We start from the raw sequence: 56,661 nt of genomic DNA on the forward strand, positions 1-56,661 counted from the left end.
CGGCACGGCCCTGCTGGCGGCGCTGGCGGCGGCCCAGCCGACGGCGCCGGACCCGGCGGCCGTCCACGACCAGATCACCCGGGGCTGGCAGACCCTCGCGCTGTAGCGGCGGCGACGGGTCCGGCCCCGGTGGCTCCGGAAGCGAGGGTGCGGCCTCAGCCGTCGGAGGTTACCCGCCCGGCGACGAGCCGGGCGCAGTCGTCCACCGAGGCCCGCGAGGTGTCGACGACCAGGTCGTACGTGACGCCCTCGTGCACCAGCGAGGCCTGCGCGGTGGCCATCCCGGCCGCCCGGTCGCCGCGGGCGGCCTCCCGCTTCGCGGCCACCGCCGGATCGCAGCGCACCCCGACCCAGAGCACGTCCAGGCCCTCCAGCGCCGACCGCCACCGGGCCTGCGAGGCGGCGCCGCCGAGGAACACCTCGTCCACCACGATCCGGGCCCCGGCCCGGGCCATCGCCGCGACCCCGAGCGTCCAGGCGGCGTCCAGGGTGGCGAAGACCGGGCCGACCTCGACCGTCCCGTCCCCGTCCTCCAGCCCGCCGATGCCCTCGCCGCTGGTGCGCAGCGACGGCGGCAGCGCCTCGACCATGGTGTCCGCGCCGAGGTGCAGCCAGGGGTCCGGCAGCAGCTCCTGCAGGCGCAGGGCGATGCTCGACTTGCCGGAGCTGGAGCCGCCGTTGAGAACGATCACATGCATGCGCGGAGCCTACGGCCGCGCACCCCGCGTCGTCGCGGCGTTATCCCGGGGGTGCCACAGGGGTGCGGCCATGGACCGCACGGCCCCGACCGCCCCCATCAACGCCGCCCCCATCAACGCCGCTCCCCACCGCCGAAGCCCCGGACTACGCCACCCCCGCCGCGAAGGCCGCCGCCGCGGCGGTGAAGGAGGCGGCCACCGCCGGTGCGCCCGCCCAGTGCAGGTGCAGGTAGGAGGCGTGCACGTTGCCGCTCGCGAAGCCCTCGGTGCGGGGGCCGGTCGGCAGGCGCCAGCCCCAGGCGGGGAGTTCGCCCGCGCCGGGCTCGCAGACCGTGCGGTGGAACTCGTGGCCGCGCAGCCTGGTGCCGGCCGGGGCCAGCGGGGAGTCGTGCAGGGCGACCGCCTCCCGGTAGCCGAGGGTGAGGCGTTCGGTCATCCGGGCGTCGGTGGGCAGTACGCCGCACATCGGCAGGCCGTCCAACTCCCGTCCCAGGTAGAGCAGTCCGGCGCACTCGGCGGCGACCGGCCCGCCCGCGGCGGCGAACGCGGCGATGGCGGCGCGCAGCGGGGCGTTGCCGCTCAGCTCGCGGACGTACAGCTCGGGGAAGCCGCCGCCGATGACCAGGCCGGCCGTTCCGGCGGGCAGCGAGGAGGCGTGCAGCGGGTCGAACGGGACCACCTCCGCGCCCGCCGCGCCGAGCAGTTCGGCGTTCTCGGCGTACGAGAAGGAGAAGGCCGCGCCGCCCGCCACCGCGATCCGGGGCCGGCCGGCCACCGGGGTGACCTCGGCCGACGGGTCCCAGGGTTCGGCGTCCAACTCCGGTGCCGTCCGGGCGAGTTCGAGCAGGGCGTCCAAGTCGACCGAGGAGGCGACCAGTTCACCCATGTCGGCGACCGCCCGGAGGGCCTCCGCCGAGCGTTCCACCGCCGGGATCAGTCCGAGGTGGCGGGAGGGTGTGGCGACCGCCGCCGAGCGGCGCAGCGCGCCCAGCACCGGCACGCCGGAGCCCTCCTCCAGGGCCTCGCGCAGCAGGTGCTCGTGCCGGTCGGAGGCGACCCGGTTGAGGATCACCCCGGCGAGCCGCACCTGCGGGTCCCAGGAGGCGAAGCCGTGCACCAGCGCGGCCACCGAGCGGGACTGCGAGGAGCCGTCCACGACCAGTACCACCGGCGCCCGCAGCAGCTTGGCGACGTGCGCCGTGGAGGCCAGTTCGCCGCGCCCGGAGGCCCCGTCGAACAGGCCCATGACCCCCTCGACGACGGCGACGTCCGCCCCCGCCGCGCCGTGCAGGAACAGCGGCGCGATCCGCTCCGGCCCGCACATGAAGGCGTCCAGGTTGCGGCCCGGGCGCCCGGCGGCGAGCGCGTGGTAGCCCGGGTCGATGTAGTCGGGGCCGACCTTGTGCGGCGACACCGCCAGCCCGCGCGCGGCGAGCGCCGCGATCAGGCCGGTGGCGACGGTGGTCTTGCCGGCGCCCGAGGAGGGCGCGGCGACGACGAGGCGGGGGATGTTGCTCAACGGTCTACCACTCGATACCGCGCTGGCCCTTGCGGCCGGCGTCCATGGGGTGCTTGACCTTGGTCATCTCGGTGACCAGGTCGGCGAAGCCGGTCAGCGCCTCGGGCGCGTACCGGCCGGTGATGACGACGTGCTGGCTGCCCGGGCGGTCCTTGAGCACGGCGACCACCTCGTCCGGGTCGACCCACCCCCAGTGCATCGGGTAGGTGAACTCGTCGAGCACGTAGAAGCGGTAGGTCTCGGCCGCGAGGTCGCGCTTGACCTGCTCCCAGCCCTCCTTGGCCGCCTCCTCGCTGGACATCTCCTGCTCGGCGGAGCGCTGGATCCAGGACCAGCCGGAGCCCATCTTGTGCCAGTCGACGGTGCCGCCCTCGCCGGAGGCGCCGAGCACGCGCAGCGCGTTCTCCTCGCCGACCTTCCACTTGGCGGACTTCACGAACTGGAACACCCCGACCGGCCAGCCCTGGTTCCAGGCCCGCAGCGCCATGCCGAACGCGGCCGTGGACTTGCCCTTGCCGGGGCCGGTGTGCACGGCGGTGATCGGCAGCGTGCGGCGCTGACGAGTCGTCAGGCCGTCGTCGGGGACGCTCTCGGGGACTCCCTTGGGCATGTCGGCTCAGGCCGCCTTTCGCATCGAAGTGGTCGAACGGTTCGCGGAGCGGTCCGCGGCGCGGTTCTCGCGGACGAGCGAGGCCACGCCCTCGGCGCGCAGCTCGTCCAGGCTGACGGCGGCACCGCCGAGCAGCCCGGCCAGGGTGCGGGCCAGGCCCAGGCGGACCGGGCCGGACTCGCAGTCCAGCACCACGCTGGCCGTGCCCTGCGCCGCGAACAGCGCGGCCGCGCGGCGCGACTGGGCGAGCGCGTCCCGCCCGCCGGTGGCCCGGCCGTCGGTCACCACGACCAGCAGCGGGCGCCGGCTCGGGTCGCGCAGCCGCTCCACCCGCAGCACCTCGTGGGCGCGCAGCAGGCCGGCGGCCAGCGGGGTCCGCCCGCCGGTGGGCAGCGACTCCAGCCGGGCCGCGCCGACCTCCACCGAGGAGGTGGGCGGCAGTGCCAGCTCGGCGCCCGAGCCCCGGAAGGTGATCATGCCGATCTTGTCGCGGCGCTGGTAGGCGTCCATCAGCAGCGACAGCACCGCGCCCTTGACGGCGGTCATCCGCTGCCGGGCGGCCATCGAGCCGGAGGCGTCCACCACGAACAGCACCAGGTTGGACTCCCGTCCCTGGCGCACCTGTTCGCGGAAGTCGTCCTTGTGCACCACCAGTGCCCGCCCGCTGCGCCCGCGCGCGGCCTGGTGCGGCGCGGCGGCCTGGAGGGTCGCGGTCAGGTGCAGCCGGGCGAGCGCGCCCTGCGGGCGGCGGGCGCGGATGGTGTGCCCGCCGGTGGTCTCGGCGGGGGAGCGGCGGCCCTGGGCGCCGTGCCCGGTGCCCTTCACGGTGAACAGCCGCGTCCGGTACGGGTCGCCGGCCGCGACCGGCGCCGACTCCCGCGCGGGGGCCGGGTGTTGGGCCGGTACGGGCGGCTGTGCGGGTGCCTCGGGGCCATCGGAGGCGGGGTCCTCGGGGGAGGGCGCCTCGGGCGCCTCGGGCGCCTCGGGGCCGCCGTCGGACGGCTCGGGCGCGCCGCCGCCGTCGGGGCCGCCCCCGTCCGGGCCGCCCTCCGGCCCGTCTCCGTCGTCGCTGCCGCCACCGTCGCCGTCCGGGCCGGGCCCGTCGTCCTCGGGCTCCGGCTCCTCCTGCTGGGCGTGCTCCTCCAGGGTCCGGTCCAGCTGCTCCTCGTCCAGCCCGGGCGCGTCGAAGGGGTTGCGGCGGCGGCGGTGCGGCAGGGCCAGCTGGGCGGCCTTGCGGACGTCCTCCTCCAGCACCTCGGTGCGCCCGTCCCAGGCGGCCAGCGCGACGGCGGTGCGGGCCATCACGATGTCCGCCCGCAGGCCGTCCACCTCGAACGCGGCGCACACGGCGGTGATCTGACGCAGCGCCACATCGGTCAGCTCGACCTTGGGCAGCAACTCCCGTGCCGCGGTGATGCGTTCGGCGAGCGCCCGCTCCTCCTCGGCGAACCGCGCGGCGAAGCCGGCCGGGTCCGCGTCGTACCCGAGCCGGCGGCGGACCACCTCGGCGCGCTCGGCCGGGTCCCGGGTGGCGGCGATCTCGACGGTCAGGCCGAACCGGTCGAGCAGCTGCGGCCGCAGCTCGCCCTCCTCCGGGTTCATGGTGCCGACCAGCAGGAACCGGGCCGCGTGCCGCACCGACACGCCCTCGCGCTCGACGTACGAGCGGCCCATCGCGGCGGCGTCCAGCAGCAGGTCCACCACGTGGTCCTGGAGCAGGTTCACCTCGTCGATGTAGAGCACGCCGCGGTGCGCCCGGGCGAGCAGTCCGGGCTCGTAGGCCTTGACGCCCTCGGCCAGCGCCCGCTCCAGGTCGAGCGAGCCGACGATCCGGTCCTCGGCCACGCCGACCGGCAACTCCACCAGCTGGGAGGGCCGTTCGGAGGAGGACGGGGAGTCGTGCGGCCCGTCCGGGCACTGCGGGTCGGGCGCGGCCGGGTCGCAGGCGAAGCGGCAGTCGTCCACGGTGGCGATGGACGGCAGCAGGCCGGCCAGCGCGCGCACCATGGTCGACTTCGCGGTGCCCTTCTCGCCGCGCACCAGCACGCCGCCCACGGCCGGGGAGACCGCGTTCAGCAGCAGTCCGAGCCGCAGGTCGGCCATGCCGACGATCGCGGTGAACGGATAGCGGACGTCACTCATGCCGTACCCCAGTCCTGTCGTGCCTGACTCTGTGATCGTGCCCGGCCCTGCCGCCCCGCCCGGTTCGGCGGTCCTGCCCAGCCCTGTGCCCGTGTCCGGCTCATGCGTCACTCCCAGGGGCCCCGGGCGGGAGGAACGGCAGCGATCCGGCCGCCGGCACCCCGCCCTCGATCAGCTTCCACAGCGCGTCGGTGTCCGCGTGCTCCTCGATCAGGTCGCCCAGCCGGTCCAGCCGGGCCTCGCGCGCCGCGGCGAAGGAGGTGTCCGGCGCCGGGACGAACGCCCGGCCGGACAACTCGGCGACCTCGCGCAGGAGTTCGCGGCGGAACCCGTCGTTCTCCAGCGCGCCGTGCCAGGTGGTGCCCCAGACCGGGCCGACCCGGCAGCCGTCCAGGAAGGGACTGCCCCCCTCCACGGTCACCACCCCGTGGTGGATCTCGTAGCCCTCGACCCGCTGCCCGAACGCCTCGCCGACCGGCCGCGCCAGCACCTTCTCGACGCCGAACCGCACCCGCGTCGGCAGCAGCCCGAGACCGTCGACGGCGCCCGCCTTCGACTCGACCTCGTCCACGATCGAGTGCGCCAGCATCTGGTAGCCGCCGCAGACCCCGAGGACCGGCAGTCCGGCTGCCACCCGCGCCTTCAGGGCCGGCTCCAGGCCGCGCTCGCGCAGCCAGGCGAGGTCCGCGACGGTGGCCCGGGTGCCGGGCAGCACCACCAGGTCGGCGTCGGCCAGCTCCTCCGGCCTGGTCGCCCAGCGGACCAGCACGCCCGGCTCCTGCGCGAGCGCGTCCATGTCGGTGAAGTTGGACAGCCGGGGGAAGCGCACCACGGCCACCCGCAGCACGTCCGCGCCGAGCGGCCCGGGCCCGTCCGCCCGGTCCGCCACGGTGGACAGGTCCAGCGAGTCCTCGGCGTCCAGCCAGAGCCCGGGCAGCATCGGCAGCGTGCCCAGCACCGGACGGCCGGTCAGCTCGTGCAGCATCTCCAGCCCGGGCGCCAGCAGCCGCGCGTCGCCGCGGAACTTGTTGACGAACCAGCCCGCCACGTGCCGCTGGTCCTCCGCCGACAGCAGCGCCAGCGTCCCGTACATCGCCGCGAAGACCCCGCCGCGGTCGATGTCCCCGACCACCACCACCGGCAGGGCGGCGGCCGTGGCCAGGCCCATGTTGGCGATGTCGCGGTCGCGCAGGTTGATCTCGGCGGGCGATCCCGCGCCCTCGCAGACCACCACGTCGTAGCGGCCGCGCAGGTCGGCCAGGCACTCCAGGGCGCGCTCCAGCAGGACGGGCTTGCGCTCGCGGTAGTCCAGCGCGCCGACCTCGGCCACCGGCCGGCCGAGCAGCACCACCTGGCTGCGGCCGTCCGCGCCCGGCTTGAGCAGCACCGGGTTCATCGCCGCCTCCGGCTCCACCCGGGCGGCCTGCGCCTGCATCGCCTGGGCGCGGCCGATCTCGGCGCCGTCGGCGGTGACGAAGGAGTTGAGCGACATGTTCTGCGCCTTGAACGGCGCGACCCGTACGCCCTGGCGGGCGAGCCACCGGCAGATCCCGGCCGTCACCACGCTCTTGCCCGCGTCCGAGGTCGTCCCCGCGACCAGCAGTGCGTTGCTCATGCCCGTCCCCTCTTCTTCAGCAGTGCCCGCAGCAGGACGTGCCCCGCGACCGTCGTACCCAGCGCCAGTGCGCCCACCCGCCGGGAGAGCGCGCAGGCCCGCTCGATGTCGTCCACCGTCACCGGCCGCAGCTCCGCGCCCAGGACGGGCCGGTGCTCCACCCGCTCGCCGTACCGCAGCGTGCCGCCCAGTCGGACGCCCACCGCGCCGGCGAACGCCGATTCGGCCTGGCCCGCGTTCGGGCTCGGGTGCGCGGAGCCGTCGCGCCGCCAGACCCGCCAGGCGGTCCGGGGCTCGGGGGCGGCGGCCACCGTCAGCAGGGCCGTCAGCCGGGCACCCGGCCAGCCCGCCACGTCGTCCAGCCGGGCCGAGGCCCAGCCGAACCGGGCGTAGCGGGGCGAGCGGTGGCCGACCATGGCGTCCAGGGTGTTCACGGCGCGGAAGGCCAGCAGGCCGGGGGTGCCGGCCAGGGCGCCCCAGGTCAGCGCGTTCACCACGGCGTCGGCGGTGTTCTCGGCCACCGACTCGACCACCGCCCGGGCGATCTGCTGCCCGTCCAGCGCGCTCGGGTCCCGCCCGCACAGGTGCGGCAGCCGCTCCCGGGCGGCGGCGAGGTCGCCGGCGGCCAGCGAGCGGCCGATGGTGCGGGCCTCCCGGGTCAGCGAGGTGCCGCCGAGCACCGTCCAGGTCGCGGCCGCCGCCAGCGCCGCCCGGCCCAGCGGGCGCCGGCCCACCGTACGGTCCAGGGCGACCGCGCCCGCCGCGACCGCGCCCACGCACAGCGCGGTGTACCCGGCCCCGGCGGCGCGGTCGTCGCGCCACAGCCGCCGCTCCAGCCGGGTCGCGGCGCTGCCGAAGAAGGCCACCGGGTGGCCCCGGCGGGGGTCGGCGAAGCGGGCGTCGGCGGCGTAGCCCGCGGCGGCGCCGAGCGCGAACACGGCGGCGCGGGCCAGCGGGCGCGAGGCTCGGGTCAGCGGGCGCGGAGCGGGGGAAGGCGCGCGCGGGGTCATCGGCCGCACGGCGGAGGGCAGCTCGGAGTCCGGCCGGGCGGGGCAGCCTGCATCGCGTGCGTGTCCTCACTCAGGGTCCGCGCCCTGGATCGACGTGACGGCGGCGAGAGTCTCCTGGCTTCCGGGTCGAACGCACCCCCGGAGCCTTCCAGCGGCCGTCGACGGCCCGCCGTGGCGATGTTCCGAGCGTGCTCCCCGGTGACAGTGGCGGGACCGCGCCGGACTTCCACCGGCTTCCTCTCCATGCCTCCGTTTGGCCCCAGGATCCCATCACGGGCCCGAACCGGGAGTCAACCGAGGTCACGGAGGGGTTGGTCACACGGGGACGCCGCTGACGCCCGGTCGGATCGCCCGGCGCGGCCCCGCCCCGACCCCCGCCACCGGCACCCCCTGAGTACCGCCCTGAGCACCGCCCTGAGCACCCCGGGAGCGCCCGCCGGGTGACCCGGACGGCCCAGCCCGGTGGCCGGTCGGGCGGAGCGCCGGTGAACTGGGGCTCGAACACCGTCCGGTCCGTGAAGAACGTCCGTGAACAACGTCCGTGAACAACGTCCGTGAACAACAGAGCGGGGAGCGAGATGCGTTGGGGAACCGCCGCCGTCGTGGCGGCCGCCGCGGTGGGGGCCGCCGTGCTGGTGGTCGGCCGCCGGGCCTCCGAGCGGATGGTCCGTCCGGTGACCGCCGTCCAGGAGTCCGGGCCGGTCCAGGTCCGCGCCCTCGCCGCCGGCCGGGTCACCTTCACCCGCGGCCCCGCGAGCCTGCGCCCCGGCCGCTGGGCGGTGGAGTGGGCGGACGGCGGGCACGCGGTCGTCGAGGAGGTGCTGCACGCCGACGAACAGGGCGTCACCCGCCGACTGGTCCGCGCCGACCGGGGCACCCTCGTCCCCGGCACCGAGGTCCGCTTCACCCCGCGGGTCCACCTCGGCGACCCCACCGAGGCGCTCGGCCTGGCCTTCGCCGACACCACCGCCGACGGCGAGCTCGGCGCCCTCCCCGCCTGGCGGCTCGACGGCAAGCGCGGCACCTGGGTGATCCTGGTGCACGGCCCCGGCGACGACCGCCGGCAGACCCTCCCGGTGCTCCCCGTCCTCGACCGGCTCGGCCTGCCCGCCCTCGCCGTCACCTACCGCGGCGACCGGGGCGCCCCCGCCTCCCCGGACGGGCTCAGCCACTTCGGCGAGACCGAGTGGCGCGACATCGAGGCGGCGGTACGGCTGGCGCTCGACAGCGGCGCGGGCAAGGTGATCCTGTACGGCTGGTCCGTCGGCGCGACCATCGTGCTGCAGACCGTGGCCCGCTCCGCCTGGTCGCACGCCGTCCGCGGCCTGATCCTCGACTCGCCCGTGCTCGACCTGCCCGCCTCCGCCCGCCGGGACGCCGCCCGGGCCGGCTTCCAGGGCGTCGCCGCCGAGCTCGGCGCCCTCGCCGCCGAGGGCCGCACCGGGGTCGACCTCGCCGACTTCGGCCGCATCGCCGACGGCACCGACCTGCGGGTGCCGACCCTCCTCCTGCACAGCCCCGAGGACAGGATCGCGCCCTTCGGCGCCGCCGAGAAGCTGGCCGCCGCCCGCCGCGACGTGGTGAGCCTCCAGCCCTTCCCCGGCGCCGACCACGCCACCCTCTGGAACACCGCCCCCGACCGCTACACCGAACTCCTCCGCCGCTGGCTCACCCCGCTGCTCTAGGGCCTGTCTTCGGACTCCCGTCGTTCGCCCCGCAGAGGCGAGTCCGAAGACCGGCCCTGGCCCCTCAACCACCCCCCCTGTGCGCGAGGGCGTTTTCGGCTGGTCCCCGCCGCTTTTCCCGGTGCGATTCCCCCCGTCCGAGAATGAACGTTCCTCCCATTCCTCCGGGCCCGCGTGAAAAGTCGGCCCGGCCGACTTCCGGTGCGGCTCGATCCCGATCACCGCGCCCGCCATCCGTCCGGATTCGGGCTGGACAGTCCCGCCGGGCGTCGCCGGGCCGAAACGCCCCCGTACGGGCCCCTCGGCTGTCAGGAGCAATATTTGGCCCGGCCCCTTACCCCCCACCCGTACGCACGGTGACCGCCCGAGCATTCCCGGCAACCGGCCCGCCCCCTGTGGCATGGGCAGGTCACACGTTTCCGGCCAGGCGGTTTGCCGTTGTTGCCCGATCTTGCGGAGGTGCCACCGGCGGTCGCCCGGTCGTACGGACAACCGGATGTGACAGAAGGCCGGTACAAGGGGAAGACTGCTCGACGTGACGTCTCGGAACCCGCGCGACCGTGATGCCCCGCTCCCGCCGACGATCGGTACCGGTGCGACGGTGACCCGTCTCCCCGGAACGGCCCAACGGCCCGCCGGTGGCAGGCCGGGCGGGGCGGGAGTCCCCCGTAACGCAGTACCCCGGCGACGAGGGCCCGCTCCGGCTCCCGGGCGGGGCAGGGTTCCCGTGCCGGAGGGCTTTCCGGCACCCTCCGAGCTGGCGCCGCTGGCCCGCCGGATGCTGGTGGACGCCGTCCGGGTCGCCCGCTGGGCCGGTGAGCTGGCCGAGGTCGACAAGCGCGGCGAGCTGCTCCCGGACGACGCCCGCGCGGCGGGCCGGGCCCTGGCCATGACGGTCGGTGCCGCCGCCAAGGCGTGGGGGCAGGCGCTGCTGGTGGGCCTGGTGGAGGCCCGGGACGGCGGAGCCGGCCCCGGCTGGCGCCTGCACGCCTGGGAGCACGACGACGAGGCCGTGGTGCGCGGCTGGTCGGCGCTGTTCGATGCCTGGACCCTGCTCGCCCCGGTGCCGCCCGCGGCGCTGCGCGGCGTCTTCGCCGTCCTGGCCGGGCAGGCCGTGGACCAGGCCCCGCAGCTGCTCTCCTTCCTGCACCTGGTGGACGGCCCGGTCGCCGAGAGCGAGCTGCTGGAGCTGCTGCGCCGCGGCCTGGACGAGCGCCGGGTCGGCACCGGCCTCGGCGGACCCGGCCTGTCGCCGGTGCCGCACGCGGCCTCGGCCGTCTCCGCCGTCCGCGGCACCTGCCGCGCGCCGCAGATCGACACCCCGGCCGCGCCCTCGGACGTGGCCGCCGTCCTGGACTGGATGCTGGACGGCCTGGCGGCCGTCGGCGCCCTGGTGCGCAGGAACGACGCCGCGGAGCTGTCGCCGCTCGGCCACTGGGCGGTGCGGGCGAAGCTGGAGGAGATCTGCACGGTCGCGCAGACCGCGGCCGGGCACATCGAGCAGAGCGCCTTCGAGCTGCTGAACGCCTGCGCGGACTACTCGCCGGGCCCGGCCCGCGCCGAGTTCCGGGCCTGGGTCGCGGCCCGGCCGGCCGACCGGGCGGTGGGCGAGCTGCTGGACGCCGCCCAGGGCGACGACGCGCTGGTGCGCGGGCTGGCCTTCGAGGCGCTGCGGGTGGCCGGCGGACCGGCCGAGCAGGCGGTGCGCGCGGCGGTGGACGAGCCGGTGCTGCGCCCGTACGCGCTGCTGTGGCTGGCGGAGCGCGCGGACGAGGGCGTCGCCCCGGCGGACGTGCTGGGCGCGGAGGACGCGGCCTGGCTCTGGGTGGACACCGCGGCCGCGGTGCTCGACCACGGCGAGACCGAGCTGCTGGTGGGCCACGTCGAGGGCGCCGCGGCGGGCGACCCGGTCCGGCTGTTCGCCCGGGCCCGGCAGTCCGGCCACCCGCGGGCGGCCTCGGTGCTGACGGCGGTCTCGAGCGTGCACCCGGACCCGGGCGTGGCCCGGGCGGCCCGCCGCTCGGCGTTCAGCGTGCACACCGGCGGCGCCTGAGCCGCACGGGCGCACGGGAACACGGGCGCACAGGAACACGGGAACACGGAAAGGGCCCGGAACCATCAGGTTCCGGGCCCTTCCCCATGTCGGTCGTGGGACGGCTCAGCCGAGCCGCGACTCCGCCCGCCGGGCGCGGACGTCGCCGACCTTCTGCCCCACCTTGCGGCGGATGACCAGCAGCGGCGCCATCGCGGCGAGCGTGATCTGGGCGAACGCGCCGACGTGCATCAGGCTGTCGCCGCCGGGCAGCCCGGTCGCCCAGGCGGCCAGGCAGCCGATCGCGACGACGACCCAGCAGAGCGTGGCGGTGGCCAGCAGCCCCTGCGGCTTCGGGTACTCGATCCGGCTGACCATCAGGTACGCGGCGCCGAAGATGGCGAGCAGACCGGGCAGGAACGGCGGGTCGAGCAGCACGATGGCGATCACCGTCATCGCGCCCATCGGGCAGGGCATGCCCTGGAACACCCCGGGCCGCATCTTGACGGCCGAGAAGCGGGCCAGCCGCAGGACCACCGCGAGCAGTACGGTCAGCGCGATCAGCGCCGACAGCTTGCTGTTGGAACCCGGGGAGACCATGCCCCAGACCGCGACGAAGTAGGCCGGCGCGATGCCGAAGCTGATCAGGTCCGCGAGGTTGTCCAGTTCCGCTCCGAGGGCGGAGGAGCGCAGCTTGCGCGCCACCAGCCCGTCGAAGAGGTCGCACATCGAGCCGATCAGCAGCAGCGTGACCGCGGTGGCGGCGCTGTGCCGGTCCGGAGCGGCGTCCGGGTTGGTGATGTGCGGGACCAGGACCCCGGTGGTGATCGAGTAGATCGCCAGGAAGCCGCAGACGGCGTTCCCCAGGGTCAGGAAGTCGGCCGTGGACAGGTGCTGGGGAGAGCGCGGGGCACGCAGCTCGCGGTCCCGTGCCCAGCGGCGGCGGCGCAGGGCCGTCTCCTCGTCGTCCAGGCCGACGATTGTCTCAGGATCAGTCACGGTCAAGGCGCGTCACCCCGGCTGTGGTCTTCTGGCCGACCTCGACGCCGACCTCGACGCCGGCCGGCAGGTAGGTGTCGACGCGGGACCCGAACCGGATCAGACCGATCCGGTCGCCCTGCTCGACCTTGGTTCCGGCGTCCACGTACGGCACGATGCGGCGGGCCACGGCCCCCGCGATCTGGACCATCTCGATGTCGCCGAGCTCGGTGTCGAAGTGCCAGACGACCCGCTCGTTCTGGTCGCTGTCCTTGTTGAACGCGGGGACGAAGCCGCCCGCGACGTGCTCGACCGACGTCACGGTGCCCGGCAGGGGCGCGCGGTTGACGTGGACGTTCAGCGGGCTCATGAAGATCGCGACCCGGGTGCGGCCGTCCGGCCAGGCGTCGATGCTCTGCACCACGCCGTCGGCGGGGGAGATCACTCTGCCCGTGCCGATCTCACGCTCGGGGTCGCGGAAGAACCACAGCATGCCCGCGCCGAGGGCACAGGCGGGTACCGCAGCCAGGGCCCACTTGCCGCTGCGCCGGGTGAGGGCGGTGGTCACGGCGGCCGTGGCGAGGGTGGGGACGAACCAGGGGGTGGCTCCGCGCGCGATGGTCACGCGGGGTCGCCGACCGGCCGTCGGGGCTGCGAGGGCATCGCGGTCCGTGACGGAGGTGTGAGGGGACGGGCTGATGGGCATCGAAGACCTTTGTCGCGGGGGATCATGGCCGCTGGACGGGGGCCACCGCGGAATCGGTAATAGAGGGACGGCTTGCTGTCCCGGTGGATGCTATCGGGAGCAGACGGTGGGTGGGCAACCCGCCTGCTCGTTCACGTGTCCGGTGGCGGCGCGTGTGCGCGTCCACTCCTACGACCGTAGCTCGGCCCGGTCCGGTTCCCAAGGGACCCGACAGGGCTGGTGACTCTTGTCTCAACGGGTGCGCGGACGGAACCCGGCGGACGAAACGGCCGTAGCGGCCGGAAGCGGGTGTGCGGAAGCGGCCGCAGGGCGCGTCGTTGCAGCTGTACGCCCTGCGGCCGCTTCCGGCGGGCCGTGCCGGACCCAGGCGGACCAGGCCGGGCCCGTGACGGGGCACGGCCCCGCGCCGGGACGGGCCCGCACGCCCGTCGACCGGCGGTTCGAGGGGGCCGCCCGGCGACGGGGTGCGTCGGCGGGCGGCCCGGGGGTCAGTCGGCGATCCGGTACTCCTCGAGGAGCCGGCGCCCGACGATCATCTTCTGGATCTCCGCAGTACCTTCACCGATGAGCAGCATCGGGGCCTCGCGGTAGAGGCGCTCGATCTCGTACTCCTTCGAGAAGCCGTAGCCGCCGTGGATGCGGAAGGCGTCCTCGACGACCTCCTTGCAGTACTCGGAGGCGAGGTACTTGGCCATGCCGGCCTCGAGGTCGTTGCGCTCGCCGCCGTCCTTCTTGCGGGCGGCCATGACCATCATCTGGTGGGCGGCCTCGACCTTGGTGGCCATCTCGGCGAGCTTGAACTGGATCGCCTGGTGCTCGGCGATCTTCTTGCCGAAGGTGGAGCGCTGCTGGGCGTAGGCGATGCCGAGCTCGAAGGCGCGGCGGGCGACGCCGCAGCCGCGGGCGGCGACGTTGACGCGGCCGACCTCGACGCCGTCCATCATCTGGTAGAAGCCGCGGCCCGGGACGCCGCCGAGGACGCGGTTCGCCGGGACGCGGACGTCCTGGAGGACCAGCTCGGTGGTGTCGACGCCCTTGTAGCCCATCTTCTCGATCTTGCCGGGCACGGTCAGGCCGGGAACCGAGGGGTTCGGGCCGAAACCGGCCTCCTTCTCGATCAGGAAGGTGGTCATGTTCTTGTACGGGCTGCTGCCGCCCTCGTCGGTCTTGCAGAGGACCGCGACCAGGGTGGAGGTGCCGCCGTTGGTGAGCCACATCTTCTGGCCGTTGAGGACGTAGAACTCGCCGTCCTTGACGCCCTTGGTGGAGATGGCCGAAACGTCGGAGCCGAGGCCCGGCTCGGACATCGAGAAGGCGCCGCGGATCTCGCCGGCCGCCATCCTCGGCAGGAAGTGGTCCTTCTGCTCCTGGGTGCCGTGGGCGTTGATCATGTGCGCCACGATGAAGTGGGTGTTCACGATGCCGGAGACCGACATCCAGCCGCGGGCGATCTCCTCGACCACCAGGGCGTAGGTGAGCAGCGACTCGCCGAGGCCGCCGTACTCCTCGGGGATGGTGAGGCCGAACAGGCCGAGCTGCTTCATCCCCTCGACGATGGCGGTCGGGTACTCGTCCTTGTGCTCCAGCTCGGTCGCGACCGGAATGATCTCCTTGTCGACGAAATCCCGCACGGTGGCGAGGATGTCCCGCTGGATCTCGGTGAGGCCGTCGGTCTGTGCGAGGCGTCCCATCGTGCGGCTCCGAAAGGTCTGAGGGTCTGCGGAAAAGTCGGGGAATCCCCGGGGGGGGGGGGGATTGCGGGGGCCCTGCCGGCGTGGCTGCGGCAGCAGGGCCCCCGGGCCGGGTGGGGCGCGGCCGATGACGGCGGCCTGCCCGTCCGGGGTCTCTCGAGGGGCCCGCGGTGAAAAGCGGGCCCCTATAGAGGGGAGGGGCTCAGGAGAGCGGGGTCGGGCGGCCGGGCTGCTCGCCGCCGCGCTCCTCGGTGTACGTCGCGGTCGGCACCATCACCTTGCGGCGGAAGACGCAGACGACCGTGCCGTCCTGCTTGTACCCCTTGGTCTCGACGTACACGATGCCGCGGTCGTCCTTGGACTTGGACGGCCACTTGTCGAGCACGGTGGTCTCGCCGTAGATCGTGTCGCCGTGGAAGGTCGGCGCGATGTGGCGCAGCGACTCGATCTCCAGGTTGGCGATCGCCTTGCCGGAGACGTCCGGGACGGACATGCCGAGCAGCAGCGAGTAGACGTAGTTGCCCACCACGACGTTCCTGCCGAAGTCGGTCGTCTTCCCGGCGTAGTTGGTGTCCAGGTGGAGCGGGTGGTGGTTCATGGTGAGCAGGCAGAAGAGGTGGTCGTCGTACTCGGTGACCGTCTTGCCGGGCCAGTGCTTGTAGACCGCGCCGACCTCGAACTCCTCGTAGGTGCGTCCGAACTGCATGGCTGCTCAGGCCTCCGGGATCTCGAACTTGGTGGTGCGCTGAAGGCCCGCGGCCCGGCCCTTGCCGGCGACGACCAGCGCCATCTTGCGGCTGGCCTCGTCGATCATCTCGTCGCCGAGCATCGCGGAGCCCTTGGCGCCGCCCGCCTCGGAGGTGCAGTAGTCGTACGCGTCGAGGATCAGCTCGGCGTGGTCGTAGTCCTCCTGCGAGGGCGAGTAGATTTCGTTCGCGGCGGCGACCTGGTCCGGGTGGAGCACCCACTTGCCGTCGAAGCCGAGGGCGGCCGAGCGGCGGGCGACCTCGCGGTAGCCCTCCTGGTTGCGGATCTGGAGGTAGGGGCCGTCGATCGCCTGGAGGTCGTTGGCGCGGGCGGCCATCAGGATGCGCATCAGGATGTAGTGGTAGGCGTCGGCGCCGTAGCCGGGCGGCTGCTCGCCGACCACCAGCGACTTCATGTTGATGGAGGCCATGAAGTCGGCGGGGCCGAAGATGATGGTCTCCAGCCGGGGCGAGGCCTCGGCGATGGCGTCGACGTTGATCAGGCCCTTGGCGTTCTCGATCTGCGCCTCGATGCCGATCCGGCCGACCTCGAAGCCCATGGTCTTCTCGATCTGGGTGAGCAGCAGGTCGAGCGCCTTGACCTGCTCGGCGTCCTGCACCTTCGGCAGCATGATGCAGTCGAGGTTGGGGCCGGCGCCCTCGACCACGGTGATCACGTCGCGGTAGGTCCAGTGGGTGGTCCAGTCGTTGACGCGCACGACGCGGGTCTTGCCGCCCCAGTCGCCGTTGTTGAGGGCGTCGACGATGTTGTGGCGGGCGCTCTCCTTGACCAGCGGGGCGCAGGCGTCCTCCAGGTCGAGGAAGACCTGGTCGGCCGGCAGGCCCTGGGCCTTCTCCAGGAAGCGCGGGTTGCTGCCCGGTACGGCGAGGCAGGAGCGGCGCGGGCGCAGTCGGTTGACAGCAGTCATCAGAATCGAGGGTTCCTTCCCAGTGGTCAGCTGGTCAGCTGGTCAGTTCGTGGCCGCGGTCGGTGCGGACGTCCACGGCTGGAGCTTGTTGGCCAGCCGGATCTCGTCCACGATCCGGCCGATGATGGTGGTGATGCCGAAGTCCTTCGGGGTGAACACGGCGGCGACGCCGGCGGCCTTGAGGGCCTCGCCGTCCGCTGCCGGGATGATGCCACCCACGATCACCGGGACATCCTCCACCCCGGCGCGGCGCAGCCGCTTCAGGACGTCGGGCACCAGCTCGCTGTGCGCGCCGGAGAGGATGGACAGGCCCACGCAGTGGACGTCCTCCGCGACGGCGGCGGAGACGATCTGCTCCGGGGTCAGCCGGATGCCCTGGTAGACCACCTCGAACCCGGCGTCGCGGGCCCGGACGGCGATCTGCTCGGCGCCGTTGGAGTGCCCGTCCAGGCCGGGCTTGCCGACCAGCAGGCGCAGCTTGCCGGCACCCAGCTCCGCGGCGGTCGCGGCGACCGCGGCGCGGACCTGCTCCAGCTCGCCGCCGGGCTCGGCGGCCACCGCGACGGGGGCGCCGCCGACGCCGGTGGGCGCCCGGTACTCGCCGAAGACCTCGCGCAGGGCGAAGGCCCACTCGCCGGTGGTGACGCCGGCCCGGGCGCAGGCGAGCGTGGCCGGCATCAGGTTGGCCTCGGTGGCGGCGACGGCCTTGAGCTCGGCCAGCGACGACTGGACGGCGGCCTCGTCGCGCTCGGCGCGCCAGGCCTCCAGGGCGGCGAGCACGGACTGCTCGGAGGCCGGGTCGACGACCATGATCGCGGTGTCGAGGTCGGCGGTGAGCGGGCTCGGCTCGGTGGTGTCGAAGCAGTTGACCCCGATGATCTTGTCCTCGCCGGACTCGATCCGGGCCCGGCGGGCGGCGTGCGAGGCGACCAGGTTGGACTTCAGGTAGCCGGACTCGACGGCCGGGATCACCCCGCCCATCTCCAGCACCTTGGCGATCTCCGCCTCGGCGCCGGCCAGCAGCTCCTCGGTCTTGGCCTCGATCACCTGGGAGCCGTTGAAGATGTCGCCGTACTCCAGCAGGTCCGACTCGTACGCCAGCACCTGCTGGATGCGCAGCGACCACTGCTGGTCCCAGGGCCGGGGCAGGCCGAGCGCCTCGTTCCAGGCGGGCAGCTGGACGGCCCGCGCCCGGGCGTCCTTGGAGAGGGTGACGGCCAGCATCTCCAGGACGATCCGCTGGACGTTGTTCTCCGGCTGGGCCTCGGTCAGGCCGAGCGAGTTGACCTGGACGCCGTAGCGGAAGCGGCGCTGCTTGGGGTCGGTGACGCCGTAGCGCTCCAGGGTGACCTTCTCCCACAGCCGGGCGAAGGCGCGCATCTTGCACATCTCCTCGACGAAGCGCACGCCGGCGTTCACGAAGAAGGAGATCCGGGCGACCACCTCGCCCATCCGTTCGGCCGGCACCTGGCCGGAGTCGCGCACGGCGTCGAGCACCGAGATGGCGGTGCACATCGCGTAGGCGATCTCCTGGACGGGCGTCGCCCCGGCCTCCTGCAGGTGGTAGCTGCAGATGTTGATCGGGTTCCACTTGGGGATGCTGCCGACCGTGTAGGCGATCATGTCGGTGATCAGCCGCACCGACGGGCCGGGCGGGAAGACGTGCGTCCCGCGCGACAGGTACTCCTTGACGATGTCGTTCTGGGTGGTGCCGGTGAGCGTGGCGATGTCCGCGCCCTGCTCCTCGGCGACCACCTGGTAGAGCGCCAGCAGCCACATCGCGGTGGCGTTGATCGTCATGGAGGTGTTGGTCCGTTCGAGCGGGATGCCGTCGAACAGGGTGCGCATGTCGCCGACGTGCCCGACCGGGACGCCGACCCGGCCGACCTCGCCGCGGGCGAGGACGTGGTCGGAGTCGTAGCCGGTCTGGGTCGGCAGGTCGAAGGCGACGGACAGGCCGGTCTGGCCCTTCGCCAGGTTCCGCCGGTAGAGCGCGTTGGAGTCGCTCGCGGTGGAGTGGCCGGCGTAGGTGCGCATCAGCCAGGGGCGGTCGCGCTTCCGGGGCTCGGTCATCAGATGTTCCTGAAACGGTTGATGGCGTCGAGGTGCTTGGCGCGGAACTCCGCGTCGTGCACGCCCAGGCCCTCCTCGGGGGCCAGGCAGAGCACGCCGACCTTGCCCTGGTGCCTGTTGTGGTGCACGTCCAGGGCGGCCTGGCCGGTCTCCTCCAGGGAGTAGACCTTGGAGAGGGTCGGGTGGATCTTCCCCTTGGCGATCAGGCGGTTGGCCTCGAAGGCCTCGCGGTAGTTGGCGAAGTGCGAGCCGACGATCCGCTTGAGCGACATCCACAGGTACCGGTTGTCGTACTGGTGCATGTAGCCGGAGGTGGAGGCGCAGGTGACGATGGTGCCGCCCTTGCGGGTGACGTACACCGAGGCGCCGAAGGTCTCCCGGCCCGGGTGCTCGAAGACGATGTCCACGTCCTCGCCGCCGGTGAACTCGCGGATCTTCGCGCCCAGGCGCTTCCACTCGCGCGGGTCCTGGTTGTTCTCGTCCTTCCAGAACCGGTAGCCCTCGGCGGAGCGGTCGATGATCGCCTCGGCGCCCATGGCGCGGCAGATCTCGGCCTTCTGGTCGCTGGAGACCACGCAGATCGGGGTGGCGCCGCCGGCCAGCGCGTACTGGGTGGCGTACGAGCCGAGGCCGCCGCTGGCGCCCCAGATCAGCACGTTGTCGCCCTGCTTCATGCCGGCGCCGTTGCGCGAGACCAGCTGGCGGTACGCGGTGGAGTTGACCAGGCCGGGGGAGGCGGCCTCCTCCCAGGTGAGGTGCCGGGGCTTGGGCAGCAGCTGGTTGGTCTTCACCAGGGCCAGCTGCGCCAGGCCGCCGAAGTTGGTCTCGAAGCCCCAGATGCGCTGCTCCGGGTCCATCATCGTGTCGTTGTGGCCGTCCGCGGACTCCAGCTCGACCGAGAGGCAGTGCGCGACGACCTCGTCGCCGGGCTTCCAGGCGTTGACCCCGGCGCCGGTGCGCAGCACCACGCCGGCCAGGTCGGAGCCGACCACGTGGTACGGCAGGTCGTGGCGCTTGGTCAGCGGCGACAGCCGGCCGTACCGCTCCAGGAAGCCGAAGGTGGAGACCGGCTCGAAGATCGAGCTCCAGACGGTGTTGTAGTTCACCGCGCTGGCCATGACGGCGACCAGGGCCTCGCCCGGGCCCAGCTCGGGCAGGGCGACCTCGTCGAGGTGAAGGGACTTGCGGGGGTCCTTGTCGCGGCTGGCGAGGCCCGCGAACATCTGCTCGTCGTCCTTGTGGAGCGTCACCGCCCGGTAGGACTCGGGGAGCTTGATCGCCGCGAAGTCCGCCGACGTGCTGTCGGTGCTGAGGATCGCGTCGAGGATTTCCTGCATGGCTGCCTCCGAAGGCGTACCTGTGCGAGGGTCACAGGGCGTCTGGGGGAGCCGGGAGCGGACACCGGCTTCGCTGAGGTGGGTGGTGGGCGGGTCAGACGGGGCACCCGGGGTGGACCGGGCCGTTCTGGCTCTCTGCTCCCGGGGTGTGGGAACGCCGGACGACGGCGCGCCGAGGTGGGGAGCCGCGGCGCCGCGACTGGTGAGTAACAAGGTAGTGGCACCCTGTGCCACTCGTAAAGACACCGGGTGCCAGGAATTCCAGCCGGTTCGGAGGCCGCGTGACGCGCGTTGCGCGGGCATGCGAAAGGCCCGCGCCGACATCCCGGCGCGGGCCCTCGATATCGCTCTGACCTGCGTGAATACTGGGTCTACGACTCCCGGGCGCCACTCAGCGCGGCCCGGATGCTGTCCACCACGACGTCCAGCGGAGCGTCCGTCCGGGCGACTGTGATGAGCACCTCACCTCCGGGACTGGCACTCAGTGCGCTCTCGACCCCGGCGTCCCCCGGGGTCCCGTTGGCACCCGGTGCCACCACCGATCCCCGCCTCCTGGCACCCGGGGCACTGGAGGCCCAGAAGGTCCGCCGGATCACCTCGAAGGAGTGGTCCAGCTGCGCCTCCACGTCGCCCCGGCCGCCGGCCCGCAGCCAGCGCCGCAGCACGTGGTTGTGCGCCGCGACCACCGCCGCCGCCGAGACCTCGGCCAGCATCGAGTCGTCCTCGCCGCCGCGCTGCCAGCCGGACGGGATGGACTCGCCGGTGTCGAAACGGCCCAGCAGGTAGCGGGTGAACAGCCGCTCGTAGCGGGCCACCACAGCGATCTCCCGCTCGCGCAGCGCCGGGACCTGACGGATCAGCTGGTACCGCGCCACCGACACCCCCGGGGTGGAGGCGTACATCCGCAGCACCTCCTTGATGCCGCGGCAGACCACGTCCAGCGGGTGCTCCTCCGGCTCCGCGCTGGCCAGCAGGTCGGCCACCCGCACCAGGGTGTCGTCGTGGTCCGGGAAGATCGCCTCCTCCTTGGACCGGAAGTACCGGAAGAAGGTGCGCCGGGCCACCCCGGCGGCGGCCGCGATCTGGTCGACCGTGGTCTCCTCGTAGCCCTGCGAGGCGAACAGCTCCATCGCGGCCGTGGCCAGGTCCTGGCGCATCTGCTGGCGCTGCGCCGCCGCCCGGCGGCTGCCCGGCCCGCCCTCCGGCCCGGTGCCCCCGGTCGAGGGGCTGGTCCGGTCGGCGCCGCCGTGCGGCCCGGCGGGGTGCTGCGGGGAGGTTGACTGAACCCGATCCATGTCCGGAACGCTACACGGCCCGGACGGCGCGCCCGCGGCCCTTCCCCGCCGCACCGGCACCACCGGTCCGGTCACGGCCGGGCGGGGCCAGCGGGAGGTCGCCGTCCCGGGGCTCCAGGCGGGGCGCGGGGAGGCCGCGGAGCCCGGTGGCGGCGCGGCGTGCGGTCCGGCCGGGGGCGGCTCGTACGGCAGCTCGTACGGGCCGCCCCCGGCCTGCGGGGTGGTCACCGGCGCGCGTGGTCGCGGAAGCCGCGGCCGGTCTTGCGGCCCAGGCAGCCCGCCGCGACCAGGTGCTCCAGCAGCGGCGCGGCCGCCAGACCGGGCTCGCGGAACTCCTGGTGCAGCACCCGCTCGATCGTCAGCGAGACGTCCAGGCCGACCACGTCCAGCAGCTCGAACGGGCCCATCGGGTAGCCGCAGCCGAGCTTCATCGCGGTGTCGATGTCGTCCACCGTCGCGTAGTGCTCCTGGAGCATCCGCACCGCGTCGTTCAGGTAGGGGAAGAGCAGCGCGTTGACGATGAAGCCGGCCCGGTCGCCGCACTCCACCGGGTGCTTGCGGACCTTCGCGGTCAGCTCCAGCACCGTCGCGGTGACGTCCGGCGCGGTCAGCACGGTGGAGACCACCTCGACCAGCTTCATCGCCGGGGCCGGGTTGAAGAAGTGCATGCCGATCACGTCCTGCGGCCGCGAGGTGGCGGTCGCGCAGCTGATCACCGGCAGCGAGGAGGTGGTGGTGGCGAGCACCGCGCCCGGCCGGACGATCTTGTCCAGGGTGGCGAACAGCTCGCGCTTGACCGCCAGGTCCTCGGCGACCGCCTCGACCACCAGGTCCACCTCGGCCAGCTCGGTGTACTGGCCGACCGGGGTGACCAGCGCCAGCGCGGCGTCCCGCGCCTGCGCGGACAGCCGGCCCTTGGCCACCGAGCGCTCCAGCGACCTCGCCAGCTGCGCCTTGGCCGCATCGGCCTTCTCCTGGCTGCGGGCGGCCAGCAGCACCGGGTGCCCGGCCTTGGCGAACACCTCGGCGATGCCGGTGGCCATCGTCCCGGAGCCGCAGACGCCGACGGTGCGCACCTCCCGGCCCGGCACCTTCGGCAGGGCCGGCCCGGTCGCCGCGTCCACGGCGCGGGACGAGCCCGGCGCCTCGTAGGTGTAGAAGCCGCGGCCGGTCTTGCGGCCCAGCAGCCCGGCCGCGACCAGCTGGCCGAGGATCGGGGCCGGTGCGTGCAGGCGGTCCCGGGACTGCTCGTACATCGCCTCCAGCACGGTGCGCGCGGTGTCGACGCCGATCAGGTCGAGCAGCGCCAGCGGGCCCATCGGCAGGCCGCAGCCGAGCCGCATCGCGGCGTCGATGTCCTCCCGCGAGGCGTACTTGGACTCGAACATCGCGGCGGCCTGGTTCAGGTAGGCGAACAGCAGGCCGTTCACCACGAAGCCGGCCCGGTCGCCGGCCGCCACCGGCTCCTTGCCGAGGTCGCGGGCGAAGGCGGCGGCGTCCTCGGCGGTCCGCGGGGAGGTCAGCACCGTGCGGACCACCTCGACCAGCTTCATGCCGTGCACCGGGTTGAAGAAGTGCAGGCCGAGCACCCGCTCCGGACGGGCGGTCGCGGCGGCGATCCGGGTCACCGACAGCGCGGTGGTGCCGGTGGCCAGGACGGTGCCCTCCGGGCAGATCCGGTCCAGCTCGGCGAAGACCTCCCGCTTCAGCTCCAGCTGCTCGGGGACCTCCTCGATCACCAGGTCCGCCCCGGCGGCGGCCGCGAGCTCGTGGCCGACCGAGATCCGGGCCAGCAGCCCGGTGCGCTCCTCGGCGGTGAGCCGCTCCCGGCCGACCGCGTGCGCGGTGGCCTCCTCGATCCGGGCCAGCGCCCGGGCGGCCGAGTCCTCGGTGGCCTCGATGCCGATCACCCGGCGGCCGCTCTTGGCGACGGCCACCGCGACGCCGGCACCCATCGTGCCGAGGCCGACGACGGCGACAGTGGGGAAGGGACGCTCCATCTGTCCTGTACTCCTAGTCATGAAGGGCCCGCGCGTGCTCCGGCGGGCACGCCGCCGCGCCCGTACGCCGGGGGCGGCCGCCCCCGGAGGAGGGTCCACGCGCGAGGGCTGGGGAGATGACGGGGTGTCTGGCACACCGGGGCGGGGGCCGGTCCGCTCCGGCCCGATCGCGGGTGTGCCGTGGTGCTCAGGCGCTCGAAGGTGAAGGAGACGGCCCTGATACGAGGAGGAACCCGGCCCGCCGCGGTCCGCGGCACCGGCCGGTGAAGGTGAAGGCGCACCGCGCGGGCGCCGGAGAAGCGGCGACCGCGGCCTGCCGCCGGTGCGGCTCCCGAAGCCCGGCGGTGGTGCGTGCCCGGCCACTGTAGCGAAGCTACTCGCGAGTAGGAAGAGGGCGGGACCGGAAAACCGTTCAGGGCCGCGGGCGGGCGTTCGCTAGGGTGATCGACGCGGGGGCGGCTCCGCGGCGTGCTTCCTTCTCACTCATCTGCAAAATGAACCCGAGTGCGCCCACTCTCCGCCCCCGCTTCGTCGTTCCCACGGGGGAAGAGCTGTGAAGAATCCGAGCACCACCGCGCCGCGGGCCGGTCTGGACGCCTACCTGCTGCGCCGCCACGGAACGGTCCTGGGCGAGCCCGGAGCCGTCCCCGGCGAACCCCAGCCCTGGACGGCCCAGGGGCTGGTCGTCCTGGAGGCCGACCTCGCCCGGCGCGGCTACGTGCTCACCGCACCGCTGCGGGCCGCCCTCGGCCGACTGCGCCCGCTCGACCTCGCCGCGGCCGGCACCCGGCTGCTGCGCGGCATCGACGCGATGCTCGGCGCCGACCGCAGCCACACCCCGCTGTTCCGCCGCTTCCCCGAGGGCGTGCCCTCGCACGCCCACGCCGACTACTCCGCGATCATCCGCGGCTACCTGCTCTGCCAGGCGAGCCAGGTCTGCCTGCTCTGCGAGCGGACCAGCCTGGAGGCCGGCATCGGCGCCCTCGCCCCCTGCGCCCACCTGCTGTGCGGCGACTGCTACCTGGAACTGGTCGAGGCCGGCGGCGACCACCGCTGCCCGCTCTGCCACACCCGGCTGGAGCGCAAGCGCCGGCTGTCCACCGACACCAGGGCCGCCCGCAACGCCGCCCGCGAACTGCGGTCCGGACAGCAGCTCAAGCCGCTGCGCCTGGCCGACCCCGAGGACGTGGACGGCCTCGCCGCCACCGCACTGGCCGCGCTGCTCGCCCGGCAGACCCCGCTGAGCCCGCAGGACCGCGAGGACCTCGCCCTGCTGCTCCACCACGCCCCCGCCGACCCGGCCGGCTGGCTGCCCGCCGAGATCCCCGTCCGGGAGACCCGCGCCACCGTGCTGGCCGCCCTGCTGCACCGCGACCGGGAGGCCGCCCGACCGCTGCTCGCCGCCCACCTCACCACCGCCACCGACGTCCTGCGGCTGATCTGGGCGTGGTCCGGCGCCGAACCCGACCTGCTGCCGGAGACCGCCAGCACGCTGCGCCTGCGCAACCTGCCCCGCCCGCTGCGCCGCGACCTGCTCGCCGTCCTGGACGCGTTCCCGGCCGGCACCCTCGCCGAGGACCTGCGCCGCCACCGCGAGCCCTGGCTGCGGGTCGGCGAACTGCTGCACCCGTACGAGCACCACGCCCGCTTCCCTCACGCGGCGGCCGCGTTCGCGGTCCTCCGGCAGAGCGACCTCGACCTGCACGGCCTCGGCCCGCTGCTGCGCGAGGCGCCCGCCCCGCTGCGGGTGCGCGAGACACCCGGCGGACACGGCCGGCTGACCGTGGAGACCTTCGCCGCCCGGGTCGAGCACGCCCTCGAACAGGGCGACCTGCCCGCCGCCGTCCAGCTGCTGGCCCGCCGTCCGGGCGAACTGGTGCGCCGGCTGCACCACCTGCTGCGGGTGCACGCCGCCTGGCTCCCCGGCGAACCGCTGCCCGCCGAACTCGCCGAGGCGCTGCCCGTCGCCCTGCGCGCCGTCGCCCCCGGCCCGCTGCTCGGCGCGTACGGACGGCTGCGCGCGCCGCGCGAGTACGGCGAGCGGCGGCTGTACTTCCCGCGCGGCCGGGTCGCCTCGGCGCACGCCCGCGCCGACCGGGGCACGCCCGTCCCGGCCGGGCTCAGCGCGCCCGTCTGCGCCCTGATCGAAGCCGAACTGCTGCGCAGGGCCGGGCAGTCGGTCCAGGGCCGGGAGCGTTGCGAGGTGGCCGTGCTGGACGCCGCGCTGGCCGACCTGGTGGTGCCCTTCGCCGAGCGCGCCAGCGCCAGGACCCTGGTCGCGGTGCCGCGCGGCAGCGTGCAACCCCTCCCGGAGGGGCAGCGGCTGCGGCTGTTCGTGCACTGGATGCAGCGTCCGCACCAGCGGGTGGACCTCGACCTGTCGGTCGCCTTCTACGACGAGGACTGGCAGTTCACCGGTCTGTGCGACTACACCCGGCTGGTCGCCGGGCCGCGCGCCGCCGTCCACTCCGGCGACTACACCAGCGCCCCGCCGCCGCACGGCGCCACCGAGTTCGTCGACCTCGACCTGCCCGCGCTGGGCGGGGCCGGGGCCCGGTACGCCGTGGTCGTGGTGTTCAGTTACAACGACGTCCCCTTCGAGGACCTCACCGACGCCTTCGCCGGGTTCATGGCCCTCGACCCCGCCCAGGGCGCCAAGCGGCACAGGGGGGCCTTCCGCCCGAAGGACGTCCGCCAGCGCCTCGACCTCGCCGGGGACGCCAGGATCTGCGTGCCGATGATCGTCGACCTCCGGTCCCGCGCCTACACCTGGACCGACCTCAACGTGGGCTCCGGCACCGGGTTCCACAACCTCGACCGGCACCACGCCGCGGTCGGTTCGCTGGCCGCCGACGTCCTGACCCACTTCGCGCCCGGCACCCGGGCCACCCTGTGGGACCTCGCCTGCGCCACCGCCGCGGCGGGCAGCGACGAGGTGCTGGTCCGCGACCGGACCGGCCGCGGGCTCGACGTCTACCGCCGGGGCGCGGACGAGCCGGTGAGCGCCTTCGCCGAGCGGCTGCGCGCCCGCCACGAGAGCGACCGGCGCACCGAGCGGCCGCCGGACGACACCGCCCGGCTGATCGCCGAACGCCTCGGCGGCACGCGGGCGTTCGCCGCCCTGGTGCACGCCGACGTGCCCGCTCCGGCCGAGCTGCGCGGGACGCTCTACCGGCTCTACCCGGGCCCGACCGACGCGGCCCCGGACACCCTGGAGCGGATCACCGCGGGGGAGTTGACCGCCAGGTTCGCCCCGAACGGGTGAACGGGTGAACGGGGGCGCCCGCAGGACCACCCGATAGGGGAGTTACCCGACCCCGACCGGCGGGGCAGCATGACGGCATGACCACCGGAACCGCCGCCGTCGACCCCACCGCGCCCGGGCCCGCCGAGCCGCCCGTCACCGCCGAACGGCTCGCCGCCGCCGCGGTGGCGGCCGTCGCGCTGCCACCGCGCGAGGAGCGGGCCGCCCGGGCGGCGCAGGCCGTCGACCGGCTGCGCACCGAGGCCGTCGAGGCGGTGGCCGTCACCTGGGTGGACAACGCGGGCATCACCCGGGTCAAGGCCGTGCCGCTCGGCGGCCTGCTGCACGCCGCGCAGTGGGGCGTCGGCACCGCGCCCTGCTTCGACGTCTTCCTCGCCGACGACGCGATCACCACCAGCCCGATCATCGGCGGCCCCACCGGGGACCTCAGGCTCTACCCGGACCTCGACCGGATCGTCCCGCTGGCCGCCCAGCCCGGCTGGGCCTGGGCCCCGGGGGACAGGTACACCCAGGCCGGCGCCCCGCACCCCGGCTGCCAGCGGCTGTTCGCCCGCCGGGCCCGGGCGGTGGCGGCCGCGCGCGGCCTGAGCCTCAAGGCGGGCATCGAGGTCGAGTGGACGGTCGCCCTGGCCGGCGCCCCGGGGGAGGGGCCGCAGTACCCGACGCACGGCCCGGCGTACGGGATGCACCGGGTCACCGACCTCTCCGACTACCTGCGGGACGTCCTGCGCGCCCTCGGCCGGCAGGGCCTGAGCGTCCTCCAGATCCACCCCGAGTACTCCCCGGGCCAGTTCGAGGTCTCGGTCGCCCCCGAGGACCCGGTCGCCGCCGCCGACACCTCCGTCCTGGTCCGGCACACCGTCCGGGCGGTCTCCGCCCGGCACGGCCTGCGGGTCTCCTTCGCCCCGGTGGTGGAGGCCGGCGCCGTCGGCAACGGCGGGCACCTGCACGTCAGCCTCTGGCGGGACGGGCGCAACCTCGGCCACGGCGGCCCCGGCCCGCACGGCCTGACGGCCGAGGCCGAGGGCTTCCTCGCCGGGGTGCTCGACGCGCTGCCCGAACTGCTGGTGCTGGGCTGCTCCAGCCCGGCCGGGTACTTGCGGCTGGTGCCCTCGCACTGGGCGGGCGCCTACCAGTGCTGGGGCCTGGAGAACCGGGAGGCCGCGCTGCGCCTGGTGACGGGCTCCACCGGGGAGCGGTCCGCCGCCGCCAACGCCGAGGTCAAGTGCTTCGACGCGAGCGCCAACCCGTACCTGGCGGTCGGCGGGGTGATCGCGGCCGGCCTCGCCGGGCTGGAGCAACGCCGCGCGCTGCCACCGGAGTCCACCGGCGATCCGGCGGCCGCCGAGCCCGGCACGGTGCCCCGGCTGCCGGCTTCCCCGGCCGAGGCGATCGCCGCGTACGAGCGCTCGGCGGTGCTGCGCGAGGCCCTCGGCGAGCCGCTCTACCAGGCGGTGCTGGCGGTGCGCCGGGCGGAGCGGGAGCAGTACGCGGCCGTCACGCCCGAGGAGTTGGTCGCGGCCACCCGCTGGCGGTACTGAGCGGTGGCCCGGCCGGAGGGGCCCGCGCTGGTCGACCACCACTGCCACAGCGTGGTGGCGGCCGAGCTCGCCGACGACGCCCTGGCCGGGCTGCTCACCGAGTCCGACCGCCCGCCCGCGCCCGGCTGTTCGCCCTTCGACAGCGCGCTGGGCCTCGCGGTGCGGCGCTGGTGCCCGCCCGTGCTCGGCCTGCCGGCGCACGCCCCGGCCGCCGACTACCTGGCCCGGCGGCGGGAGTTGGGCGCGGCCGGGGCCACCGGGCGGCTGCTGGCGGCCGCCGGGCTGGACGCCTGCCTGGTGGACACCGGGCTGACGACTGCCGCGGGCCACGAGCTGCTGCCGTTGGCCGAACTCGCCGGGGCCACCGGGGCGTCGGTGCGCGAGGTGGTCCGGCTGGAGTCGGTCGCCGCGGCGGTGACGGCCGGCGCCGGGGACTGGCCGGGGGCCGTCGCGCAGGCGCTCGGGTCGGCCGCCGCCGGGGCCGTCGCGGTCAAGTCGGTGCTCGCCTACCGGCACGGGCTGGCGGCCCCCGCCGAACGCCCCGCCACCGCGGCCGTGGTGGCCGCGGCCGGCGCCCACCTGCGCTCCGGGCGGGGCCGGCTGACGGATCCGGTGCTGCTGCACCACCTGCTCTGGACGGCCGTGGACGTCTGCGCCGAGCTCGGCCTGCCGCTCCAACTCCACACCGGCTTCGGCGATCCGGACCTCACCCTGCACCGGGCCGACCCGTCGCTGCTGACGGACTTCGTGCGGGCCGCCGAGCCCAGTGGCGTCCCGCTGGTGCTGCTGCACGGCTACCCGTACCACCGGCAGGCCGCCTGGCTGGCCCAGGCCTTCCCGACGGTGTACACCGACCTCGGGCTGACGGCCTCCTACACCGGGCCGCGGGTGGCCGCGGTGCTGGGCGAGATGCTGGAGCTGGCCCCGTTCGGAAAATTGCTGTTCTCCACCGACGCCTACGGGCTGCCCGAACTCTTTCTGGTGGGGACCTGTCAGTTCCGGTACGGACTGGGCGCGGTGCTGGCGGACTGGCAGGCCGACGGCGCCTGTTCCGCGGCCGACGCCGAGCGGGTGGCGGGCCTGGTCGCGGGCGGCAACGCGCGTCGGTTGTACGCGTTGTAGCGGCGCGATCCGCGCTGGTGGCCGAGGTTCCGAGGGGTGCGGCCGCACGTCGGCGAACCATCACTTTTTAACACTCTTGACCTCTGTTTCCCTGTTGACCCCCGAACGGTCGCATCCCGGTTTCTGGTTCAGATGTGACGATTAGATGACTACCTCTTGCGCTTATAAGCAAATATTCATTAGCGTCCCGGTCATTCCCAAGCGCACCTGCCACCGCAGCTGCCGCCTTGACGACTCGGGAGGCCAACCCTCATGCGTGTTCCTCGGATCAGCGGTACCCGGTACGCGGCAGTGGGCGTCGTGCTCGCCACTGCCGGCGCCCTCGCGCTGCCGGCCGGCACCGCCGTCGCGGCCCCCGCGGCCGACCCGACGACCGGTCCGGTGATGAGCTACGTCGTCAACACCAAGGCCAACCACGGTCAGGTGCAGAAGGTCGAGAAGGCCATCACCGGCCTCGGCGGCACGGTGGTCCAGTCGTACGAGCAGGTCGGCGTCGTGGTCGCCCGCTCGAACGACACCAAGTTCGCCGAGAAGCTGCGCCTGGCCAAGGGCGTCGACTCGGTCGGTGCCAGCCGCACCAAGGGCATCCAGGCCTCCGACCAGGGCAAGGCCGACGTCGCCGCCGAGCCGGCCGCCGCGGCCGCCCCGGGCCAGGAGCCCTACGACGCCTACCAGTGGGACATGCGTCAGATCGGTGCCGACAAGGCCCACAAGATCTCGCTCGGCAGCCGCAACGTCACCGTCGGCGTCCTGGACTCCGGCATCGACGCCACCCACGAGGACCTGGCCGCCAACGTGGACGCCTCGCAGTCGGTCTCCTGCATCGACGGCAAGACGAACACCGACTGGAAGGCCTGGCAGCCGACCACCAGCGACCACGGCACCCACGTGGCCGGCACCATCGGCGCCGCCAAGAACGGCAAGGGCATCGTCGGTGTCGCGCCGAACGTCAAGCTGGCCGCCGTCAAGGTCGTCGACGACGGCGGGTTCATCTACCCGGAGAACGCGGTCTGCGGCTTCGTCTGGGCCGGCGAGCACGGCTTCAAGGTGACCAACAACAGCTACTTCGTCGACCCGTGGATGTTCAACTGCAAGACGGACAAGGACCAGGCCGCCATCTCGGACGCCGTCCGCAAGGCCGTCGCCTTCTCGCAGCGCAAGGGCGTCCTCAACGTCGCCGCCGCCGGTAACGAGAACCTCGACCTGGCGCACAAGACCGTCGACGTGGCCAGCCCGGACGACACCACCCCCGCCTCCCGCCCGGTCACCAACGACTGCCTGTCGCTGCCGACCGAGCTGCCCGGCGTCGTCGCCGTCTCCGCGGTGGGCTCCGAGGGTGTCAAGGCGTACTACTCCAGCTACGGCAAGGGCGTCGTCTCCGTCACCGCGCCCGGTGGCGACCGCCGCTTCCAGCTCCCGGACACCCCCGACAAGGACGGCCGCATCCTGTCCACCATCCCCGGTGGCAAGTACGGCTACATGCAGGGCACCTCGATGGCCACCCCGCACGTCGCCGGCGTGGTCGCGCTGCTCGCCAGCACCTTCCCGTGGGCCAGCCCGGACGAGCTGACCGAGATGCTGACCAGCCACGCCGAGTCCGTCCCGTGCCCGAAGGGCGAGTTCAACCCGGGCGGCGCCGGTGCCTGGAAGGCCACCTGCGAGGGCACCACGAACGACAACGGCTTCTACGGCGCGGGCCTGGTCAACGCCGAGAAGGCGGTCCAGTGGTGGCGCTGACGCGCTGACCGCGGACAGCACTGAACAGTAGAACCGGGGAGCGGGCCCACAGGGTCCGCTCCCCGGTCGCGTTCCCACCCGTCGGCGTTCCGGCCGCGTCGGGCCCGAACCCGGCTAGCCCTCGTCGGCGTACTGCTCCCAGGCCGTCTCCACCGACGGCTTGCCGTGCAGGTCCGGTACGTCCCGCAGCCAGGCCGGCCGCCCGGCCCTGGTCCGGGCCGCCCGCCGCCGCTCCGCCTCGCGCAGCTGCTCGGGCGTGGCGAAGCCCTCCGGCAGCCACTCCTCGGAGAGCACCACCCGGGCGGCGAGGTGGGCGACGTAGGCGTGCCGGACGGCGTCCACCGAGTCGAAGCCGGGCTCGCCGGCCAGCCACTCGTCCGGGACGAGCGCCGCCACCTCCTCCAGCAGCGGCACGGTGACCAGCGGCCCGAGCTCCTCGTCGGCCAGCCGGACGTCCGGGGCCGAGCCGCCGAGCGCGTGGGCGCTGAGGTCGTACCGCTTGCCGACCGAGGCCTCGGCCCCCGCCCAGCGGTGGTGGAAGATCAGCGCGGCGCCGTTGTCGATCAGCCAGAGCCGCCCGTGCCAGACCACCAGGTTGGGGTTGTGCACGGTGCGGTCGACGTTGCCGGTCAGGGCGTCCAGCCAGACCACCCGGCCGGCCTCGGCCGAGTCCACGGTGATCATCCCCGGCCGGAAGTCCCGCGCGCCGGGCAGCAGGTCCATCCCGAGGTTGACCCCGGCGCTGGCCTTGAGCATGTCCTGGATCTCGGCGTCCGGTTCGTCCGCGGCGACGGCCGGGTCGAAGTCCACCAGCCGCAGCTCCGGCACCCGCAGGCCCAGCCGCCGGGCCAGTTCACCGACGACGACCTCGGCGATCAGAGCCTTGCGGCCCTGCGCGGCCCCGGTGAACTTGACCACGTACGTGCCTAGGTCGTCGGTCTCCACCACGCCCGGAACGGAGCCGCCGGCCCGCAGCGGGTCGACGTAGCGCACAGCAGTCACCAGATCGAGCACACCGGCCACCCTATCCCGCCGCGTCGCGGGCGGGACCCTGTGATTGGCTTGCCGGACAGAGCGGTTCCCACCACATGAGGAGAGCAAGGTCATGGGACAGGTGCAGGCCACCACCGAGCGGGTCTACGACGCCGCGCCCGAGCGGGTGTACGAGGCGCTGGCCGACTACCAGGTGACCCGCCCGAAGCTGCTGCCCGCGCAGTACAGCGAGTACGAGGTGCGGGTCGGCGGCACCGGTGCCGGCACCCAGGTGCACTGGAAGCTCCAGGCCACCGAGAAGCGGGTGCGCGACTGCCTCTTCACCGTCTCCGCGCCCGAGCCCGACCAGCTGGTCGAGAAGGACGCCAACTCCAGCATGGTGATCACCTGGACCGTCTCGGCCGTCGGCGAGGGCCGCGCCAAGGTCACCGTGACCGCCACCTGGCAGGGCGCCACCGGCATCGGCGGCTTCTTCGAGCGCACCTTCGCCCCGAAGGGCCTGAACCGGATCCACGACCAGGTGCTGGCCAACCTGGCCGCCGAGGTCCGCTGAGGCCCACCGAGGTCCACGTGGGTCCACCGGGACCACCACGGTCCGCCGGCCCCGCGGATTCGCCAACCGCGCGATTCGCGCGCGTAGATCCATCGAACCGCTCGAATCGCCCGGGGATTCGAGCGGTTCGGTCTCCCGTACGAGCCGAAAGCCGTACGGGTGGCCGAACCGCCACCTGCGGGTGACGGGGGCCGCCCGGCACCGGTGGGCCACCCTAGGCTCGCCGCCGTGCATATGACGATCCTTCACATTTCCCAACCGGTGGACGGCGGGGTCGCCCGCGTCGTCGCCGATCTGGTCCGGGGCCAGCGGGAGGCCGGCCACCGGGTGCTGGTCGCCTGCCCGCGCGGCGGGCGGCTGGCCGCGGAGGCCGCCGCGGTGGGCGCGCTGGTCCAGGACTGGCCCGCCCGGCGCCCGCCCGGCCCGGGCACCCCCGCCGAGGCCTGGCGGCTGCGCCGGATCGTCCGGGCGGCCGCCCCCGACGTGGTCCACCTGCATAGCGCCAAGGCCGGGTTGGCCGGGCGGCTCGCGGTGCACGGCACGGTGCCGACCGTCTTCCAGCCGCACGCCTGGTCCTTCGCCGCCGTCGACGGCGCGCTGGCCGCCGCCACGCTGCGCTGGGAGCGCTTCGCCACCCGCTGGTCGCACCGGCTGCTGTGCGTCAGCGTCCAGGAGCGGGCCGACGGCGTGGCGGCCGGGCTGCACGCAGACTGGGCGGTGGTGCCCAACGGCGTGGACGTGCGCCACTACGCGCCCGCCGACCGCCGCGCCGCCCGGATCGCGCTCGGCCTGGACCTGGAGGCCCCGCTCGCGGTGTGCGTCGGGCGGCTGTGCCGGCAGAAGGGCCAGGACGTGCTGCTGTCCGCCTGGCCGGAGGTGCTGCGCCGGGTGCCGAGGGCCCGGCTGGCCCTGGTCGGCGGCGGGCCGGAGGAGCAGCGGGTCGCGGAGCTGGTCCGGCAGACCGCCGAGCCCGCCCGGATCCGGCTGGTCGGGGACGTGCCGGACCCGCGCCCGTGGCTGGCGGCGGCCGACCTGGTGGTGCTGCCCTCGCGTTGGGAGGGCATGGCGCTGGCCCCGCTGGAGGCGATGGCGGCCGCCCGTCCGGTGCTGCTGACCGACGTGCCCGGTGCCCGGGAGTGCCTGCCGCCGTCCGAGCTGGCGCACGCGGTGGTTCCGCCCGAGGACGCGCGGGCCCTCGCCACCCGTATGGGGGACGCGCTGTCAGATCCGATCGAATGCGAGCGGCGCGGTGCCCGGTTGCGCGAGCACGTGGTGGGCCGGCACGACGTGCGCACCGTGGTCGAACAGGTTGACGTCCTCTACCGCCACCTGCTGGGCGCGGGACCGGCGGCGGGGCGGCGCCGGGCCCGTGTCCCAGAGCGGATCTGATCGTTTCACATGCCGTGAATGCCCGCCGTTTCCGGCGTTGTCGTATTCGCACCCTCGGCCGGATAGGGAGGCGAGGCGTCAAATCCGAAATACCTATTAATGGGCGGCTGGAATGAATCGGCAAGTCAACTTCCGGCCTGTACCGCCCGGTTCTGTATTGTCGGATTTTGCCTGCTTCGTTCGGATTTCATGTCGGGAATTCACGGCTGGGCCCCTCGCGACCGACTTCTTCGTGACCAGTTCCTTTGCGATCGGCCCCGCCGCCGGACATCCGGAAGCCGCGAGCGGCAGCAGGTGCTGTCAGGACCGCGCCCACCGGGCCGGGACGGCCGCCCCGCGCCAACCGGTGCCGGGGCACCGTCACCCCGGGCACACAGCAGGGGAGATCGTGCGCTGATGACCATTGACCACGAGAGTGTGCCGCGATCGAGCGGACCCCTGTCCGGCCCCCGCCGGCCCGGCACCGGGCTGCTCGACCGGCCGGCGGGGGCGGCGCACCTCCGGACGGTCCCGCCGCAGCACCGGTCCCGTGGGACGGTCCGCTCCCGGCTGGCCCTGTCACTCGCCCTGGTCCAGGCCGACGTCATCGCGCTGTGCTCCGCCGGCGGCATCGCCAACCGCGCCTTCGACCCGGCCGCCCCGCTCGACCCGCTGCTCGGCGTCCCCGCCGTCCTGCCCCTGCTGCTCCTGCTCAACCTGGCCGGCGGCCTCTACCGCCCCCGGCTCACCCTGTCCGTCCTGGACGAACTGCCCGCGCTGTCCGCCCGGGCCGTGGTCGCCACCGCCTTCGCCGTCACCCTGTCCGGCGGCCTCGGCGGCCACTGGCCCGACTGCGGCCCGGCCAGCCCGGCCCGGCTCACCGTCCTGCTCGGCGCCCAGCTGCTGATCGTGGCTGTCGGCCGCGCCGTCCTCTACCACCTGGTCCGGCGGATCCGCCGCAGCCGCCCCAGCCCCGTCCTGGTGCTCGGCGCCGGCCGGCTCGGCCGCCGGGTCGCCGCCGCCCTCCGCGCGCACGGCGAGTACGGGATGCGCCCGGTCGGCTTCCTCGACGCCGACCCGCCGCTGCTGCCCGGCGACACCGACCTGCCCGTGCTCGGCGGCCGCGAGGCACTGGAGCGCGAGGTGCGCCGGCACGGCGTCCAGCACGTGATCGCCACCGCCGGCGCCGCCGACGAGGCCGAGACCGCCGCCACCCTGCGCGACGCCGCCCGGCTCGGCTGCCAGGTCTGGCTGGTGCCCGCGCTACGCGAGTACGGCTCGCTGCCCGCCGCCCCGATCACCGGCGGCGACCACCTGTGGGGCTTCCCCTGCCTGCGGCTCGGCAGCCCCGCGATGCGCCGCCCCGGCTGGGCCGCCAAGCGCGCCCTGGACGTCACCGCCGCCGCGATCGGCCTGCTGCTGCTCGCCCCCGTCCTGGTGCTCTGCGCCCTCGCCGTCCGCTTCGACACCGGCCCCGGCGTGCTCTTCCGCCAGCAGCGCACCGGCCTGGACGGCCGGGTCTTCACCGTCCTCAAGTTCCGCACCCTGCGCCCGAGCAACGAGCACGAGTCCGCCACCCGCTGGAACATCTCCCAGGACCACCGGATGGGCGCCGTCGGCCGGCTGCTGCGCAAGAGCTCGCTGGACGAGCTGCCCCAGCTGTGGAACGTCCTGCGCGGCGACATGAGCCTGGTCGGCCCCCGCCCCGAACGGCCGTACTTCGTCATGCGGTTCGGCCAGGCCTACCCCGAGTACGCGGACCGCCACCGCGTCCCGGTCGGCCTCACCGGCCTGGCCCAGGTCAACGGCCTGCGCGGGGACACCTCCATCGAGGACCGGGCCCGCTTCGACAACCGCTACATCGAGAGCTGGAGCCTCTGGCAGGACGTCAAGATCCTGTGCCGCACCGCGGCCCTGATGCTCCACCCGGACGGGAGCTGACCCCTTCGTGGCCCTGACCCTCTCCGCCTTCCCCCGCCCGGCCTTACGGGCGGCCCTACCCGCGCTCACCGAGCGCACCAGCCCGCTGGCCGCCGCCACCGTCCTGCTGGTCTGCGTGCCCACCGGGGAGAAGGACGTCGCCGCCGCCGTCCACGTCACCGCCGCCGACCTCGCCTCGCTGGCCCTGGTCGCCCTCACCGCGCTCAACCTGCTGCGCGGGCGGCTGCCCGCGGTCAGCCGCACCACCTGCGCGCTGTTCGGCGGGATCGTGGTCGCCGCCGCCGTCGCCACCCTCGGCTCGACCGACCCGGCCGCCAGCGTCACCGGCTTCGTCCGGCTCGCCCAGGTGTTCGTCCTGGTCCCCGCCGCCGTCCTCTGCGCCCTGCGCGACCGCACCGACCAGCGCCTGGTGCTCGGCTCCTTCGTCCTCGCCGCGCTGGTCCAGGGCGTGGTCGGCGCGAAGCAGTACCTCACCCACACCGGCGCCTCCTACACCGGCCAGCCGATCCGGGCCGTCGGCACCTTCGGCGCGCTCGACATCATGGCGATGTCCAGCGTGGTCAGCTTCGGCCTGCTCGCCGCCCTCGCCCTGGCCCTCAGGGAGCGGGGATCCGGGGGAAACGCCCGGCTGCGCCGCGCGATGTTCGCCGCCGCCGCCTTCCTCGCCTTCCCGCTGGCCGTCTCCTTCAGCCGCGGCAGCTGGATCGCCACCGGCCTCGCCGCCACCGTGCTGCTGCTGCGCGTCGACGCCCGGCTGCTGCTGCGCGGCGCCGTCCTCGGCCTGGCCGCCGCGGTCGTCCTGGTCGGCGGCCTCGGCCTCGGCGGCTCCGGCGTCACCAAGCGGCTCAGCTCGATCGGCTCCGTCTCCGCCGCCCCCGACCAGTCCGTCTCCGACCGGTACGACCTGTGGTCCACCGCCGGACGGATCTGGCAGGACCACCCCGTGCACGGCGCCGGCCCCAAGGCCTTCCAGCAACTGCGCGACAGCCACGCCCCGCTGCGGCTGTCCTCCGGCAGCGACGCCGCCGACGCCACCATCGGCTTCCAGCGCGAACCCCTGCTCTCCCCGCACAACATGTACTTCCTGGTGCTCAGCGAGCAGGGCCTGATCGGCATCACCGCCTACGCCGCGCTCTTCCTCGCCCTGCTGATCGGCTGCCTGCGCCACCGCCGCGGCCCCGGGCTCGCCGCCCTCGCCCTGCTCACCTGGGTCCTCGTCGACTTCCTGTACTCCGACATCGGCGGCACCACCACCGTGCTGACCTCCGTCGTCCTCGGCCTCGCCGCCCGCGCGGCCGCACAGCACCCCGGGCACCCCGCCGCCGGTCCGGCGACCACCGGAGCGGCCCGGTGACCACCGACCGGCCCGCCGCCGTCGCCTCCCCCCTCCCCGCCCCCCGCGGCGCCCCCGGCGGGGACCCGTCCGCCGGGCCCCACCCGGCCCCCCGGCGCGGCTTCCTCGCCAAGGCCTTCGGCATCACCGCCGTGCTCAGCGCCGCCGGCTCCGGCCTCGGCCTGCTGCGCGACCTCCTGCTGGCCCGCTACTTCGGCGCCAACCAGGGCACCGACGCCTTCCTGGTCGCCTGGACCGTCCCCGAGACCGCCGCGCCGCTGCTGATCGAGGACGCCATGTCCTTCCTCATGGTGCCCGCGTTCGCCCTCGCCCTGGTGCTGCGCGAGGAGGACCCGGACGCCCCCGACCCGGTCCGCCAACTGGTCCGCGCCACCCTGCCCTGGCTGCTGCTCGCGCTCAGCGGCCTCGCCCTGGCCGTCGCCCTGGGCGCCCCGGAACTGGTCGACCTGCTCGCCCCCGGCCTCACCGACCCCGGCCTGGCCGTCACCTGCACCCGGATCACCGCGGTCACCGTGCTGCCCTTCGGGGTGGCCGGCTACCTGGCCGCCGCGCTGCGCGCCCACCACCGCTTCACCGCCCCGGCCGGCATCTACGTCGCCTACAACCTCGGCATCCTCGCCGTCCTGCTCTGCCTCCACTCCTACCTCGGCGTGCGCTCCGCCGCCCTCGGCGTCGCGGGCGGCAGCCTGCTGATGGCCGGTCTGCTGGTCGGCCCGTTCCTGCGCCGGCTGCGCCAGGGCCCGCCCGGCACCGGCCGGGGCCGCCGCTCGCGCCGGGCCCTGGTGCTGATGCCGCTCGCCCTGCTGCCGGTGGCCGCCTTCACGCTCACCCGGCAGTCCCAGGTCTTCGTCGAGCGCTACCTCGGCTCGGCCCTGCCGCCCGGCACCATCTCGCACCTCAACTACGCCGCCAAGGTCTCCCAGCTCGCCATGACGGCGGGCCTGCTGATCTGCACCGTCACCTTCCCGCTGGTCGCCCGGGCGCTGGCCGCCGGGGACCTCACCGCCGCCCGCGACCGGGTGGAGAAGGACCTTGGCCAGGCGGCGGCCGTCGTCCTGTTCGGCACCGCCTTCCTGATGGCCTGCGCCCCCTCGGTGGTCTCGCTGCTGTTCGAGCGCGGCGCCTTCGGCCCGCACGACACCGCCGCCACCGCCGACGTCATCCGGGTGTACAGCTTCGGCCTGCCCGCCCAGGCGCTGATCGGCGTGATGGTCCGTCCGTACTTCTCGCTGCGCCCGGTGGTCCGTCGGGCCGACGACCCGGGCGCCGAGGACGGCCGCCGACTGCTGGACTGGTACCCGGCCGCCGCGATGGTGCTCGGCCTCGGCGTCACCGTCGCCACCGGCCTGCTCGCCACGCCCCGCTTCGGCGCCCTGGGGCTGGCCGCCGGCAACGCGGCCGGGATCACCGCCGCCGCCGCACTGCTGCTGCACGGCCTGGTGCTGCGCGGCATCCCGCTGCGGCTGCACCGGGTGCTCGGCGGCCACGGCCGGCTGGTGGCCGCCGCCGCCGGGGCCACCGTGCTCGGCACCGCCGCCGCCGGGCTGGCCGCCGACCCCCTGCTGTCGACCCTCCTCGGGGGCCTCACCGTGGCGCTGGCCTTCGCGGCCCTCGGCACCGGGCTCGGCGCCCGCGAGGTGCGCGGCCCGGTCCTCGCCCTCGCCCGGGCCCTGGGGCCCGTCCGGAACCCGCCAACCGCCGCCGAAGAAGGGAAGCGTCCCGATGGACAATGAACGGGGAACCGTCCGTTCGGCCCGGGCGGGCCTCCAGAGCGCACCGCCGGACCGGGCACGACCGCCCAGGAGCCGCCACCCGCTCGGCGCACCGCCGGTCCCCGGCTCCGCCTCGCCGTGGATCCTGATGTACCACTCGGTGGCGGTCGAGCAGGAGGACCCCTACCGGCTCACCGTCAGCCCCGAGCGGTTCGCCGAACAGATCGGCTGGCTGTACCGGAGCGGCCGGCGCGGCGTCTCCGTCCGCGAGCTGATGCGGGCCCACGCCCTCGGCCGGGACGACAGGCTGGTCGGCCTGACCTTCGACGACGGCTACGCCGACATCGCCCGGTACGCGGTGCCGACCCTCCAGGCGTACGGCTTCACCGCCACCGCGTACGTGGTCGCCGACCTGCTCGGCCGGGACAACGGCTGGGACACCGAGGGCCCGCGCAAGCGGCTGCTCACCGTCCAGGAGGTCACCGGGCTCGCCGGCGCCGGCTGGGAGATCGGCTCGCACGGCCTCGGCCACCGGGCGCTGCCCGGCCTGCCGCCCGAGGCCCTCGCCGTCCAGGCCCGGGAGAGCCGGCGCCTGCTGGAGGAGGCCGTCGGCGGCCCGGTCACCGGATTCTGCTACCCGTACGGCGCCGTCGACCTGCCCGCCGCCCTGGCCGTGCGCGACGCCGGGTACGACCACGCCTGCGCCATCGCGCACTCCCCGCTCACCGGCCGCTTCGCCCTGCCCCGCTGCTACGTCGGCGACCGCGACGGCGCCTGGCGGCTGCGCGCCAAGCAGGGCCGGCACCGGTTGCGGGACGCCGTCACCGGGCTGCGCCACGCCCGCCGGGAGCCCCGGCCATGAGGGTGCTGCACATCGTCACCGGCCTGGCCGCCGGCGGCGCCGAGCGCCAACTGCACCTGCTGCTGCGGCACCTGCCGGCGCACCAGCAGTGCGAGGTGCTCGCCCTGACCAACCCCGGCACGGTCGCCGAGGCGCTGCGCGCCGACGGCGTCACCGTCCACCACCTCGGCATGCGCGGCAACCGGGACCTCGGCGCGCTGCCCCGGCTGGTCCGGCTGGTCCGGGCCGGCCGCTACGACCTGGTGCACACCCACCTGTACCGGGCCCAGCTGTACGGCCGGACGGCCGCCCGGCTGGCCGGGGTGCGCGCGGTGGTCTCCACCGAGCACTCGCTGCACGCCGGGGTGATCGAGGGCCGCCCGGTCACCCGGGGCGTCAAGGGCCTCTACCTGGCGGCCGAACGGCTCGGCAGCACCACCGTCGCGGTCTCCCGCCAGGTCGCCCAGACGCTGCGCTCCTGGGGCGTCCCACCGGCCCGGATCGAGCTGATCCCGAACGGCATCGACACCTCCCGCTACCGCCTCCCGCCCGCCGAACGGGCCGCCGTCCGCCGCCGGCTGCGGGCCGAGCTCGGGCTGCCGTACGGGGGCTGGGTGGTCGGCGGGGTGGGCCGGCTGGTACCCGGCAAGCGCTTCGAGGTGCTGGTCGAGGCGCTCGCCGAGCTCGACCCGGCCACCCGGCTGGTGCTGGTCGGCGAGGGTCCGGAGCGCGCCGCGCTGGAGCGCCGGGCCGACGAACTCGGCGTGCGGGACCGGCTGGTGCTCACCGGGGAGCGCGACGACGTCCCCGAACTGCTGGCCGCCCTGGACGTGCTGGCCGCCCCCTCCACCGCGGAGACCTTCGGCCTCGGCGTCCTGGAGGGCCTCGCGGCCGGGCTGCCGGTGCGCTACAGCGCCTGCCCGGCGCTCGACGAACTGCCGCCCAGGGCCGCCCCGCAGGCCCGCCGCGTCCCCTCCGAGCCCGCCGCCTACGCCGCCGCGCTGCGCGACCTGCGGCCGCTCAGCGGGCACACCGCCGACCCGCTGCCGCACCCCCCGGCCGTCGGCCACTACGACATCGTCCGGGTCGCCGCCGACCTGGGCGCCCTCTACGACCGGCTGGCCCGCGTCTGACCGCCCGCCACCGCCGGAACCGCCGTACCAGACCCAAGGAGCAACACCCATGACCACACCGCGCCGAAGCGCCCGCCGCCTGGTCCGCCGCTGGTGGCCGGTGGTGCTCGCGGTTCCGCTGGGCGCCGCGGTCGGCGCCGGGTACGCCGTCGCCGCGTCCCCGTCGTACGCCGCGAACGCCTACGTCCTCGTGGTCGCGCAGAACCCCGGGGAGGCCGCGATCGCGACCAACTTCGCCCAGGCGTACGGCCGGCTGGCCGGGCAGCCGCAGGTGCTCGGGGTGGCAGCCGCCGAGACCGGCCACACCCGGTCCGAGCTGGAGTCCCTGGTGCACGGGACGACCTCCCCGGACGCCCCGATGATCGAGATCACCGGGACCGGGGAGCGCCCCCAGGAGGCCGCCCGGACGGCCGACGCGGTGGCCCGCTCGCTGGTCGCCTTCGCCAACACCAGCAGCAAGGACACCAACGTCCGGCTGGTGACGCTCTCCCCGGCCGCCGCGCCGGACAGGCCGACCACGCCGTCCGGGAAGCTGGACGTCGCGGTCGGCGGCGCGACCGGGCTGCTGCTGGGCGCGCTGGTGATGATGACCCGGCGCCGGGGTGCCCCGGCGGCGCCGGAGGCCGTCGAGAGCCCCGCGACGCCGCAGGAGCCGCAGGTGCCGCGGGCCGCGCGGGTGCCGCAGGCCCCCACCGCGTCCGCGCCGGTGGCCGTCCCGGCGACCCCGCGCCCGCGCCGCGAGGAGCCGGCCGGGGCCGGGACCGAGCCCAAGCCCGACGCCGGCCCCAAGGCCGCGCCCAAGACCGAGGCCGAGCCCAAGGCCGAGCCCAAGGCCGGGACCAAGAGCGTGAAGGCCCCGGTGAAGGCCCCGGAGAAGGCCGAGAAGAAGCCCGCCGGGAAGCCCGCCGCGAAGGCCGACACGCAGGCCGCCGCCGAGCCCCCGGCGGCGGAGCAGCCCCCGGCCGAGGCGCTGGCCCCGGCCACCACTGAGCAGGCCCCGGTCGGGGGCGGTCGATGAGCACCGAGACCCGCAGAGGCGGCCTGCCCGCCCAGGCGACGGCGCCGGCCTGGACCACCGAGCTGCGCTGCGAGGACGACGCCCTGGACGCCCTCGCCGAGGAGTGGGACGACCTGGCCGCCCGCTGCCGGACCGCCACCTTCTTCCAGGCCGCCGACTGGCAGCGCTCCTGGTGGCGCCACTACGGCCGCCCCGGCGGCCTGCTCGTGGTGCTGGTCCGCCGGGACGGCCGGCTGGTCGGCGCGGGCGCCTTCGTGCGCCGCGGCGGGCCGCTCGGCGGCCTGACCGGCCTCGGCGGCGGGTTGGTCGACTACACCGACGTCCTGCTCGACGACGAGTGCGCCGACCGGGCCGCCGCCGAGTTCGCCGCCGCGCTCCCGCTCACCCGCCCCTGGCACTGGCTGGAGCTGCGCGAGGTGCACCCCGAGGCGGCGGTGCACCGGGTGTACGGGCACTGGCGCGGCAGCCGCCGCCGCTACCAGGACTCGCTCTGCCAGTACCTGCCGGCCGTCCCGATGGACCGGCTGCTCAAGCGGGTGCCCGGCAAGACCGCCCAGCGCAGCCGGGTGAAGCTCCGCAAGATCGCCGAGGCCGGGGTGGAGGTCCGCTCGACCCCGGTGGCGGAGGTGCCGCAGGCGCTGGACGCGATGCTGCGGCTGCACTTCCTGCAGTGGCAGGCGCGCGGCGTCACGCCCGAGCACCGCACCGAGCGGTTCGCCCGGCACCTGGCCGAGTCCAGCACCGGACTGGTCGCCGCCGGCCGGGCCGCCGTCCACCAGTTCCACCTGGACGGCCAGCTGGTCGCGGTCAACCTGCTGCTGCTCTGCCCGTCCTTCGGCGGGCTGTACATGTACGGTGCGCACCCGGTGCTTCGCGAGCGGCTGGACATCGCCGGCCTGCTGTTCAGCGCGGCGCTGGACGAGACGGTCGGCGCCAGCGTCCCGCTGCTCGGCCTGCTGCGCGGCCAGGAGCCGTACAAGCAGCGCTGGCGGCCGGACCAGCTGGCCAACCAGCGGCTGCTGCTCGGCCCGGCGGGGGCGGCACCGGCGGCCGCCGTCCGGGCCGGGGCGGTGCGCGCCCGGCAGGCGGCGGCGCACCAGCTGCGCACCCGCTTCCCCCGCCTCAAGGAGGCGCTGCTGGCCCGCCGCCGCAGCTGACCGCTCAGTGCCGGGCGTGCCGCGCGCCGCCCGTCGGCTTGTGCGTCGGCTTGGGGGCCGTCGGACGGGTCGACGGGCTCGCCGCCCGGCTCGGGGTGGCGCCACCCCCGGGTACGGCGGGGGCGGCGGGTACGGCGGGCGCGTCCGGCGGGTCCTCCGGAGCCGGTGCCGGGGCGGTGGGCGGCGCCGCCACCCCTTCCGGCACCGGGGCCCCCTTCGAACCGGACATCAGCTGCTTGAACGTCGTCGCCGAGCGGGGATTGCGGTCGCACTCGAAGAAGCCGTGCGGACAGTAGTCGGTGACGGTCTGGTAGGCGGTGTCGTGGGTGCGGATCCAGTCGACCATCCGGCGCACGTACTCGGGGTTGTCGCCGTTGCGGAACAGCCCCCACTCCGGGTAGGAGACCGGCTTGCCGCGCTTGGCGGCGAACTCCACCTGGTCCTGGAGGCCGTACGGCTCGCGCACGTAGTCGTCGAAGGTGCCGCCGGCGGGCTGGTCGTAGCTGTCCATGCCGATGATGTCGACCACGTCGTCGCCGGGGTAGCACTTGGTCCACGGGACGGCGTCCAGGCCCCGGCTGGGGGCGAAGTCGAAGCGGAAGCGCTGGCCGGGCACCGAGCGCATCACCCCGACGATCCGCCGCCAGTACGCCTTCCACGCGGACGGGTCGGGCTTGCAGCGGTGGGTGTAGGTGGTGCCGTTCATCTCCCAGCCGAGCGTGAGCACGGTGTCCGCGCCGCCCAGCGCGACCAGCCGGCGCGCGAGCTTGAGGAAGTGCGCGTCGAAGTCCCCGCGCTCCCCCTGGGCGAGCAGCCTGGCGACCTCGCCGTCCGGCACGTTCGCCTCGTTGGGCACCAGCATCGGCACGCCGAGCACCAGCAGCCGGGACGGGTCGGCCTGCCGCCACTGCGACCAGAGGCCGAGCACCATCGCCTCGCCCTCGATGTCGCTCCAGTCGTTGCCCGCCAGATAGGTGTGGCCGACCTGCATGTTCGCGTCGCCGAGCCACTGCGCGTACTGGCGGATCTGCGGGATGTGGTTGTCCCAGGAGCCGACGAAGGCGCCGAACGGCGGCTCGTGGTTCGGCCGCTGGACCGGAGGGCGGGGGGCCGCGCCGCGCGGCTCGACGGCGTCCGAGGAGAGGGTGTGCCGTTCGGTCTGGCTGAACGGCGTCCCCGCCGGGACGCTGGCCGTGGCCATCAGCAGCAGGGTGGCGGCGGCCAGCGTCAGGCGGCCGATTCGCATGGTGCTCTCCTCCGGACGTCGCGTGGGCGGGGCGCACGGTCTCGGCGTGGACGGACCGTGACGCCCCGCTGGCCGACAGTAGGCCCGAAGGGGGACGAAAAAGCCGAATGTCACCCTAAAGTGGGCGCCATTCGAACGCCGTCTGCCGCAACGGCCGGCGGCCGGTGCTCAGGTATCAGATCTGTAACGGTCCGGCCGGGCCCGTCCGGCCCGCTCCGGCGGACCCGGCGGAGCGGCCACGGCCCCGACGGCGCAGGTGGGCGGGCGGGCGCGTGGGGAGGGCGCGCGGGGCCCGGCGGACGCCCGGCGGGGCCCGGCGGCGGCGGAACCGGGCTGACTCGCGTACCCGGTGAAAGGTACGCTCCGGCCGTGTCCTGGAAGCCTCTGCGTGTACTGACCCCCCGCTCGATCCTGCCTGCCTCGGCGGTGGTGCTGGTCCTTGCGGCCGGGGCGGCGGCGCACGCGAACAAGCCGGTGCCGTTCGGCGACCGGGTCGCGGGACCGGGCGACGCGGGGGCGACGCCGGTGAACTCCGAGTCGCTCGGCTCGGCCGACCTCGACCTGCGGGTGGGCCCGGGCCTGGAGGCCTTCCACCAGCAGACCGGCGAGCAGGCCTGGTCCTACCGCCGCGAGGGCGTCGAGGCGCTCTACCTGGCCATGGCCGGCGACAACGCGATCGTGGTCTGGGACGACGGCATGGTCACCTCGGTGCGCCCCGGCGACCACGAGGTGCGCTGGCACCGGGTGGTGCCCGGCCTGGCCGACTGGCTGCACGGCGACGGCGAGCCCGGCGCCGACAAGCGGACCGACGCCCAGCGCAAGGCGCTCGCCAAGCAGCGGGCCGCGGCCGCGCTGCACACCGTCCAGCGGGACGGCTCGCCCTGGCTGGCCCTGGTCACCCCGAACCTCACCATGGGCCTGCGCGACGCCGACGGCGACCTGCGCTACAACGACAAGCCCTCCGGCGGCTGCGTCTACGACCCGCTGCGCGCCGTCCACACCGACTACGCCGTGCTGATCCCGCGTACCTGCACCAACGGCGGCGGGCAGGCCGTCTCCGGCGGCATCACCGGCTACCGGCTGGACAGCAACGGCTGGTCGACGAGCACCGGCCCGACGGCCACGGTCAAGGTGCTGGACCGCAGCCGGGTGGAGATCACCGACGGCCCGGTCGTCCCGCCCCGGGTGTTCGACACCAAGGCGGCCGCGCCCGAGACGGCCTGCGGCAGTGTGGGGGCGCCGTTCGCGGCGGTCCGGCCGCAGGGCGGCTGCGCGGCGGACCCGGCCGCCGGCCAGGACCCGGCCGGGAACCCGACCCCGGACGCTCCGGCGGCCGCCGGAGCCCCCGCTGGAGACCAGCCGGCCGGGCAGCCCCAGTAGCCGGGACGGCCCCCGGTCGGTGGGCCGGCCGGCCGGTGGATACCCCTGGGCGGTACTTCCCCGGGGGCGGTACGGGGCCCGGTAGACTTGCCGTCATGGCTATCTTCTCCGGGCAATAGCGGGCGGCGGCGCCGCGAGGGCCGCGCCGACCGCCGATGAAGCCCCCCTCATGCCAACCCGGCCCCGGGTCCGTCGCACCCGGCCGCCCGCCCACGTCCCAGGAGTAGTCCCCAGCCATGATTTCCGCCAACGCCCTCGAACTGCGTGCCGGTGCCCGGATCCTGATCGAGTCCGCGAGCTTCAAGGTCGCCGCCGGTGACCGGATCGGCCTGGTCGGCCGCAACGGCGCCGGCAAGACGACGCTCACCAAGGTGCTGGCCGGCGAGGGCCTGCCGGCCGCCGGAACCGTCACCCGTTCGGGCGAGGTCGGCTACCTCCCGCAGGACCCGCGCACCGGCGACCTGGACGTCCTCGCCAAGGACCGCATCCTGTCCGCCCGCGGCCTCGACACCGTGCTGAAGAAGATGCGCGAGAACGAGGACCGGATGGCCAACGGCCAGGGCGCCACCCGGGACAACGCGATGAAGAAGTACGCCCGGCTGGAGACCGAGTTCCTCACCAAGGGCGGGTACGCCGCCGAGGCCGAGGCCGCCACCATCGCCGCCGCGCTGGGCCTGCCGGACCGCATCCTAGCCCAGCCGCTGCACACCCTCTCCGGTGGTCAGCGCCGCCGCGTCGAGCTCGCCCGGATCCTCTTCTCGGACTCCGACGTGCTGCTGCTCGACGAGCCCACCAACCACCTGGACGCGGACTCGATCGTCTGGCTGCGGGACTTCCTGAAGACGTACAAGGGCGGCTTCATCGTCATCTCGCACGACGTCGACCTGGTCGAGACGGTCGTCAACAAGGTCTTCTACCTGGACGCCAACCGCTCCGCCATCGACGTCTACAACATGGGCTGGAAGCAGTACCAGCAGCAGCGCGAGGACGACGAGAAGCGCCGCAAGCGCGAGCGGGCCAACGCCGAGAAGAAGGCCGCGACCCTGAACGCGCAGGCCGACAAGATGCGCGCCAAGGCGACCAAGACGGTGGCCGCGCAGAACATGGCCCGCCGCGCCGACAAGCTGCTCTCCGGCCTGGAGCAGGTCCGGGTGAACGACAAGGTCGCCAAGCTGCGCTTCCCCGACCCGGCCCCCTGCGGCAAGACCCCGCTGACCGCCAGCGGCCTGTCCAAGTCCTACGGCTCGCTGGAGATCTTCACCGACGTCGACCTGGCGATCGACCGGGGCTCCCGGGTCGTCGTGCTGGGCTTCAACGGTGCCGGCAAGACCACCCTGCTGCGGATGCTGGCCGGGGTGGAGGCGCCGGACACCGGCGAGGTGATCCCGGGCCACGGCCTGAAGATCGGCTACTACGCCCAGGAGCACGAGACGCTCGACCCGGACCGCAGCGTCCTGGAGAACATGCGCTCGGCCGCGCCGGACACGGACCTGGTGCAGATCCGCAAGATCCTCGGCTCCTTCCTGTTCTCCGGGGACGACGTGGACAAGCCGGCCGGGGTGCTCTCCGGTGGTGAGAAGACCCGTCTGGCGCTGGCCACCCTGGTGGTCTCCTCCGCCAACGTGCTGCTGCTCGACGAGCCCACCAACAACCTCGACCCGGCCAGCCGCGAGGAGATCCTGGGCGCGCTGCGCGAGTTCTCCGGCGCCGTCGTGCTGGTCACCCACGACGAGGGCGCGGTCGAGGCGCTCGACCCGGAGCGGATCATCCTGCTGCCGGACGGCGTGGAGGACCTGTGGAACCCGGGCTACGCCGATCTGGTCTCGCTGGCCTGACCGGAAGTAGACGCGAGATCCGCTTTTTGGATGAGAATATCTAGTCCTTTCGGCGTGTCCGGGAATGAAGTAGACCTGGATTCCGTTTAAGGACTTTCCGTCGGCCCGCCACTCGATCGTGGTCGGGCCGACGCTGCTGATCAGCTCTTTTTCGGCAAACGGCGGCATCAGTCCGGGGGCGCGCACTCTGTGTGAGCGCCCTGCTGCGCTCGGATCACCACCGGTGGACCACGCAATTCCGACATCGACCTTGTCGAATGGGTGGCCAGGACGCGGTGGATGGGTGATCATGGGAATCTGACCGAGCAACGCTACGAGGAGGCACGGGTGGCCGAGACTCTGAAAAAGGGCAGCCGGGTGACCGGTGCCGCGCGTGAGAAGCTCGCGGCCGATCTCAAGAAGAAGTACGACTCCGGGGCGAGCATTCGCGCTCTCGCGGAGGAGACCGGTCGTTCGTACGGCTTCGTGCACCGGATGCTGAGCGAATCCGGAGTCATTCTCCGGGGCCGCGGCGGTGCCACGCGGGGCAAGAACAAAGCGACTGCCGGGGCCAGTTCCTGACGGTTCGTCAGCCATTGGCTGGATGACGCGGCGGCAGGACGCCGACCGAGGAGACGACGGTTGACCATTCAGCCGGGCGTCCGCCCTCGGGTCGTGTGGACCGGCCGCCGATCGTCATGTCCGGGGTGTCGTCCGTCCCCCGTTTTCCGAAGTCCGTTCATTTCTCCCGGGACCGTCGTCTTCGTTCCCCCGCCGAGTGCCCCGGGCCCCGTCGATCCTTCCCGGTCGGGGCCCCTGCCCTTGCGCGTCGAGGTTTGTTACTCTCCGGTAGCCACGTCCCTCGCCACCGGAGGTTCCCCGCATGACCGCTCCCGCCACCGACCCGCAGGCCCCGAGCTGGGAGCGGGACGGCGTCCGCCTGGAGATCCACGGTGAACTCGCCGTCGTGACCCTGTGCCGACCCAAGCGGCGCAACGCCCAGTCGCCGGCGCTCTGGCGCGCCCTCGCCGCCGCCGGGTGCGACCTTCCCGGCAGCGTCCGGGTGGTGCTGCTGCGCGCGGAGGGGGTCTCCTTCTCCGCCGGGCTGGACCGGGCCATGTTCACCCCCGAGGGCATCCCGGGCGAGCCCACCTTCCTCCAGCTCGCCGCCTCCTCCGACCAGGAGCTGGACGCCGCCATCGCCTCGTACCAGGAGGCCTTCACCTGGTGGCGCCGTCCGGACCTGGTCTCCATCGCGACGGTCCAGGGCCACGCCGTCGGCGCGGGCTTCCAGCTGGCCCTCGGCTGCGACCTGCGGGTGGTCGCCGAGGACGTCCGGTTCGCGATGAAGGAGACCTCGCTGGGCCTCGTCCCGGACCTGGCCGGCACCAAGCCGCTCACCGAACTCGTCGGCTACGCGCGGGCGCTGGAGATCTGCGCGACCGGCCGCTGGGTGGGGGCCGAGGAGGCCGCCGCGATCGGACTGGCCAACCTGGTGGTGCCGGGCGAGGAGCTGGACGCCGCCGCCCGGGACCTCGCGGCGGCGCTGCTGGCCGCTCCGCGCGGCGCGGTGATCGAGACCAAGGCGCTGCTGCAGGGCGCCGCCGGGCGCTCCTTCGACGAGCAGCGTTCGGCCGAACGGGCGGCGCAGGCCCGTCGGCTGCGGGAGCTCGCCGGGATCGGCGACTGACCGCACGGTGATGACGCGGGGCCCGGCCCGGGGGGATTCCCCCGGGCCGGGCCCTTTCCCGTGCCGGGGGAGGGCCGCCGGTGCTCGCCGGGCGGGGATCGTGGCGAAATGCCAGAGTTGGGGAGGTTTGCGATATAGCTGGTGCCGTACGACGGGAGAAGCACCCATGCCTGACACTCCGACGCCCGCGACCATGCCCAAGCACACCGGCAGCGGCAGCGCCCCGAACCCCGGTCCGCCGGGGGCCGGCGGCGGTGCCAAGCCGGTGGGGGAGCGTGGCCGCACCGCGCTGGCCGTCGGCGTGGTGGAGAAGATCGCCGGGATGGCGGCCCGCGAGGTCGCCGGGATCCACGCGCTCGGCTCCGGGCTCGCCCGCACCTTCGGCGCGATGCGGGACCGGGTGCCCGGCGGCAAGCCCAGCGTCGGGCGGGGCATCAAGGCGGAGGTCGGCGAGAAGCAGACCGCGATCGACATCGCCCTGGTGGTGGAGTACGGCGTGGTCATTCCCGAACTCGCCCGCCAGGTGCGGGAGAACATCATCAACGCGGTGGAACGGATGACCGGCCTGGAGGTCGTCGAGGTCAACATCGCGGTCAACGACGTCCACCTCCCGGACGAACCGGAGTTCGAGGAGGAAGAGGAGCCGGTGGCGCCCTCCGGGCAGCGGCCGAAGCTCAAGTAGCGCGTTCGGCGGCGGGCCGACGGCGGACCCGACGAGGCAGCGGGACACGAGGGAGTAGCGGATGAACCTGGCCATCGTCGGCCTGGTGGTGGGCATGGCCCTCGGCTTCGCCGGGTACTTCGGCGGGTTCGCGGCCTTCCTGCTGGTGGCCGCGCTCGGGCTGGTCGGATTCGTGCTCGGGCGCCTGCTGGAGGGCGACATCGAGCTGGGCGAACTCGGGGACCTGCTCCGCGGCCGCGACCGGCGCCGCTGATGGCGGGCCCCGCGTCGGCTCCGGCCGCGCTCTCCGGGTCGGGTTCCGTACCGGGCCCCGGCCCGGGTTCCGGTTCTGGTTCCGGTTCCGTGCCGGGGCGCCGGGGGCGGCTCCGGGTCGCCGACCGGGTGTACGCGCGGATCGCGGCCCGGGCCGTCCGGGAGGTGCTGACCGAGGCCTGGCCCGCCGGGCGGGCGAAGGGGGCGCCGCCGCACGTCTCGGTGACCGTACCGGGGAGCACGGTGACGGTCCGGGTGGCGGTCGAGCTGCCGTTCCCCTCGGACATCGCGGCGCTGGCCGGCGCCGTTCGGACGCGGATCGCGGAGCGGGTGGTGGGGCTGACCGGGACGAGGGTGTCGGAAGTCGTCGTCGTGGTCGAGAAGTTGGTGACGGGGGGCGCCTCGTGACCGAGGAGGTGCCCGGGCCGGAGGCGGTGCCGGGGGCCCGGCCGGAGAAGGTCAGGCGGCTGCGGGCGCCCCGTACGGCCGCGGCGGCCCTGGTGGCGACGGCGGTGCTGGTGGTGGCGGGGGCGCTGCTGTACGACGTGGTCGCCGTACGGGTGGGGCAGCCGGCGCGGCGGTGGCGGGCGCAGATCGCGGACGAGCTGGCGACCCGCCACCTCGACGACCTGGCGGTGCTGGTGGGGGCCGGAGCGGCGACCGCGCTCGGCGGGTGGCTGCTGTGGCTCGCCGTCGCGCCCGGGCTGCGACGGTGGCTCGTGCTGCGGCCCTACGGGGGGACGACCGCGGCCGTCGACCGGGCCGGGGTCGGACACCTGCTGGCGGACCGGGCGGCGGGCCTGGACGGGATCGACCGCCTGCGGATCCGGGTCGGGCGGCGGCGGGTCCGGATCTCGCTGGAGGGGCTGGCGGACCCGGCGCTGGTGCAGCGGCAGTTGCGGGACGAGCTGGAGCGGGTGGGACTGGGGCGGCCGCTGCGGCTGGACGTGCGGACGGGGCGGGGGGCCGGGGGCGTGGTGGGGGAGGACCCGGGGGCGGGGACCACCGGTTCCGGGACGGGGGCCGGGGCGGCCGGCGGCGAGGGGGCGGCCGGGTGAGGAGGACGGTCGTCAACCGGGTGGTGCTGGGGGTGGTGGGGGCCGTGCTGCTGGCGGCCGGGGTGCTGGTGCTGGCGGGCGGGCTCGACCTGTACCGGCGGCTGGGCGTCCACCCGCCGCAGTGGTGGCCGCTCACCTCACCCGACCAGCCGGTGGTGAGCGCGCGGTCCCGGGGGCGGTGGGTGGCGTCGTCGTGGTGGTGGCCGACGGTGATCGGCGGACTGACCGCCCTGGTGGCGGGGATGGCGTGGTGGCTGGTGGCGCAGCTGCGGCGCAGCGGGCTGTCGAGCATCGCGGTGCCGACGCCGGGGGTGAGCGGGCTGCGGCTGCGGGTCGGCGCGCGGGCGTTGGAGGAGGCGCTGGAGAACGGGACGGCGGTGCTGCCGGACGTCGAACGGGCCGGGGTGCGGCTGGTGCGGGCGCCGGGGCACCCGAGGCTGCGCGGGGCGGTGCGGCTGCGGCCGGGCGGGGATCCGGCCGCGCTGGTGGAGCACTTCGAGGACGGGCCCCGGACGGACGCGTGCGGGAGCCTGCGGCTGGCGGAGCTGCCGGCCGACCTGCGGATCCGGGTCCTCCAGGCGGCCCACGCCGAGCCGCGGCCCGGGCGGGGGCGGCGCGGTCGGCGGGGGCGCGGGCAGGCGCGGGTGGAGTAGGCGGGTCGGGCTCAGAGGCCGCGGAGGGCGCCGCCGTCGACGGGGACCATGATGCCGGTCAGGTAGGAGGCGGCGGGGGAGAGCAGGAAGGCGGCGACCTTGCCGAACTCCTCGGGGGTGCCGTAGCGGCCCAGCGGGATCGAGGCGGTGGCCTGGGCGCGGGCCGCGTCGGGGTCGGCGGCGAGGCCGTCGAGCTCGCGGACCCGGTCGGTGTCGATCCGGGCCGGGAGCAGGCCGAGCACCCGGATGCCGCGGGGGCCGAGCTCGTCGGCGAGGGCCTTGGCGGCCATGGCGAGACCCGGGCGCAGACCGTTGGAGATGCCCAGGCCGGGGATCGGCTGGCGGACCGAGCTGGAGAGCACGAAGGCGATCACCCCGCCGTCGGGGAGCGCGGCGGCGGTGGCGCGGGCGAGGCGCAGGGCGCCGAGGAAGACGGACTCGAAGGCGTCCCGCCAGGCCTCCTCGGGGGTGGTCTCCACGGGGCCGGCCTGGGGGCCGCCGACGCTGATCAGGATGCCGTCGAGCCGGCCGAAGCGGTGCCGGGCCTCGGCGATGAGGCGCTCGGGGGTGTCGGGGTCGGCGTTGTCGGCGACGAGACCGTGGGCGGTGCCGAGGGTCTCGAGCCCGGCGACGGCGGTGTCGACGGCTTGCCGGGTGCGGCCGCTGACGAGCACGCGGGCGCCGTCGGCGACGAGTTCGCGGGCGCTCGCGAGGCCGAGGCCCCGGGTGGCGCCGGTGACGATGTAGGCCTTGTCCTTCAGTCCGAGATCCATGGGGACATAGTGCCCGGTGTGGAGGGTGGGGAGCGGGTCGAGGGGGCTGGCGTTGACGCCGGGGGGAAGGTTTACGGTCGTCGTCGGAAGTGCGGGAGGAGTGGTTCGGCATGCGGATCGGGGAGTTGGCGGAGCGGGCGGGGACGACCACGCGGGCGTTGCGGTACTACGAGCAGTTGGGGTTGTTGCCGGCCCGGCGGGCGGGCAACGGGTACCGGGCGTACGACGAGGCGGACCTCAGGCTGCTGCGCGAGATCCGGATGCTGCAGGACTTCGGGTTCGGGCTGGAGGAGACCAGGCCGTTCGTGGAGTGCCTGCGGGCGGGGCACCCGGAGGGGGACTCGTGTCCGGCCTCGCTGGAGGTGTACCGGCGGAAGCTGGGGGAGCTGGACGAGTGCATCGCCCGGCTCCAGGACGTAAGGGCGCAGGTGGCGGGGCAGTTCGACCGGGCCGTACGGGCGCGGGACGAGCTGGCCGCCGTCGAGGAACCGCCCCATTGTGAACTGGCGAAGGAGTAGACGGTGGTGGAGATCGCGGGTGTGCCGGCGGTGACGGACGAGACGTTCGCCGCGGAGGTGCTGGCGGCCGAAGGGCCGGTGCTGGTGGACTTCACGGCGGACTGGTGCCCGCCCTGCCGGATGATGGCGCCGGTGCTGGCGGACATCGCGCGGGAGGAGGCGCACCGGGTGCGGGTGGTGAGCCTGGACGTGGACCACAACCCGCGGACCCAGGCGGCGTACGGGGTGCTGTCGATGCCGACGCTGATGGTGTTCCGGGGCGGGCAGCCGGTGCGGTCGGTGGTGGGGGCGCGGGCGAAGGCGCGGTTGCTGCGGGAGCTGGAGGACGTCCTCTAGGCGGGGACGGCGTCGAGCGCGACCTCGGCCTCGGCGGCCTGCTTGGCGCGGTCCTTGGCCTCGCGGCGGGCGAGGACCCAGACGCCGACCGGGATCATCGCGGTGAACAGCCACCACTGGATGGCGTAGGCCATGTGCGGGCCGATGTCGGAGTGGTTGGGCTCGGGGACCAGCTGGGGCTGGTCGGCCGGGGCCGGGGTGGTGCCGGCGAGTTCGAGGTAGCCGCCCAGGAGGGGGGCGCCGGTCCGCTTGGCCTGCTCGTCGGTGTTGATCAGGTTGAACTGGCGGTCGGGCAGGCCGGTGCGGTCCTTGATGCCGCTGGCGCCGTAGGTCTCCTCGGCGCGCAGGCGGCCGGTGAGGGCGACCTCGCCGGCCGGGGTGGCCGGGACGGGCGGGTACTCGGTGGCGCCGTTGCCGGAGGCGACCCAGCCGCGGTTGACCAGGAGGGTGCCCTTGCCGTCGGCGAGCCGGAACGGGGTCACGACGAAGTAGCCGATGGTCCCGCTGGAGTCGGTCCGCTTGCGGACCACGAACTCGTGTGCCGGGTCGTACTGTCCGGTGGCGGTCACCGTGCGCCAGGTGAGGTCCTTGGGGACCGCGAAGCCGGGGGTCGGCGACAGGGTGTCGAAGGGGACCGGCGCGGCCGTGAGGGCCTGGCCGATCAGCTCGTTCCGGGCCACCCGTGCCTCGTGGCGGTGAAGCTGCCAGAAGCCCAGCTTGATCGTCGCGGGGATCAGCAGCAGCGCGACCAGCATGGTGATCAGCCACTGTCGGGTCAGCAGAAAACGGTACACATGGGAACGGTACGCCGACCTCACAACGGGCTCACGCACCGGGGTGCGGGGCGACCTCGCGCAGCAGTTGGAGGAAGGCGTCCTCGCCGACGACGGGGGTGCCGACCTCGCGGGCCTTGCGGGCCTTGCCGCTCCAGCTGTCCGGCTCGTTGGTGACCAGCAGGCTGGTGAGGCGGCTCACCGAGGTGGCGATGTGCAGGCCGGCCTCGACCGCGCGGTCCTCCAGGACCTCGCGGTCGGTGGCGGTGTCGCCGGTGATGGCCACCCGCATGCCCTGGACCAGCGGCTTGCCGTCCTGCCAGCGCCCCGGGTTGGGGTACGGGCAGGGCGGGCGCTTCTTGGCCTGGCGGTACGAGGCGCCGGTCCAGTTGCCGCGGCCGGGGGCGGCGGGCTCCTCCTCGCCGAGGTCGGTGACCGCGACGCAGTTCTGCAGCGGCAGCGGCACGCCGCCGTCGCGGGCGAGGTGCAGGCTGGGGCGGAAGGCCTCGGCGAGCACCCGGGCGTCGTCCAGGGCGTTGTGGGCGTGGCGCTGCCGGACGCCGAAGTGGGCGGCGAGCGAGGACAGCTTGCCGTTGGGCAGCGGCAGGCGCAGGTCGCGGGAGAGGACCATGGTGCACAGCCGCTGCTCGACCGGGGCGCGCAGGCCGGCCCGGGAGAACTCGCGGGAGATCATGTTCCAGTCGAAGAGCGCGTTGTGCGCGACCAGGACGCGGTCGTGCAGGCGCGCGGCGAACTCCTCGGCGATCTGCGGGAAGGTCGGGGCGGTGGCGAGCAGCTCGGCGGTGAGGCCGTGGATCCAGACCGGGCCGGGGTCCCGCTCGGGGTTGACCAGGGTGTACCAGTGGTCGACGACCTCGCCGTCCGGGTCCAGCTGGTAGACGCCCGCCGAGATGACGCGGTCCGAGCGGCCGAGACCGGTGGTCTCGACGTCGACGACCGCGAAGCCCCCGGCGGGGGCGGCGGAGCGCTGCGCGGGGACCGGGGCGGTCCGCGGCGCTCCGTACGTCTCGGGCTGGATCGGTTGCATGGTCCAACAGGATAAGGGGCCGGGCGGGGGGCTCCGGCCGGAATGTTCCGACCGACCGGCCGGAATAGAGTGGTCAGCGGGGGTGTCGTACACCTGGTCGAGACCGTTCAGCTAAGGAACAGCGCATGCGTGCCACCGTGATTCACGGCCCCAACGACATCCGGATCGAAGAAGTCCCGGACCCGGTGATCCAGTACCCGACGGACGTGGTGCTCCGGGTGGTGAACGCCTGTATCTGCGGCAGCGACCTGTGGGCGTACCGCGGGGTCGCGCAGCGGGTGGCCGGGCAGCGGATCGGGCACGAGTTCCTCGGCGTGGTCGAGGAGGTCGGCGCCGAGGTGCGCGGCTTCGCCAAGGGCGACTTCGTGGTGGCGCCGTTCGTCTGGTCGGACGGCGTGTGTGACTTCTGTCTCGAAGGCCTCCAGACCTCCTGCCCGCACGGCGGGTTCTGGGGGCAGGTCGGTTCGGACGGCGGCCAGGGCGAGGCGGTGCGGGTGCCGTTCGCGGACGGGACGCTGGTGAAGCTGCCGAAGGAGGCGGCGGGCGACGAGAAGCTGCTGCCCGGGCTGCTGGCGCTGTCCGACGTGATGTCCACCGGGCACCACGCGGCGGTCTCGGCGCGGGTACGGCCCGGGGCGACGGTCGCGGTGGTCGGCGACGGCGCGGTGGGCCTGTGCGGCGTCCTGGCGGCGCACCGGCTGGGCGCGGGCCGGATCATCGCGCTGGGCCGGCACACGGCCCGCACCGAGCTGGCCCGCCGCTTCGGTGCGACGGACGTGGTGGCGGAGCGCGGCGAGGCCGCGGTCGAGGCGGTGAAGGAGCTGACCGGCGGGCAGGGCGCGCACGCGGTGCTGGAGGCGGTCGGCACCGAGGAGTCGATGCGGACGGCCGTCTCGATAGCCCGGGACGGCGGCGCGGTGGGCTACGTCGGGGTGCCGCACGGCGGCAGCGCGGGCGTCGACATCGGTCAGATGTTCGGCCGGAACGTTTCGCTGAACGGCGGCGTCGCCCCGGCCCGCGCGTACATCCCCGAGCTGCTGCCGGACGTCCTCTCGGGCGCCATCGAGCCGGGCCTGGTCTTCGACCGGACCGTCGGCCTGGACGGCGTGCCGGACGGCTACCGCGCGATGGACGACCGCTCGGCCCTGAAGGTGCGGATCGCCTTCTGAGGCGTCGGCCTCCCGGCTCCGGCCCGTGCCGCCCCGTTCGGGGTGCGGCACGGGCCGGAGCCGTTCTCCGAGGAGGTTCCGGGGGCCGATCGTGGGCGGTGCGGTCGCTGGGATGGGCTGTTTTTCGGCCAATCGGATGGTGCGAGGGGGTGAACGGTCGACTGATCGCGGTCAACCCCTTCCGGGGCGGGCAGGACGCTCCTAGCATTGCGCGGCGCACACCAGACATGTGACGCCCCTCACGTTCGATCGTTCCCCCCGTGTGACAAATACGCCGAAGGAGTGAGACAGCGTGGATTCGCCGCCGCTCACCACCACCGCCGCCACGGAAGCCCAACTCATCGACGACAGCGAGGAGTTCCGTACGCTGCGGCGCTCGTTCCGGAGCTTCGCCTTCCCGGTCACCATCGGCTTCGTGCTCTGGTACCTGTTCTACGTCCTGCTCTCCTGCTACGCCCCGGGACTGAT

Annotated in this window: 49 protein-coding genes and 1 riboswitch (2 of these 50 running past the window's edge); of the genes, 29 read left to right on the plus strand and 20 right to left on the minus strand. The window is 74.6% G+C overall.

Going from position 1 to position 56,661, the window contains the following annotated elements; translation table 11 throughout:
• On the plus strand, positions 1–106 hold the 3' portion of the coding sequence (locus ACLWS4_RS13775; RefSeq protein WP_416874242.1) for a serine/threonine-protein kinase. The gene continues 1,622 nt to the left of window position 1, outside the view; only the last 106 of its 1,728 coding nucleotides appear in the window; the start codon falls outside the window, past its left edge; it ends in the stop codon at positions 104–106.
• Between the two features lie 49 nt (positions 107–155).
• On the opposite strand, the gene cpt is transcribed toward ACLWS4_RS13775, so the two are convergent.
• The 6 genes from cpt to ACLWS4_RS13805 form a co-directional block, all read right to left on the minus strand.
• Entirely contained in the window at positions 156–698 is a 543-nt protein-coding gene (cpt, locus tag ACLWS4_RS13780; RefSeq protein ID WP_416874243.1) for a chloramphenicol phosphotransferase CPT, read from the minus strand.
• Positions 699–843: 145 nt separating this feature from the next.
• Positions 844–2,217 carry a cobyrinate a,c-diamide synthase gene (locus ACLWS4_RS13785; RefSeq protein WP_416874244.1) on the minus strand — a complete coding sequence of 458 codons (1,374 nt, stop codon included), beginning with the start codon at positions 2,215–2,217 and terminating at the stop codon, positions 844–846.
• 4 nt (positions 2,218–2,221) lie between these two features.
• On the minus strand, positions 2,222–2,827 hold the full coding sequence (gene cobO / locus ACLWS4_RS13790) for a cob(I)yrinic acid a,c-diamide adenosyltransferase (RefSeq protein ID WP_049655361.1): 606 nt from the start codon (positions 2,825–2,827) through the stop codon (positions 2,222–2,224).
• A gap of 6 nt (positions 2,828–2,833) precedes the next feature.
• Positions 2,834–4,969, minus strand: a complete 2,136-nt coding sequence (locus tag ACLWS4_RS13795; protein ID WP_416874245.1) for a putative cobaltochelatase — start codon at positions 4,967–4,969, stop codon at positions 2,834–2,836.
• Between the two features lie 100 nt (positions 4,970–5,069).
• On the minus strand, positions 5,070–6,584 hold the full coding sequence (locus tag ACLWS4_RS13800) for a cobyric acid synthase (RefSeq protein WP_074001625.1): 1,515 nt from the start codon (positions 6,582–6,584) through the stop codon (positions 5,070–5,072).
• Entirely contained in the window at positions 6,581–7,594 is a 1,014-nt protein-coding gene (locus tag ACLWS4_RS13805) for a cobalamin biosynthesis protein (protein ID WP_416874246.1), read from the minus strand. Before ACLWS4_RS13805 ends, ACLWS4_RS13800 begins: the two co-directional genes overlap by 4 nt.
• 107 nt (positions 7,595–7,701) lie before the next feature.
• Positions 7,702–7,835: riboswitch (cobalamin riboswitch) on the minus strand.
• A gap of 337 nt (positions 7,836–8,172) precedes the next feature.
• On the opposite strand from ACLWS4_RS13805, the gene ACLWS4_RS13810 reads away from it, so the two are divergent.
• Together ACLWS4_RS13810 and ACLWS4_RS13815 are read left to right on the plus strand one after the other, a co-directional pair.
• Positions 8,173–9,279, plus strand: coding sequence for an alpha/beta hydrolase family protein (locus tag ACLWS4_RS13810; protein ID WP_387969807.1), 1,107 nt, complete (start codon positions 8,173–8,175; stop codon positions 9,277–9,279).
• Positions 9,280–10,006: 727 nt separating this feature from the next.
• On the plus strand, positions 10,007–11,332 hold the full coding sequence (locus ACLWS4_RS13815) for a hypothetical protein (RefSeq protein WP_074001623.1): 1,326 nt from the start codon (positions 10,007–10,009) through the stop codon (positions 11,330–11,332).
• A 105-nt stretch (positions 11,333–11,437) separates the two neighbouring features.
• Here ACLWS4_RS13815 and ACLWS4_RS13820 read toward each other — a convergent pair whose 3' ends face one another.
• The 9 genes from ACLWS4_RS13820 to ACLWS4_RS13860 form a co-directional block, all read right to left on the minus strand.
• Positions 11,438–12,316: a CDP-alcohol phosphatidyltransferase family protein gene (locus ACLWS4_RS13820; protein ID WP_369808332.1), complete on the minus strand. Its 879-nt coding sequence runs from the start codon at positions 12,314–12,316 to the stop codon at positions 11,438–11,440.
• The gene (locus ACLWS4_RS13825) at positions 12,303–12,995 is read right to left on the minus strand and encodes a phosphatidylserine decarboxylase (protein ID WP_049655656.1); all 693 of its coding nucleotides are present in this window, start codon (positions 12,993–12,995) and stop codon (positions 12,303–12,305) included. Before ACLWS4_RS13825 ends, ACLWS4_RS13820 begins: the two co-directional genes overlap by 14 nt.
• A gap of 488 nt (positions 12,996–13,483) precedes the next feature.
• Entirely contained in the window at positions 13,484–14,686 is a 1,203-nt protein-coding gene (locus ACLWS4_RS13830; RefSeq protein ID WP_074001622.1) for an acyl-CoA dehydrogenase family protein, read from the minus strand.
• A 202-nt stretch (positions 14,687–14,888) separates the two neighbouring features.
• Entirely contained in the window at positions 14,889–15,392 is a 504-nt protein-coding gene (locus tag ACLWS4_RS13835) for a MaoC family dehydratase (RefSeq protein ID WP_049655661.1), read from the minus strand.
• Positions 15,393–15,398: 6 nt separating this feature from the next.
• Positions 15,399–16,361, minus strand: a complete 963-nt coding sequence (locus ACLWS4_RS13840; protein WP_049655662.1) for an HpcH/HpaI aldolase/citrate lyase family protein — start codon at positions 16,359–16,361, stop codon at positions 15,399–15,401.
• A 42-nt stretch (positions 16,362–16,403) separates the two neighbouring features.
• Positions 16,404–18,434 (minus strand): protein meaA, encoded by a 2,031-nt coding sequence (locus tag ACLWS4_RS13845; RefSeq protein WP_049655664.1) that lies wholly within the window; start codon positions 18,432–18,434, stop codon positions 16,404–16,406.
• Entirely contained in the window at positions 18,434–19,771 is a 1,338-nt protein-coding gene (ccrA, locus tag ACLWS4_RS13850) for a crotonyl-CoA carboxylase/reductase (RefSeq protein ID WP_049655667.1), read from the minus strand. The genes ACLWS4_RS13845 and ccrA overlap by 1 nt, the downstream gene beginning before the upstream one ends.
• Before the next feature lie 371 nt (positions 19,772–20,142).
• The gene (locus tag ACLWS4_RS13855) at positions 20,143–21,066 is read right to left on the minus strand and encodes a TetR family transcriptional regulator (protein WP_380737341.1); all 924 of its coding nucleotides are present in this window, start codon (positions 21,064–21,066) and stop codon (positions 20,143–20,145) included.
• 224 nt (positions 21,067–21,290) lie between these two features.
• Entirely contained in the window at positions 21,291–23,066 is a 1,776-nt protein-coding gene (locus ACLWS4_RS13860; protein ID WP_416874247.1) for a 3-hydroxyacyl-CoA dehydrogenase family protein, read from the minus strand.
• Between the two features lie 553 nt (positions 23,067–23,619).
• Here ACLWS4_RS13860 and ACLWS4_RS13865 point away from each other — a divergent pair.
• The 4 genes from ACLWS4_RS13865 (at position 23,620) to ACLWS4_RS13880 (ending at position 30,731) form a co-directional block, all read left to right on the plus strand.
• Positions 23,620–26,331, plus strand: a complete 2,712-nt coding sequence (locus tag ACLWS4_RS13865; RefSeq protein ID WP_416874248.1) for an MXAN_6230/SCO0854 family RING domain-containing protein — start codon at positions 23,620–23,622, stop codon at positions 26,329–26,331.
• 77 nt (positions 26,332–26,408) lie between these two features.
• Positions 26,409–27,872, plus strand: coding sequence for a glutamine synthetase (locus ACLWS4_RS13870; RefSeq protein WP_416874249.1), 1,464 nt, complete (start codon positions 26,409–26,411; stop codon positions 27,870–27,872).
• A gap of 3 nt (positions 27,873–27,875) precedes the next feature.
• Positions 27,876–28,994 (plus strand): amidohydrolase family protein, encoded by a 1,119-nt coding sequence (locus ACLWS4_RS13875; RefSeq protein ID WP_416874250.1) that lies wholly within the window; start codon positions 27,876–27,878, stop codon positions 28,992–28,994.
• Positions 28,995–29,246: 252 nt separating this feature from the next.
• On the plus strand, positions 29,247–30,731 hold the full coding sequence (locus ACLWS4_RS13880; RefSeq protein ID WP_049659264.1) for a S8 family peptidase: 1,485 nt from the start codon (positions 29,247–29,249) through the stop codon (positions 30,729–30,731).
• Between the two features lie 114 nt (positions 30,732–30,845).
• On the opposite strand, the gene ACLWS4_RS13885 is transcribed toward ACLWS4_RS13880, so the two are convergent.
• Complete coding sequence (locus ACLWS4_RS13885) at positions 30,846–31,745, minus strand: HipA family kinase (protein ID WP_416874251.1); 900 nt, start codon at positions 31,743–31,745, stop codon at positions 30,846–30,848.
• A 91-nt stretch (positions 31,746–31,836) separates the two neighbouring features.
• Between ACLWS4_RS13885 and ACLWS4_RS13890 the strand changes: the two genes are divergently transcribed.
• The 9 genes from ACLWS4_RS13890 (at position 31,837) to ACLWS4_RS13930 (ending at position 42,801) form a co-directional block, all read left to right on the plus strand.
• Positions 31,837–32,277, plus strand: coding sequence for an SRPBCC family protein (locus ACLWS4_RS13890; protein ID WP_074001617.1), 441 nt, complete (start codon positions 31,837–31,839; stop codon positions 32,275–32,277).
• 234 nt (positions 32,278–32,511) lie between these two features.
• A complete protein-coding gene (locus tag ACLWS4_RS13895) occupies positions 32,512–33,666 on the plus strand; it encodes a glycosyltransferase (RefSeq protein ID WP_380777212.1) in 1,155 nt (384 codons plus the stop codon).
• A 396-nt stretch (positions 33,667–34,062) separates the two neighbouring features.
• Entirely contained in the window at positions 34,063–35,586 is a 1,524-nt protein-coding gene (locus ACLWS4_RS13900; RefSeq protein WP_375873293.1) for a sugar transferase, read from the plus strand.
• Between the two features lie 7 nt (positions 35,587–35,593).
• Positions 35,594–36,940 carry an O-antigen ligase family protein gene (locus ACLWS4_RS13905; protein WP_416874252.1) on the plus strand — a complete coding sequence of 449 codons (1,347 nt, stop codon included), beginning with the start codon at positions 35,594–35,596 and terminating at the stop codon, positions 36,938–36,940.
• Entirely contained in the window at positions 36,937–38,673 is a 1,737-nt protein-coding gene (locus ACLWS4_RS13910) for a lipid II flippase MurJ (protein WP_074001613.1), read from the plus strand. Before ACLWS4_RS13905 ends, ACLWS4_RS13910 begins: the two co-directional genes overlap by 4 nt.
• Positions 38,663–39,514: a polysaccharide deacetylase family protein gene (locus tag ACLWS4_RS13915; protein WP_079271934.1), complete on the plus strand. Its 852-nt coding sequence runs from the start codon at positions 38,663–38,665 to the stop codon at positions 39,512–39,514. Before ACLWS4_RS13910 ends, ACLWS4_RS13915 begins: the two co-directional genes overlap by 11 nt.
• Positions 39,511–40,626, plus strand: coding sequence for a glycosyltransferase (locus ACLWS4_RS13920; protein ID WP_416874253.1), 1,116 nt, complete (start codon positions 39,511–39,513; stop codon positions 40,624–40,626). The genes ACLWS4_RS13915 and ACLWS4_RS13920 overlap by 4 nt, the downstream gene beginning before the upstream one ends.
• A 49-nt stretch (positions 40,627–40,675) precedes the next feature.
• Positions 40,676–41,644 carry a Wzz/FepE/Etk N-terminal domain-containing protein gene (locus ACLWS4_RS13925; RefSeq protein ID WP_416874254.1) on the plus strand — a complete coding sequence of 323 codons (969 nt, stop codon included), beginning with the start codon at positions 40,676–40,678 and terminating at the stop codon, positions 41,642–41,644.
• Positions 41,641–42,801 (plus strand): GNAT family N-acetyltransferase, encoded by a 1,161-nt coding sequence (locus tag ACLWS4_RS13930; protein WP_416874255.1) that lies wholly within the window; start codon positions 41,641–41,643, stop codon positions 42,799–42,801. Before ACLWS4_RS13925 ends, ACLWS4_RS13930 begins: the two co-directional genes overlap by 4 nt.
• A gap of 4 nt (positions 42,802–42,805) precedes the next feature.
• Here ACLWS4_RS13930 and ACLWS4_RS13935 read toward each other — a convergent pair whose 3' ends face one another.
• Positions 42,806–44,047 (minus strand): glycoside hydrolase family 26 protein, encoded by a 1,242-nt coding sequence (locus ACLWS4_RS13935; RefSeq protein ID WP_416874256.1) that lies wholly within the window; start codon positions 44,045–44,047, stop codon positions 42,806–42,808.
• A 369-nt stretch (positions 44,048–44,416) separates the two neighbouring features.
• On the opposite strand from ACLWS4_RS13935, the gene ACLWS4_RS13940 reads away from it, so the two are divergent.
• The 9 genes from ACLWS4_RS13940 (at position 44,417) to ACLWS4_RS13980 (ending at position 51,576) form a co-directional block, all read left to right on the plus strand.
• A complete protein-coding gene (locus tag ACLWS4_RS13940) occupies positions 44,417–45,427 on the plus strand; it encodes a hypothetical protein (RefSeq protein ID WP_416874257.1) in 1,011 nt (336 codons plus the stop codon).
• 236 nt (positions 45,428–45,663) lie between these two features.
• Entirely contained in the window at positions 45,664–47,262 is a 1,599-nt protein-coding gene (locus ACLWS4_RS13945) for an ABC-F family ATP-binding cassette domain-containing protein (RefSeq protein WP_049658446.1), read from the plus strand.
• A 327-nt stretch (positions 47,263–47,589) separates the two neighbouring features.
• Positions 47,590–47,823 (plus strand): helix-turn-helix domain-containing protein, encoded by a 234-nt coding sequence (locus ACLWS4_RS13950; protein WP_049658450.1) that lies wholly within the window; start codon positions 47,590–47,592, stop codon positions 47,821–47,823.
• A 301-nt stretch (positions 47,824–48,124) separates the two neighbouring features.
• Positions 48,125–48,931 (plus strand): enoyl-CoA hydratase/isomerase family protein, encoded by an 807-nt coding sequence (locus tag ACLWS4_RS13955; protein ID WP_416874258.1) that lies wholly within the window; start codon positions 48,125–48,127, stop codon positions 48,929–48,931.
• A gap of 193 nt (positions 48,932–49,124) precedes the next feature.
• Entirely contained in the window at positions 49,125–49,613 is a 489-nt protein-coding gene (locus tag ACLWS4_RS13960; protein ID WP_074001607.1) for an Asp23/Gls24 family envelope stress response protein, read from the plus strand.
• Between the two features lie 61 nt (positions 49,614–49,674).
• Entirely contained in the window at positions 49,675–49,866 is a 192-nt protein-coding gene (locus ACLWS4_RS13965) for a hypothetical protein (RefSeq protein WP_049658455.1), read from the plus strand.
• 89 nt (positions 49,867–49,955) lie between these two features.
• Positions 49,956–50,273 carry a hypothetical protein gene (locus ACLWS4_RS13970; protein ID WP_241852790.1) on the plus strand — a complete coding sequence of 106 codons (318 nt, stop codon included), beginning with the start codon at positions 49,956–49,958 and terminating at the stop codon, positions 50,271–50,273.
• The gene (locus ACLWS4_RS13975) at positions 50,270–50,923 is read left to right on the plus strand and encodes a DUF6286 domain-containing protein (protein ID WP_416874259.1); all 654 of its coding nucleotides are present in this window, start codon (positions 50,270–50,272) and stop codon (positions 50,921–50,923) included. The genes ACLWS4_RS13970 and ACLWS4_RS13975 overlap by 4 nt, the downstream gene beginning before the upstream one ends.
• A complete protein-coding gene (locus tag ACLWS4_RS13980; RefSeq protein WP_143204497.1) occupies positions 50,920–51,576 on the plus strand; it encodes an alkaline shock response membrane anchor protein AmaP in 657 nt (218 codons plus the stop codon). Before ACLWS4_RS13975 ends, ACLWS4_RS13980 begins: the two co-directional genes overlap by 4 nt.
• An 11-nt stretch (positions 51,577–51,587) precedes the next feature.
• On the opposite strand, the gene ACLWS4_RS13985 is transcribed toward ACLWS4_RS13980, so the two are convergent.
• Entirely contained in the window at positions 51,588–52,349 is a 762-nt protein-coding gene (locus ACLWS4_RS13985) for an SDR family oxidoreductase (protein ID WP_049653500.1), read from the minus strand.
• A gap of 110 nt (positions 52,350–52,459) precedes the next feature.
• On the opposite strand from ACLWS4_RS13985, the gene ACLWS4_RS13990 reads away from it, so the two are divergent.
• Both ACLWS4_RS13990 and trxA read left to right on the plus strand, forming a co-directional pair.
• Positions 52,460–52,867, plus strand: a complete 408-nt coding sequence (locus tag ACLWS4_RS13990; RefSeq protein WP_049653502.1) for a MerR family transcriptional regulator — start codon at positions 52,460–52,462, stop codon at positions 52,865–52,867.
• A gap of 3 nt (positions 52,868–52,870) precedes the next feature.
• On the plus strand, positions 52,871–53,203 hold the full coding sequence (gene trxA, locus ACLWS4_RS13995) for a thioredoxin (RefSeq protein WP_049653505.1): 333 nt from the start codon (positions 52,871–52,873) through the stop codon (positions 53,201–53,203).
• Here trxA and ACLWS4_RS14000 read toward each other — a convergent pair.
• The gene (locus ACLWS4_RS14000; protein WP_049653507.1) at positions 53,200–53,997 is read right to left on the minus strand and encodes an SURF1 family protein; all 798 of its coding nucleotides are present in this window, start codon (positions 53,995–53,997) and stop codon (positions 53,200–53,202) included. The two genes, trxA and ACLWS4_RS14000, sit on opposite strands and share 4 nt — an antisense overlap.
• 31 nt (positions 53,998–54,028) lie before the next feature.
• A complete protein-coding gene (locus ACLWS4_RS14005) occupies positions 54,029–55,024 on the minus strand; it encodes a DEDDh family exonuclease (protein WP_074001603.1) in 996 nt (331 codons plus the stop codon).
• A 125-nt stretch (positions 55,025–55,149) separates the two neighbouring features.
• Between ACLWS4_RS14005 and ACLWS4_RS14010 the strand changes: the two genes are divergently transcribed.
• Together ACLWS4_RS14010 and ACLWS4_RS14015 are read left to right on the plus strand one after the other, a co-directional pair.
• Complete coding sequence (locus tag ACLWS4_RS14010; RefSeq protein ID WP_049653512.1) at positions 55,150–56,193, plus strand: zinc-dependent alcohol dehydrogenase family protein; 1,044 nt, start codon at positions 55,150–55,152, stop codon at positions 56,191–56,193.
• Between the two features lie 292 nt (positions 56,194–56,485).
• Positions 56,486–56,661 carry the start of a DUF485 domain-containing protein gene (locus ACLWS4_RS14015; protein WP_049653515.1) on the plus strand. 184 nt of this gene lie beyond the right edge of the window, so the window shows 176 of its 360 coding nt (coding positions 1–176); its start codon is at positions 56,486–56,488; the stop codon falls past the right edge of the window.

Origin of the sequence: Kitasatospora sp. SC0581 (assembly GCF_048159585.1) — a bacterium.
Classification (GTDB): domain Bacteria; phylum Actinomycetota; class Actinomycetes; order Streptomycetales; family Streptomycetaceae; genus Kitasatospora.

What these genes read in the sequence shown, in the direction of transcription:
- cpt (WP_416874243.1), bottom strand. Translation starts at nt 698, where the DNA reads ATGCATGTGATCGTTCTCAACGGCGGCTCCAGCTCCGGCAAGTCGAGC.
- cobO (WP_049655361.1), bottom strand. Translation starts at nt 2,827, where the DNA reads ATGCCCAAGGGAGTCCCCGAGAGCGTCCCCGACGACGGCCTGACGACT.
- ACLWS4_RS13795 (WP_416874245.1), bottom strand. Translation starts at nt 4,969, where the DNA reads ATGAGTGACGTCCGCTATCCGTTCACCGCGATCGTCGGCATGGCCGAC.
- ACLWS4_RS13800 (WP_074001625.1), bottom strand. Translation starts at nt 6,584, where the DNA reads ATGAGCAACGCACTGCTGGTCGCGGGGACGACCTCGGACGCGGGCAAG.
- ACLWS4_RS13805 (WP_416874246.1), bottom strand. Translation starts at nt 7,594, where the DNA reads ATGACCCCGCGCGCGCCTTCCCCCGCTCCGCGCCCGCTGACCCGAGCC.
- ACLWS4_RS13810 (WP_387969807.1), top strand. Translation starts at nt 8,173, where the DNA reads ATGCGTTGGGGAACCGCCGCCGTCGTGGCGGCCGCCGCGGTGGGGGCC.
- ACLWS4_RS13825 (WP_049655656.1), bottom strand. Translation starts at nt 12,995, where the DNA reads ATGCCCATCAGCCCGTCCCCTCACACCTCCGTCACGGACCGCGATGCC.
- ACLWS4_RS13830 (WP_074001622.1), bottom strand. Translation starts at nt 14,686, where the DNA reads ATGGGACGCCTCGCACAGACCGACGGCCTCACCGAGATCCAGCGGGAC.
- ACLWS4_RS13835 (WP_049655661.1), bottom strand. Translation starts at nt 15,392, where the DNA reads ATGCAGTTCGGACGCACCTACGAGGAGTTCGAGGTCGGCGCGGTCTAC.
- ACLWS4_RS13840 (WP_049655662.1), bottom strand. Translation starts at nt 16,361, where the DNA reads ATGACTGCTGTCAACCGACTGCGCCCGCGCCGCTCCTGCCTCGCCGTA.
- ACLWS4_RS13845 (WP_049655664.1), bottom strand. Translation starts at nt 18,434, where the DNA reads ATGACCGAGCCCCGGAAGCGCGACCGCCCCTGGCTGATGCGCACCTAC.
- ccrA (WP_049655667.1), bottom strand. Translation starts at nt 19,771, where the DNA reads ATGCAGGAAATCCTCGACGCGATCCTCAGCACCGACAGCACGTCGGCG.
- ACLWS4_RS13855 (WP_380737341.1), bottom strand. Translation starts at nt 21,066, where the DNA reads ATGGATCGGGTTCAGTCAACCTCCCCGCAGCACCCCGCCGGGCCGCAC.
- ACLWS4_RS13860 (WP_416874247.1), bottom strand. Translation starts at nt 23,066, where the DNA reads ATGGAGCGTCCCTTCCCCACTGTCGCCGTCGTCGGCCTCGGCACGATG.
- ACLWS4_RS13870 (WP_416874249.1), top strand. Translation starts at nt 26,409, where the DNA reads ATGACCACCGGAACCGCCGCCGTCGACCCCACCGCGCCCGGGCCCGCC.
- ACLWS4_RS13880 (WP_049659264.1), top strand. Translation starts at nt 29,247, where the DNA reads ATGCGTGTTCCTCGGATCAGCGGTACCCGGTACGCGGCAGTGGGCGTC.
- ACLWS4_RS13890 (WP_074001617.1), top strand. Translation starts at nt 31,837, where the DNA reads ATGGGACAGGTGCAGGCCACCACCGAGCGGGTCTACGACGCCGCGCCC.
- ACLWS4_RS13895 (WP_380777212.1), top strand. Translation starts at nt 32,512, where the DNA reads ATGACGATCCTTCACATTTCCCAACCGGTGGACGGCGGGGTCGCCCGC.
- ACLWS4_RS13900 (WP_375873293.1), top strand. Translation starts at nt 34,063, where the DNA reads ATGACCATTGACCACGAGAGTGTGCCGCGATCGAGCGGACCCCTGTCC.
- ACLWS4_RS13915 (WP_079271934.1), top strand. Translation starts at nt 38,663, where the DNA reads ATGGACAATGAACGGGGAACCGTCCGTTCGGCCCGGGCGGGCCTCCAG.
- ACLWS4_RS13920 (WP_416874253.1), top strand. Translation starts at nt 39,511, where the DNA reads ATGAGGGTGCTGCACATCGTCACCGGCCTGGCCGCCGGCGGCGCCGAG.
- ACLWS4_RS13925 (WP_416874254.1), top strand. Translation starts at nt 40,676, where the DNA reads ATGACCACACCGCGCCGAAGCGCCCGCCGCCTGGTCCGCCGCTGGTGG.
- ACLWS4_RS13930 (WP_416874255.1), top strand. Translation starts at nt 41,641, where the DNA reads ATGAGCACCGAGACCCGCAGAGGCGGCCTGCCCGCCCAGGCGACGGCG.
- ACLWS4_RS13935 (WP_416874256.1), bottom strand. Translation starts at nt 44,047, where the DNA reads ATGCGAATCGGCCGCCTGACGCTGGCCGCCGCCACCCTGCTGCTGATG.
- ACLWS4_RS13945 (WP_049658446.1), top strand. Translation starts at nt 45,664, where the DNA reads ATGATTTCCGCCAACGCCCTCGAACTGCGTGCCGGTGCCCGGATCCTG.
- ACLWS4_RS13955 (WP_416874258.1), top strand. Translation starts at nt 48,125, where the DNA reads ATGACCGCTCCCGCCACCGACCCGCAGGCCCCGAGCTGGGAGCGGGAC.
- ACLWS4_RS13960 (WP_074001607.1), top strand. Translation starts at nt 49,125, where the DNA reads ATGCCCAAGCACACCGGCAGCGGCAGCGCCCCGAACCCCGGTCCGCCG.
- ACLWS4_RS13965 (WP_049658455.1), top strand. Translation starts at nt 49,675, where the DNA reads ATGAACCTGGCCATCGTCGGCCTGGTGGTGGGCATGGCCCTCGGCTTC.
- ACLWS4_RS13985 (WP_049653500.1), bottom strand. Translation starts at nt 52,349, where the DNA reads ATGGATCTCGGACTGAAGGACAAGGCCTACATCGTCACCGGCGCCACC.
- ACLWS4_RS13990 (WP_049653502.1), top strand. Translation starts at nt 52,460, where the DNA reads ATGCGGATCGGGGAGTTGGCGGAGCGGGCGGGGACGACCACGCGGGCG.
- ACLWS4_RS14005 (WP_074001603.1), bottom strand. Translation starts at nt 55,024, where the DNA reads ATGCAACCGATCCAGCCCGAGACGTACGGAGCGCCGCGGACCGCCCCG.
- ACLWS4_RS14010 (WP_049653512.1), top strand. Translation starts at nt 55,150, where the DNA reads ATGCGTGCCACCGTGATTCACGGCCCCAACGACATCCGGATCGAAGAA.